Raw genomic sequence first — 57,671 nt, 5'->3', positions numbered from 1 at the left:
AGCGAGTGGGACGGTCCGGAGGGGAGCGGGGATGAGCGCCGCCGAGGGGCGCACGGAACGCGGGGGAGGCGCGCTGCGACGGCGGCGCGCGCTGGTCATCCTCGCCGCGTGCGGGACACTGCTGGCCGGGTGTGCGTCGATGCCGGACGGCGGCAACGTCAAACATGTCAGTTCCTCGCACCACGCCGACGGCGACTCCCAGGTGCGCGTCTACAGCGTCAGCCCCCAGAAGGGTGAGGCGCCGGCGCAGATCGTGCGGGGCTTCCTGGAGGCGACGACCAGCGACGAGGCCACTTTTCCCACCGCGCGCGAATATCTGACCCGCAGTCTGGCCCGCCGCTGGGACCCGTTCGCGTCGACGACCGTCCTCTCGGAGGGGCCGAGTGCGGCGAAGGCGCCCCGGCGCATCAGTCCGCCCACCGATGACGGCTACTCCGTGGAGGTCTCCGGGGCCCGGATGGCCGAGGTGGACAGCAAGCACGCCTACTCGCCATCCAAGGGCGACTACAGCGAGGTGTTTCACCTGACCAAGGTGGACGGGGAGTGGCGGATCGATGAGATGCCGGACGGTCTCGTGCTCGGCGAGTCCGACTTCCAGCGCATCTACCGTCCCATCAACACCTACTACTACGCGCAGCTCGGCCCGGACGCGGATTCGATCACGGATGGTCAGAACGTGCTCGTAGCCGATCCGGTCTATCTGCGTCGTCGTATCGACCCGGTCACCAAGACGGTCTCCGCGCTGTTGCAGGGGCCGTCCGGATGGATCGATCCCGTGGTCAACTCCTCGTTCCCCCGCGGGACCCGCCTGGCGCCCGGACAGCACCTCTCGGTGGACGACTCAGGAGTCCTGCGCGTACGGCTCAACGCCCGGGGGGCCACGGCCGGGGGCAAGCAGTGCGTGCGGATGGCTGCGCAGGTGCTGTACACGGTGCAGGACCAGGCGTCGGCGAAGGTCGGCAAGGTGGAACTGGTGGGGCCGAAAAACCGCGAGCTGTGCGCACAGACGCGGGAACAAGTCGCCGCATACCAGCCTGGGCGCCTCAACGGCAGTGCGAAGAAGGCGTACTTCGTGGACGAGAACCACCGGGTCGCCGCCGTCCAGCGCAAGAACGAGTCGCCGCACCCGGTCGAAGGCCCGCTGGGCAGCGGGAAGGTGGAGATGGGCGCCGTAGCGGTGAACCGGATCGAGAACGAGGGGGCCGCCGTCTCGCGCGGGCGGCGCGGGCTCTACGTCGCCTCACTGGAGGGAAGCAGCGCGGCCCCCACGCTTGGTGACCCCGTGCTCACCAGCAAGGCCAAGCACGAGAACGACCGGTTGACGGCGCCCAGCTGGGACGGGCTCGGTGATCTGTGGGTGGCCGACCGCGACCCGGACAACCCCCGGCTGCTGCGGCTGCGCAGCGGCAAGGAGCGGCCCGACGAGGTACGCGTGCCGGACCTGGACAAGGGGGAGCGCATCGAGTCGCTGCGGATCTCCTCCGACGGTGTACGGATTGCGCTGCGCGTGCGTGAACGCGACGGGCAGGCCTCGCTCCAGCTCGGCCGGGTGGTGCGCGGGGGCACGGTGAAGAAGCCCCGCGTGACAGTGGAGCAACTCCGCCCCGTGGCACCCCAGCTGGTGGATGTCTCGGCGGCGTCGTGGGCGGGCGGCAGCCGGCTCGTGGTGGTGGGGCGCGAGTCCGGGAGCGTGCAGCAATTGCAGTACATGGAGACCGACGGCTCAGTCTCCGACCAGCCCACCCTCCCGGGGATCACCGACGTGACGGGGGTCGCCGCCTCCGAGGACGAGGCAAAGCCGCTGCTCGCCGACTCCGAGGACGGCATCGTGCGACTGCCTCCCGACGCGAACTGGAAGATGCTGACGGAGAACGGCTCGGCTCCCGCCTACCCGGGCTGAGGCGCTGAGCCCTTGAGTTGCTGAGCGGAGCTGCTGAGCCGCGCTGAGCGGAACCGCTGCGTTGTCCGGGCTGGCGCGCGAGCCGCTGACCTGCGGCAATTCCCTCTTGAGGTACGGCCGTTCGGGCTGGGTGCGACGTCTCCCCGGAAGTTATCCACAGGGGTGGTGGCGCCGCTCCCCGGATGCCAGAGTGGGGTCATGCCGAAGTCCTGGCAGGGACTTCGGCGGGAAATCGCAGGTCTGGTGCTGCCCATGGGGTGTGCCGGTTGCGGTCGCCCGCGCGAGCGGGACCGCTTGTGCGAAGAGTGCAGCAGCGTGCTGAATGGCGCGGTGCCGCGGCGGGTTTGGCCCTCGCGCGTGCCGTCCGGACTGCCTCGGGTGTACGGAGCGCTCACGTATACCGGCGAGGCCCGAGCCGCGCTGCTAGCTCACAAGGAGCGCGGTGCCCTTGGGCTCGCCGCGTTGCTGGGACCGGTGCTCGCCCGCGCCGTCCTGATGGCCTCGCACGCGCCGGAGACCTCCGCGCCTGCCTCCGTGCCCACCGCCCCCGCTCGGCGCGGGCCGCCCTCCCGGGACGGCGGCCCGTCCCCACGGCGCCGGATGCCGGTCACGCTCGTGCCGGTGCCTTCCGCGCGCCGGGCAGTCGCGGGGCGGGGGCACGACCCGGTACGGCGCATGGCGCGGGAGGCCGCGCGGACGCTCAGGAGGGAGGGCATGGCCGTACGGGTGCTGCCCGTGCTGCGCCAACGACGGAGGGTCGTCGACCAGTCGGGGCTGACGGCGGCACAGCGGACCGCGAATCTTGCCGGAGCCCTGGAGATGGTGCCAGGCGGCGAACGGCTGCTGGGTGCGGGCCGGGTCGTGCTGGTGGACGATGTAATGACAACAGGTGTGTCGCTCGCCGAGGCGGCGCGTGCGTTGGGAGGAGGGGCCGCGGCTGCGGTGCTGGCGGTGCGCTCGGACGGGTGACCAGGGGAAACGGAACGTTGCCCCGGGTGACCGCGATGGAACTATCGGATCGAGGACATCGTTGCAGGTGATACCAGGGGTGAGTCCCCTGATCGGAGGTACGTGCCGGTAGGGGGTGCCGAGGATCCCCCGCTGGAGGTACGTTCGGATTGGGTGGCGATCTCCCCTCTGGGGGAGAAGGAGGTGAAACTCGCAAGCCGACCTCGAGCCGGAGAGCCAACGGCGGGAGGGCCGAGCCTCCGGCGTCAGTGCACCAAGGACGGTTCTGCACCGAGATGTGGGACTGTCCGGGAACGGAGTTCTGCGTGGACATCGTCGTCAAGGGCCGAAAGACAGAGGTGCCCGACCGGTTCCGCAAGCACGTGGCCGAGAAGCTGGAGAAGGTTCATAAGCTCGACGGAAAGGTGATCAACCTAGAGGTCGAGGTGGCCAAGGAGCACAACCCCCGGCAGGCCGACCGTTCCGACAGGGTGGAGATCACCCTGCGTACGCGTGGACCGGTCATTCGTGCGGAGGCAGCGGCCTCTGACCCGTACGCGGCGCTCGATCTGGCCACCAGCAAGCTGGAGGCCCGGCTGCGCAAGCAGGCCGACAAGCGTCGCGTCCACCGTGGCGGGAGCCGCACACCGATGAGTGTCGCGGCGGCAACCGCCCACCTCGCGTCGGAACTCAACGGAGAACTCGACGCGGCTGCCGGATCGGTGGCCGCTCCCCCGGAGGCCGACAGCCACGTTGTGGTCACCAGGATGGGACCGCTGGAGGTGCAGGGCGAGGGGCCGCTCGTCGTCCGGGAGAAGACGCATGCGGCGGCACCCATGACGCTGGACCAGGCGCTCTACGAGATGGAGTTGGTAGGCCACGACTTCTATCTGTTCGTCGACTCCGAGACCAAGCAGCCCAGTGTCGTCTACCGGCGGCACGGCTACGACTACGGCGTGATTCATCTGGAGCCGGACCCGTTCGTCCAGGAGCCGCCGCCCGGAGCGGGCGGGGCGCTGGGTGGCTGACGCCGAACGGCGGCAGACCGGCACAGCCCACTACGGGCAGCCCAGCACGGGCCTGGCACAGCCCTGTGCGCCACCGGCTTGATGTTCGCGCCCCTGGCCGGATCCGCGGGACCCGGCCAGGGGCGTCGGCATGAGTAACATCAAGACCCACGCCAACCGCCTTTGGCCGTAGCGGGGTTGGTGGGAGACCAGGGTGCAGGGGGAGGAACGATGGTGGACAGCTTCGGGCCCGTGATGCCCATGCCCGACGCACACCCGGGCCCGGGGGCGGAGGAAGAGCCGCTGGAGCGGGAGCGGCGCAAGGAGCCGATCCGGGTGCTGGTCGTCGACGACCACGCGCTGTTCCGGCGTGGGCTGGAGATCGTCCTGGCGCAGGAGGAGGACATCCAGGTCGTCGGGGAGGCGGCAGACGGGGCCGAGGCGGTGGACAAGGCGGCGGACCTGCTGCCGGACATCGTGCTGATGGATGTGCGGATGCCGAAGCGGGGCGGGATCGAGGCGTGCACCTCCATCAAGGAGGTGGCCCCCAGCGCGAAGATCATCATGCTGACGATCAGCGATGAGGAGGCCGATCTCTACGACGCCATCAAGGCGGGTGCCACCGGCTATCTGCTCAAGGAGATCTCCACGGACGAGGTCTCCACGGCGATCCGGGCGGTGGCCGACGGCCAGTCGCAGATCAGCCCGTCCATGGCGGCGAAGCTGCTCACCGAGTTCAAGTCCATGATCCAGCGCACCGACGAGAGCAAGCTGGTGCCCGCGCCCAAGCTCACCGACCGGGAGCTGGAGGTGCTCAAGCTGGTGGCCACGGGGATGAACAACCGGGACATCGCCAAAGAGCTGTTCATCAGCGAGAACACCGTGAAGAATCACGTACGCAACATCCTGGAGAAGCTGCAGCTCCACTCCCGGATGGAAGCGGTGGTCTATGCGATGCGGGAGAAGATCCTCGAGATCCGCTGAGGCGTTGCTGGAGGGGTCTGGGGCGGTCCTGGGCGATCTGCCGGCGTCGGTGTGTTTTCAGACGCCCAGTGCGTCCAGAGCGGTCCGGAGACGGGGACGCAGCTCTTCGGGGGTGCAGCGTTCCACCCGTACCGCGTCGCAGCCCACCCAGGTGGCGGCCTCGCGCAGTGCCTGCGCCATCGGCTCCACGGCCTTGGGGCTCTGCAGCGAGAGCTGGCGGGCGACGAGGGTGGTGCCCTCGCGGGCCGGGTCCACGCGGCCGACGAGCTTGCCGCCGGCGAGCAGGGGCATCGCGAAGTAGCCGTGCACCCGCTTCGGCTTGGGGACGTACGCCTCCAGGCGGTGTGTGAAGCCGAAGATGCGCTCGGTGCGGGGGCGGTCCCAGATGAGGGAGTCGAAGGGGGAGAGCAGCGTGGTGCGGTGCCGCCCGCGTGGGGTGCTCTCCAGGGCCGCCGGGTCGGCCCAGCCGGGACGGGACCAGCCCTGTACCTGGACGGGGACCAGGCCGGTGTCCGCCAGTACGGAGTCCACCTGTTCGCCTTTGAGCCGGTGGTAGTCGGCCAGGTCGGCACGGGTGGCGACGCCCAGCGCGGCGCCTGCCTGGGCCACCAGGCGGCGCAGGCACTCGCGGTCGTCAAGGTCGTCGTGGAGCAGCGCTTCGGGGACGGCGCGCTCCGCCAGGTCGTAGACGCGCTTCCAGCCGCGCCGCTCGGTGACGACGACCTCGCCGACATCCAGCAGCCACTCCACCGCGATCTTGCTCTCGGACCAGTCCCACCACTCGCCACCGTTACGGCCGCCGCCCAGACCCGCCGTGGTCAGCGGCCCCTCGGCCTTGAGCCGGTCGCGGACGGCGGCGCAGGAGCCCTCGCGGTCCTTCATCTGGTGCCAGCGGTGACCCCGGGCGCGGAAGGCGCGGCGGCGGAAGGCGAAGTGCGGCCACTCCTCGATGGGCAGCACGCATGCGGCGTGCGACCAGTACTCGAAGCTGTGCGACCCCGACCAGTAGGCCGACTCCACCGCCTGCCGTCCCACCGGACCCAGCCGCGCGTAGGGCACCAGCTCGTGCGACCGGGCCAGCACCGAGATCGTGTCCAGCTGCACCGCGCCCAGCCGCCGCAGCATTCCGCGCACTCCCGCCCGCCGGTCCGGGGCGCCCAGCAGCCCCTGGGCCCGCAGCACGATCCGCCGGGCCTCGTCGGCGGAGAGGGAGATCTGCGGCGCTGGTGCAGGGGCGGAGCCGGGCGGAACAGCGGTGGTGGACACGCCAGTCGTCATGCCGCCCACCATAAGTGCGCCCACTGACAGCCCACTTGCCGGTTCCTCCAGAACACCTGCGGGGCTTCCCCGAAAGCCCGGTGTTCTGCTCTGCCGGAGCCCGCTGCTTCTGCCGGAGCCTGCTGCTTCTGTCCGGGCCCGCATTTTCCGCCGGAGCCGCTATGCCTGCGGCGACGGCAGATAAGGCGTGTCCAGTCCGTATCCCCAGTCCGAGGGGAGCAGCGCGGCGATGCGGGCGTCGCGGCGTGTTCCCCTGTGCACGATGCGTGCCCGCTGTACTCCCTCCTCCACGAAGCCGAGCCGCTGGGCGACGGCGCGTGACCCCTCGTTCTCGACCTGGGCGATCCACTCCAGACGTTCCACGCCCAGCGAGGTGAAGGCCCACTCGACGACTGCCCGCCCGGCCTCTGCCGTGTAGCCCTTGCGCCGGTGGCCGCGGGCTGTCCAGAAGCCCAGTTCGGCCTGGCGTTCCGCGCTGCGCAGCTGTGCGAGCCGGACCAGGCCCATGGAGCCCGCCAGCTCGCCGTGGTGAGTGAAGATGCCGAAGTTGTACATCGTGTCGTCCCGCCAGCCGGCAGGGCTCGCACCACGGACGAAGTCTTCGGCATCCTTGAGTGTGTAGGGCTCAGGTACTGGCACGAAGCGCTGAATGTCCGGATCGTCGCACGCGGCGGCGACAGCTGCCTCGTCGCGCTCCTCGAAGGGGCGCAGGACCAGCCGCTCGGTGTGCAGTGTGATGGGCTCCATAACCTGATTGTGCCGTCGGGCTGTCCGGCACCTTCCGGGGCTCCGGCACGTTGGGGGTACAGGGGCAGTCGTCCCTCGCATACGATGGCCGGTGCGGTATTGGCCCTCGGCAAGGAGAGGACCTCGGTGATCTTCGCCGAAATCGGTGATCTTCGCCGGTATCCGCACCGACCATCCGCACTGACCGTGCAGACCGTGCCAGGCCCGACCGGCAAGGAGCCACCCTAAGTGTCCGTCTTCGGCAAGCTCATGCGTGCAGGTGAAGGGAAGATCCTGCGCAAGCTGGACCGCATCGCGCGGCAGGTGAATTCCATCGAAGAGGACTTCGTCGACCTGTCGGACGCCGAGCTGCGGGCACTCACGGACGAGTACAAGGAGCGGTACGCCGAGGGCGAAAGCCTCGACGACCTGATGCCGGAAGCGTTCGCGACCGTCCGTGAGGCTGCCAAGCGGGTGCTGGGCGAGCGGCACTACGACGTACAGCTGATGGGCGGCGGTGCGCTGCACCTCGGTTACGTCGCCGAGATGAAGACCGGTGAGGGCAAGACGCTGGTCGGCACGCTGCCCGCGTATCTGAACGCGCTCTCGGGCGAGGGCGTACACATCGTCACGGTCAACGACTACCTGGCGCAGCGTGACTCCGAGTGGATGGGCCGGGTGCACCGCTTCCTCGGGCTGTCCGTCGGCTGCATCATCGCCAACATGTCCCCCGCCGAGCGCCGCGAGCAGTACGCGTGCGACATCACCTACGGCACGAACAACGAGTTCGGATTCGACTACCTGCGCGACAACATGGCGTGGTCGAAGGACGAACTGGTGCAGCGGGGCCACAACTTCGCCATCGTCGACGAGGTCGACTCCATCCTCATCGACGAGGCCCGTACGCCGCTGATCATCTCCGGACCCGCCGACCAGGCCACGAAGTGGTACAGCGACTTCGCGAAGCTCGTCAAGCGCCTGGAGAAGGGCGAGCCCGGCGATCCGCGCACCCAGAAGCCGGAGACGGGCGACTATGAGATCGACGAGAAGAAGCGCACGGTCGCCATCCACGAGTCCGGCGTCGCCAAGGTCGAGGACTGGCTGGGCATCGACAACCTCTACGAGTCGGTCAACACCCCGCTGGTCGGTTACCTCAACAACGCGATCAAGGCCAAGGAGCTCTACAAGAACGACAAGGACTACGTCGTCCTCGACGGCGAAGTCATGATCGTCGACGAGCACACCGGCCGCATCCTCGCCGGCCGCCGCTACAACGAGGGCATGCACCAGGCGATCGAGGCGAAGGAAGGGGTGGAGATCAAGGACGAGAACCAGACGCTCGCCACGATCACCCTCCAGAACTTCTTCCGCCTCTACAAGACTCTTTCGGGTATGACCGGTACGGCGATGACCGAGGCCGCCGAGTTCCACCAGATCTACAAGCTCGGCGTCGTCCCCATCCCGACCAACCGGCCGCTGGCCCGTAAGGACCAGGCCGACCTGATCTACCGCACCGAGGTCGCCAAGTTCGACGCGGTCGTCGACGACATCGTGGAGAAGCACGAGATCGGCCAGCCGATCCTGGTCGGCACCACCTCGGTCGAGAAGTCCGAGTACCTCTCCAAGCAGCTCACCAAGCGCGGTGTTCCGCACCAGGTGCTCAACGCGAAGAACCACGAGCGTGAGGCGCTGATCGTCGCCGAGGCGGGCCGTAAGGGCGCTGTCACGGTCGCCACGAACATGGCCGGTCGTGGTACCGACATCAAGCTCGGCGGCAACGCCGAGGGCATGGCGGAGAACGAGCTGCGCGAGCGCGGCCTCGACCCGAACGAGCACCCGGAGGAGTGGGCGGCCGCGCTGCCCGCCGCGCTGGAGAAGGCCGAGAAGTCGGTCAAGTCCGCCGTCGACGAGGTCAAGGAACTGGGCGGCCTCTATGTGCTGGGCACCGAGCGCCACGAGTCGCGCCGGATCGACAACCAGCTGCGCGGCCGCTCCGGCCGTCAGGGCGACCCGGGCGAGTCCCGCTTCTATCTGTCGCTGGGCGACGACCTGATGCGGCTGTTCAAGGCGCAGATGGTGGAGCGCGTGATGGCGATGGCCAACGTGCCGGACGACGTCCCGATCGAGAACAAGATGGTGACCCGCGCCATCGCCTCCGCGCAGTCCCAGGTCGAGCAGCAGAACTTCGAGATCCGGAAGAACGTCCTCAAGTACGACGAGGTGCTCAACCGGCAGCGCGAGGTCATCTACGGCGAGCGCCGCCGCGTCCTGGAGGGCGAGGACCTGCACGAGCAGGTGCGGCACTTCATGGACGACACGATCGAGGCGTACGTCCAGGCCGAGACCGTCGAGGGCTTCGCCGAGGAATGGGACCTGGAGCGGCTGTGGAGCGCCTTCAAGCAGCTCTACCCGGTGCAGGTGCCCATCGAGGAGCTGGAGGAGGCCGCGGGCGACCGCGAGGGCCTGACTGCCGACTTCATCATCGAGGCCATCAAGGACGACATCCACGAGCAGTACGACGCGCGGGAGAAGGAGCTGGGCTCCGAGATCATGCGCGAGTTGGAGCGGCGCGTGGTGCTGTCGGTGCTCGACCGCAAGTGGCGCGAGCACCTGTACGAGATGGACTACCTCCAGGAGGGCATCGGCCTGCGAGCGATGGCCCAGAAGGACCCGCTGGTCGAGTACCAGCGGGAGGGCTACGACATGTTCCAGGCCATGATGGACGGCATCAAGGAGGAGTCCGTCGGCTACCTGTTCAACCTGGAGGTCCAGGTCGAGCAGCAGGTCGAGGAGGTGCCGGTCGAGGAAGCGGCGCCGGCGCCGTCCCTGGAGAAGGAGGGCCCGCGCGACGCGGTGCCCGCTGGCGCGGCTCCGGCCATCCACGCGAAGGGGCTGGACCAGCCGCAGCGTCCTGACCGGCTGCACTTCTCGGCGCCCACCGCGGAGGGCGGCGTGGTCGAGCGAGACCTCGACACCTCGGACACCGGCGCCCCGGCGGACGACAGCGGCCCGGTCCGCTCGCCCGCCGACGGCCTCACCCGTGCGGAGCGCCGCAAGGCCCAGAAGGGCCGCAAGAAGCGAAAGTAGCGCCGCGAGGTGCGTTGGGGCCGGGCACTTGGTGCCCGGCCCCCTTGTGTTTCGGGGGATCTTTGCTCCGACCCTCGCCTGTGCTGGCAAGGGGGTGCCCCTTCCTGATGTCCGCAGGCTGCGGGTGGGTTGTGGTTGCTCGCGCAGTTCCCTGCGCCCCTTACGGGGCGCAGGTCATGGCTTGATGTCCAGTTCGATGGCTGTGCAGCGCCATCGGTTGTCGGAGCACCATTCCAGGCGGAAGGCCATGGCGCGCTGGTGGGCGCCGGTGGCGATGCGGGCGAAGGCTTCGATGACGCCGTCGCGGGGCTGGGTGCCGCGGGCTTCCAGTACGGCGGGTGCCGTGCGGTCGGTGCCGCGGGGGCGGAGCGGGGCCAAGGGGGCGAGGGCGGTCAGCCGGTCGTACGCCGGGCCCCTGGCGTACGCGAGCAGCGTCTGGACCGGGCACTGGCCGCTCAGTACAAGCAGCAGGCGGTGGGCGAACCAGAACGGGGGCCGACGCTCGCGGGCGCGGTGGGCGGCGGCGCGCAGGGCTGCGTCGGCGGGGCGGCGGCTGTCCCGCCGGGCCGGCGGCCGGGACGGTGCCGTGCGCGGGGTGCGCCTGCGCGGTTGGCGTCCGGATGCCGACTCGGAGACGGGTGTCGTCATGGGCTCCCCCGTGGTGGTGTGCCGGGCCCGGCGGGCTGATACCGGGCGGTAACTGGCTGGACGGCAATGGTTGTAGCGGCGGAGCGCGGCGTACCGCAATGAGCCGGGGTGGGTGCGGGAGGGGGCCGGGGAAGTTCCCCTATCTGGTGGGGGAGGCCGCTGTGCGTTGACCTCGCACCAGCTCTACCTGCGGGTTTACGGGGCCGTTGGGGAGGGCGACGCGGGCGCCCTGCCCGTATGCTGACGGGGCATACGGTCCCCGGCGATACACGAAAGCGGCAGCCCATGCGTGTCTATGTCCCTCTGACCCTGCCCGCACTGAGCGAGGCTCACGGTGCGGGTGAGCTGGGACCCGCACCCGTCGAGGCGTACGCGGTCACCCCCGGGCTGCGCGCGTGGTGGGGCTCTCAGGACGAGGAAGAGCTGGAGTACGCGGCGCTCCGGCAGGCGGCGGGCGCCTCGCTGCGGCTGCTGGCCGACCAGTTCGAGGCCGCGCGGCGCCGGGTGGTCGTGGTGGCGGAGGCCGCTGAGGCAACCGTCACCGTGGCCGAGGAGACGGGCGGCGACCGGGATGACGAAGGGGATGACGAGGGCGCCGTCGGCCGGGTGCGGCTGACCGCCGCTGTCCCGTTGACCAAGGCAGCGGCCGTCCATCTCGACGCGGAGGACGCGGTCGACGACGTGACGGCGGCGCTCGGCGCGCTGTCCGCCGCACTGAGCGGTGACGAGAAGGCGCAGCAGGTCGTGGACCGCGCCGATGACCACGAATTGCTGTGGTTCGCGACTCAGGAGATCCCGGCATTGGTCGGCTGATAAGCGGCTGACCTGCGGCGTTACCCTTAGCTGCGGCTGTCGGGCGGCGGGAAATGGGTGTCGCGTTGTCAGTGCTCTCTCCTACCGTCAGACGCATGGTCTTGGGGCGAAAGCAGAAGTCCGCACACATCGTGTGGGATTGGAACGGCACACTGCTGCACGACATCCACACTGTCCTCGAAGCGACGAACGCCGCGTTCGACGAGCTCGGTCTGCCGGTCATCACGCTGGAGAGATACCGGGAGCTGTACTGCGTTCCGGTGCCGCGCTTCTACGAGCGGTTGATCGGCCGGCTGCCCACCGACAGCGAGTGGCAGCTCATGGACGAGACCTTCCACCGGCACTACTGGGCGCGGATCTCCGATGCGGGCCTCGCCGAGGGAGCCGCCGAGCTGCTGGCGTCCCGGCAGGAGGCGGGCCGCACCCAGTCGCTGTGTTCGCTGGCGCCGCACGACCGGCTGCTGCCACTGCTGCGTACGTACGGCATCGACTCGCACTTCGTACGGGTCGACGGCTCGGTCGGTCCGTCCGGCGGCGGCAAGGCGGCCCAGATGGTGCGGCACCTCGCGGCGCTGGCCGGCGTGGAGCCGGGCCGGACGGTGGTGATCGGGGACGCGGTGGACGACGCTCTGGCAGCCGCGCACGCGGGCGCCAGAGCGGTGCTGTTCACCGGGGGCTCGCACAGCCGGGCCAGCCTGGAGGAGGCCGGGGTCCCGGTGGTCGACACGTTGCACCAAGCCGTCGAGACGGCGGAGGAGCTGGTGGCCGAGGCGGTGGAGCCGCCGCGGGAGGACTCCGCCGGAGTGCAGGCGTAGCGGCCGGTCCGCGAGCTCAGTTCTGTGTCGCGGACTCCTCCCTGGTCCGCAGTACGGTCAGGAATTCGCGCATCCAGGCGGAGTGGTCGGGCCAGGCGCGGGAGGAGACCAGGGGGCCGTCCACCACGACTTCCGCGTCCTGGAAGTCGGCGCCCGCTGTCTGCATATCCATCTCCAGCGCCGGATAGGCGGTGACCCGGCGCCCGCTCAGCACGCCCACGGCGGCGGTCAGCAGCGGCCCGTGGCAGATCTGGGCGACGGGTTTGTCCGCGTCGAAGAACGCCTTGAGCACCTTGCGCAGCTCCGGGTCGTTGCGCAGGTACTCCGGCGCCCGGCCGCCGGGGATGACCACACCCGCGTACTGGCCTGGCTCGACCTCGGAGAAGGCGAGGTCGGCGGGCCAGGTGTAGCCGGGCTTCTCGGTGTAGGTGTCGTAGCCGTCCTCGAAGTCGTGGACGACGAAGCGCAGCTTCTTGCGGGTGGGAGCCGCGATATGCACGGTGTAGCCCTCTTCCCGCAGCCGCTGGTAGGGGTAGAGCACCTCCAGGGACTCGGCGGCGTCGCCGGTCACGAGCAGGATGTTCGCCGTCATGCTGTCTCCCTCTCCCGGGCCGGCGCCCGGACGGGAACCGCCCGGGGCGCCGGTACCGTCTGTGTCAACGTGCCCCGCGATCGTCGCTTTGCCAAGAGTTCCCCCGGCCCTTCCCCTGCTGGTCGGATCGGTGAAGTTGATCTCGGTGTGCTAGCTGTCCGTACAAATTGCACTCGCTATCTGTACAAATCAGGCCCATGACACTCCGCAGCCCGAGAGCGATAGCCTTACCTACGTGATCAGCGCGATATCCACCGGAGGATCCGCCCTCGGGCGCCCCTCCGTGCAGCGCCCCCCGCGCGACCGCGGGTGGGGCGTCGCTGGTCGTCTCTCGCGGCACAGCGGCGGACCCGAGCGGAGACCCCGCGTCATTCCGGTGCCGTGCCTTCATTTTCCCGACGTCACGCAACGGCGCGCGACAGGAGCCAGAGGACATGCAGAGCAAGCTGGATGAAGCAAAAGCCGAGCGGCTGGCGGAAGCCGCCCGGGTGGCTGAACAGAGCCCGGCCCAGGGGCGCCACCCGGTCCAGGGGCCCCATGGCCCCAAGGAGGGGGCCCTTGGCGCGTATCTCCAGCGGTACTACCTGCACACGGCGCCGGAGGACCTCGCCGACCGCGATCCGGTCGACATCCTCGGCGGCGCACTCGCCCACTACCGGCTCGCCGAGGAGCGGCCGCAGGGCACGGCCAACGTCCGGGTGTACTCGCCGTCGATCGACGAGAACGGCTGGTCGTGCACGCATTCGGTGGTCGAGGTCGTCACCGACGACATGCCGTTCCTGGTCGACTCGGTCACCAACGAGCTCTCCCGGCAGGGCCGCGGCATCCATGCAGTGATCCACCCGCAGATGGTGGTCCGCCGGGATCTGACCGGAAAGCTGCTGGAGGTGCTCTCGGTCGGCCGGGACGACCTCGCGCAGATGCCGGACACCCAGTTCCCGGACACCCGGGCCACCGAAGGTGAGAAGGCGAAGCCGAAGAAGAGGGGCAGGGGCAAGGAGGCACCGGACGCCGGGCTGCCGCACGACGCGCTGGTCGAGTCCTGGATCCACGTCGAGATCGACCGCGAGACGGACCGCGAGGACCTCAAGCAGATCGCCGCTGACCTGCGCCGGATCCTTTCCGATGTGCGGGAGGCCGTCGAGGACTGGCAGAAGATGCGCGGCGCGGCGCTCCGGATCGCCGAGGAGCTGCCGAACGAGCCCACCGACGAGCTCCCGCAGGAGGAGATCGGGGAGGCCCGGGAGCTGCTGCGCTGGCTGGCCGACGACCATTTCACCTTCCTCGGCTACCGCGAGTACGAGCTGGATGCCGCAGGTGGCGACCAGCAGAAGGCGGGCGACGGCGGCGAGGAAGGCGAGGAGCTGAGCCTCGCCCCGCTGGCCGGCACCGGGCTGGGCATCCTGCGCGCCGATCCGCAGCGCAGCACGGAGGAGAGCCACCCGGTCTCGCCGTCCTTCAACCGGCTGCCCGCCGACGCCCGGGCCAAGGCGCGGGAGCACCGGATGCTGGTGCTCACCAAGGCGAACAGCCGTGCGACCGTGCACCGTTCGTCGTATCTGGACTACGTGGGCGTCAAGAAGTTCGACGAGGCGGGGAACGTCATCGGGGAGCGCCGCTTCCTCGGTCTTTTCTCGTCCGCCGCCTACACCGAGTCGGTGCGCCGGGTCCCCGTCGTACGGCGCAAGGTCGCCGACGTGCTGGAGAGCGCGGGCTTCACGCCCGACAGCCACGCCGGGCGTGACCTGCTGCAGATCCTGGAGACGTACCCGCGCGACGAGCTGTTCCAGACCTCGGTCGAGGAGCTGCGGTCCATCGTCACCTCCGTCCTCTACCTCCAGGAACGCCGCAAGCTGCGGCTCTACCTGCGCAAGGACGAGTACGGGCGGTACTACTCGGCGCTGGTCTACCTCCCCCGCGACCGCTACACGACCGCGGTGCGGCTGCGGCTGACCGAGATCCTCACCGAGGAACTGGGCGGTACCAGCGTCGACTTCACCGCGTGGAACACCGAGTCGGTGCTCTCCCGGCTGCACTTCGTCATCCGGGTGCGGACCGGTGCCCAGCTCGCCGAGCTGACCGACGCGGAGATCGAACGTATCGAAGCCCGGCTGGCCGAGGCGGCGCGCTCGTGGGCGGACGGCTTCAACGAGGCGCTGATCGCCGACTGCGGTGAGGAGCAGGCCGCCGAGCTGGCACAGAAGTACGCGCGCGCCTTCCCCGAGGGCTACAAGGCGGACTTCTCGCCGCGCGCCGCCGTCGCCGACCTCCAGCACATCGAACAGCTGGTGCACCGCGGCAAGGAGAACGACTTCTCGCTCAGCCTGTACGAGCCGGTCGGCGCGGGTCCCGGCGAGCGCCGGTTCAAGATGTACCGGACCGGCAGCCCCGTCTCCCTCTCGGCCGTACTGCCGGGCCTGCAGGCGATGGGCGTCGAGGTGGTGGACGAGCGGCCGTACGAGCTGCGCTGCGCCGACCGCTCGCACGCCTGGATCTACGACTTCGGGCTGCGGATGCCGGACGGCCAGCGCGGTCTCGAGGAGGAGACCCGCGAGCGCTTCCAGGAGGCGTTCTCGGCGGTGTGGACCGGCCGCGCGGAGAACGACGGGCTGAACTCGCTGGTGCTCTCCGCGGGGCTGACCTGGCGGCAGGCGATGGTGCTGCGCGCGTACGCGAAGTACCTGCGGCAGGCCGGCTCGACCTTCAGCCAGTCCTACATCGAGGACACGCTGCGCGGGAACGTGCACACCACCCGGCTGCTGGTCAACCTGTTCGAGGCCCGGCTGGACCCGGCACGCAGGTGGGCGGGGCACGAGCTGACGGACGGCATCCTGGAGGAGCTGAACGGCGCGCTCGACCAGGTGGCGAGCCTGGACGAGGACCGCATCCTGCGCTCCTTCCTCACCGTCATCAACGCCACCCTGCGCACCAACTACTTCCAGCTCGCCAGCGACGGCAAGCCGCACACCTATGTGTCGATGAAGCTGGACCCGCAGGCCATCCCGGACCTGCCCGCGCCGCGGCCCCAGTTCGAGATCTGGGTGTACTCGCCGCGCGTCGAGGGCGTCCACCTGCGGTTCGGCAAGGTCGCACGCGGCGGTCTGCGCTGGTCGGACCGGCGCGAGGACTTCCGTACGGAGATCCTGGGCCTGGTCAAGGCGCAGGAGGTCAAGAACACCGTCATCGTGCCGGTGGGTGCCAAGGGCGGCTTCGTCGGCAAGCAGCTGCCGGACCCGGCCACCGACCGCGACGCCTGGCAGGCCGAGGGCATCGCCTGCTACAGGACGTTCATCTCCGGACTGCTGGATGTCACCGACAACCTCGTCTCCGGGGAGGTCGAGCACCCGAAGGACGTGGTGCGGCACGACGAGGACGACACCTACCTCGTCGTCGCGGCCGACAAGGGCACGGCCACCTTCTCCGACATCGCCAACGAGGTCGCTCAGGCGTACGGCTACTGGCTCGGCGACGCTTTCGCCTCCGGCGGCTCGGCGGGCTACGACCACAAGGGCATGGGCATCACCGCGCGCGGCGCCTGGGAGTCCGTCAAGCGGCACTTCCGCGAGCTGGGCCACGACACCCAGACCGAGGACTTCACCGTGGTCGGCGTCGGCGACATGTCCGGCGACGTGTTCGGCAACGGCATGCTGCTCTCCGAGCACATCCGGCTGGTGGCCGCCTTCGACCACCGGCACATCTTCCTCGACCCCGACCCCGATACGGCCGGCTCCTACGCGGAGCGCCGCCGGCTGTTCGAGCTGCCGCGCTCCTCGTGGGCGGACTACGACGCCAAGCTGATCTCGGCGGGCGGCGGCATCCACCCGCGCGGCGCCAAGTCGGTGCCGATCACCCCGCAGGTGCGCGAGGCGCTGGGCATCGAGTCGGGCATCACCAAGATGACCCCCGCCGAGCTGATGCGTGCCATCCTGAGCGCCCCCGTCGATCTGCTGTGGAACGGCGGTATCGGCACCTACGTCAAGGCGTCGACGGAGAGCGACGCGGACGTCGGCGACAAGGCCAACGACGCGATCCGGGTGGACGGCCAGGACCTGCGGGTGAAGGTCGTCGGGGAGGGCGGCAACCTGGGCTGCACCCAGCTCGGCCGGATCGAGTTCGCCGCGAACGGCGGCCGGATCAACACCGACGCGATCGACAACAGCGCCGGCGTGGACACCTCCGACCACGAGGTGAACATCAAGATCCTGCTGAACTCCGTGGTGGCCGACGGCGACATGACCGTCAAGCAGCGCAACAAGCTGCTGGCCGAGATGACCGACGAGGTCGGCGAGCTGGTGCTGCGCAACAACTACGCGCAGAACGTGGCGCTGGCCAACTCCCTGGCCCAGGCCCCCAGCCTGCTGCTGGCCAGCCAGCGGCAGATGCGGGCGCTGTCCAAGGAGGGCAAGCTCGACCGGGCGCTGGAGTTCCTGCCCTCGGACCGGCAGATCCGGGAGCGGCGCAGCAACGGGCAGGGGCTGACCCAGCCGGAGATCGCGGTGATGCTCGCGTACACCAAGATCAACATCACGGGTGAGCTGATCGTCACCTCGCTGCCGGACGACGCCTACCTGGAACGGCTGCTGTACGCCTACTTCCCCAAGCCGCTGCGGGAGCGGTTCGCCCAGCAGATCGCCAACCACGCGCTGCGCCGCGAGATCATCACCACGTTGCTGGTCAACGACACGGTCAACACCTCGGGTTCGACCTTCGTACACCGGATGAAGGAGGAGTCCGGTGCCTCCACGGAGGAGATCGTGCGCGCCCACACGGCCGCGCGCGCCATCTTCCGGCTCGGCGACATCTGGGACGAGGTGGAGGCGCTGGACAACAAGGTCGCGGCAGGCGTCCTCACCGACATCCGGCTGCGTTCCCGGCAGCTCGTCGAGCGGGGCACCCGCTGGCTGCTCAACAACCGTCCGCAGCCGCTGGCGCTGGCCGAGACCATCGAGCTGTTCTCCGACCGGGTCGAGACGGTCTGGGCGGAGCTTCCCAAGCTGCTCAAGGGCGACGACCTCAGGTGGCACCAGCGGGTCTACGACAAGCTGGCGGGCGCCGGCGTCCCCGCGGATCTGGCGCTGCGCATCGCGGGCTCGGCCGCGGCGTTCTCCGCGCTGGACGTGGTGGCCGTCGAGGGCCGCACCGACACGGAGCTGATGGACGTCGCCGAGGTCTACTTCGACCTGTCCCACCGGCTCGGCATCACCCAGCTCCAGGGCCGCGTCAGCGAACTGCCGCGGGCCGACCGCTGGCAGTCCATGGCCCGCTCCTCCATCCGCGAGGACCTCTACGCGGCGCACCAGCTGCTGACAGCCGATGTGCTGGCGGCGGGCGACGGTGCGGCGACGTCGGAGCAGCGGTACGAGGCGTGGGAGGAGAAGAACCACGCGATCCTCGTCCGCGCCCGGGCCACCCTGGACGAGATCCAGGCGTCGGAGACCTTCGACCTGGCGAACCTCTCGGTGGCGATGCGGACGATGCGTACGCTGCTGCGCAGCAACCGCTGAGCGCCCCGTAAGGGGCGCGGGGAACTGCGCGAGCAACCACGACGTGCCCGCAGACCGCCGCCGGTACCAGCCCCGGCGGCGGTCACGCGTTCAGCCCTCCGTGGCGCGACGGGCCGCTCCGGTGCTGCCTACCGTGAAGTGTGGGTGCGCTGGTAGACGGAGTGGACGACGCGAACGACGACGGCGGCGCTAACGATGAACGCGGCGCTGCCGGGAACGGCGATGCGGCGGAGGACGCCGCAAACGTCGCCGACACGCTTGTGCTCGACCCCGTGACGGACGACAGCCGCGCCCGCAAGGCCACCGGCGCGTACGGGACTGCCAGGCCCGAAGGCGAACCCGCGGCGGAAGGCGAGCCCGGGGACGAGGACGAGAGGGAGACCCCGGAAGCCACACTCCAGCGGCAGCGCCGCGCCGCCCTCGCGCGGCGCCGGTCGAAGTCTGTCTCCGCGTTGCTGTTGCTGGCCTGCGGCTACCTCCTCCAGGTGGCGGGGATCGTCGACTCGCACGCCCCCTTCGTCGTCTTCGGCGCCGTGCTCGGCCTGCTGACCGAGGTGCTGATGCCCTCCCGGGCACGGAAGATGACGCGGCAGCTGCGCCGGGCGCAGTTCACCCCGCCCGCACGGCAGATGCTGCGGGACGCGCTGCTGCTCGGCGGCCTGGGCAGGCTGGACGTACTGCGTCCCGGCGGGACCGGTGCGCTGCTGCTGGGCGCCGTGCTGCTGTGCTGGGCGCTGCACTTCTTCTGCCAGGCGATCGCGGGTGCGGTGCGTACCCGGCGGCGGCTGCCGATCGTCACCCGCAACATCGACGCTTCGGCCCTGCGGCTGTCCTCCTCGCCGCCCGCGCTGTTCGTCAAGCGGGCGACGCTGCGGCTGACGGCCGTCTCGGCGCTGACGACAACCGGAATGTGCACCGCAGCCGTGACGGGCGACCTGGCGTGGGCGCAGGCCGTCGCCTGGTGCTGCTGTGCCGGGGTGCTGGCCGGGACCGGGTGGCTGGCCACCTGGCTGCTGCCCGGCAAGCAGGTCGTCAGCGAGGACGAGGCGCTGGCGTGGCTGGATCAGTGGCTGGCGGAGTACAGGCCGACCGTCGGCATGTACTTCTCCGGGGGCGCGGCCTCCGCGTACCAGGCGAACATGTGGCTGAGCACCCTCGCCCAGCTGGACGAACGGCCGCTGATCGTGCTGCGTGAGCGGTTCATGGTGCGCAAGATCGACGCCACCGACATCCCGATCGTCTGCATCCCCAAGGTCACCCACCTGATGCGGCTGGAGCACTCCACGCTGAAGGTGCTGCTGCACCCGGCGAACTCCGGCAAAACCGCCCAGGTGTTGCGCATCCCCACCCTCAAGCACGCCTTCATCAACCACGGCGAGTCCGACAAGCTCTCCTCCTGCAACCCCTACGCCAAGGCGTACGACCAGGTGTGGGTCGCCGGGGAAGCCGCGCGGGAGCGGTACGCACAGGCGTACATCGGGGTGGAGGACAAGGATGTGGTCGAGGTCGGCCGCCCGCAGCTCGCCGCCATCCAGCCGGCCGGGACCCGTACCGCGGCCGACCGCGCCGGGTATCTCACCGTTCTCTACGCCCCCACCTGGGAGGGCTACACCGACGACCCGGGCCACACCTCCGTGCTCATGGCGGGCGAGAACATCGTCAATGCGCTGCTGGCGGACCCGAAGGTGCGGCTGCTGTACAAGCCGCACCCGATGACCGGCACCATCGACCCGCGGGCCGGGGCCGCCGACCGGCGGATCCGCGCGCTGGTCCGCGAGGCCAACGCCGAGCGGGACGGCGAGGAGCCGAGCCCGGAGGCGGTCGCGGCGCTGGAGGAGGCGGCCGGCGAACTGAAGGCGCTGACCCGGGCCGACGTCGGGCGGCACGCCGACGAGGTGGAGCGGATGCTGCGCCAGGCGGCGCCCGAGCCGGGCCGCGCCGAGGCCGCGGCGGAGGCCCTCCGGGTGTGGGAGGAGGCGTACTGGGCGGCGAGGCCCTCCTGGCAGCACCGCGTCATCACCGGCTCGCGGCCCGGCCTCTTCAGCTGCTTCAACGAGGCCGACGTACTGGTCTCGGACGTCTCCTCCGTCGTCGCGGACTACCTCAGCAGCGAGAAGCCGTACGCGGTGGCCAACACCAGCGGTATGGACGACGACAGCTTCCGCGCCGCCTGCCCCACCGTCCGCGCGGCGGCCATCCTGGGCCCCGACGGCTCCGGCATCCCCCAGCTCCTGCACTCCGTACGCCACCCGGAGGAGGACACGCTCGCCCCGGCGCGTGCCGCGCTGAAGGTCCGGCTGCTCGGGCCTGCCGAGCCGCCCTCCCTCGTCCGCTTCAACCGCGCGGTGCAGGCCCTGGCGCGGGCGGCCGAGGACCGTGAGCAGCGGCTGCGGGAGGGGGAGCGGGGTCAGGCGTTGGCCGAGGCGCTCGGGGAGGACGAGGGGCGCTGAGGGCTCTGCGCGTCCGCGGCAGCAGCCCCCTGTGCGGCCTGTTCGGTCTGTTCCGCCTGCTCCGTCTTGCGTGGGCCGACGGACTTCAGCGTCAGGACGAGATTGTTGTTCACCGAGAAGTACAGCTGGACGGCCAGGTCGGTCCCGTCCAGCCGGGCGGGCGGGGTGACGTCGGTCTTCTTGCGGTCCGCGAGATCCCCCAGCACCCGTCCCAGCCGCACCCGTTCGGGACCGAGGCCGGGGCGCAGCCACAGATCCCACACGCCCTCGGGCGAGCCGTCGGCGAACGCGGCGGGCAGCTCGTAGGGCAACTCCAGGCGCACGGTGGCGTTCTCGTCGTCGCCGTCCCGGCGGCCGGGGAACTCGAACGTCTGCCGCGGGTTGCCGCGCGGCACCGCCACCAGCACGGGCCCGCCCGACAGCTCCAGGGTCCGCCGCGACAGCGCGGGACGCGAACCCTTCCCGTACAGCCGTGCCGTGAGCGTGTAACCGTGCTCGCCCAGCTCGATCGAGGTGACCTCCGCGTGCCGGGCGCGGGACCAGATGCGTAGCGCGAGGTGGCCGTCGCCCGTGGCGTAAGGGATCCACGACTGGAGCGTGCCGTCGGGGGCGAGCGGCGCGGGCATGGTGAGCAGCCGTGCCGTCTCCACCATGAGTGCCTTGACCTGCTTGCTCCCGCCGTCCGAGGTGCGCTCCACATGGACGTCCCACCGCCCCTCGAACAGCTTCACCTCCGGGCGGGTCAGCCGGAGTTCGACCCAGCCGTCCGCGTCCGCCTGCTCGCGGGGCGGCAGCGGGACGCGGACCGGCTCCGCACCGTCCCGGTCCCGGGAGCGCAGCGACAGCACCGCCGCGCTCTCGGGGAGGGAGTCGGCGCGCAGCCGGATCAGCAGCGCCCCGTCAGCCTGGACGCGTACATGGGCGACCGGCCGCGGCAGCCCCTTGAGCGCGCTCTCCTCCCGCCGCACGGTCCGGTCCTTCCGCAGGGCACGTGTGAGGGTGCGCAGTACGGGGACGAGCGGGCGCGGCACCAGGCTGCGTACCGTCCGGACGGTACACGCGCTCCCGCCCTTGCGCGGGGCAGCGGGCCGGGCCCGCTGCCGGACGGGCTCGGAAGGCGCGCTCGCCGAGGGTGCGGCGCTCGCCGAGGGTGCGGCGCTCGCCGGCGGCGCCGCCCGTGCACCCTTCGCTCCGGACCTGCCCGTGCTCGGCACGGCTGCCCCCGCGCCGGGGCGGCCCTCCAGGAGACGGGTCATCAGGTCCTCGTACTCGCCCGCGATGCGCTGGGGGCTGTAGCGCGCTGCCTTCTGCAGGGCTGCTCGACTCATCCGGGAGCGCAGGGCCGGGTCCTCGATGAGGTGCAGCAGGGCGTCGGCGAAGCCGCGTACGGTCACGTCCTCGTCCTCGCCCATCGGGGCGAGCAGTCCGTCCTTGCCGTTGGCGATGATCTCGCCCGGCCCGTAGGGGCAGTCGGTGCTGACGACCGGAACGCCGCAGTGCATGGCCTCCACCAGGGTCATCCCGAAGGACTCGGCGTCGGAGGAGACGGCCGCGATGGAGCCCTTGGCCCACTCCGTCTCGATGGGGGAGTGCGCACCCATCAGGAATGCGCGGTCGTGGAGGCCGAGCCTGTTGAGGGTGGCCCGCAGGACACGCTGCTGCTGCCCACGTCCGTACAGCCGAAGCGACCAGTCCGGGTGCTTGTTGGCCACAAGCGCGAAGGCGTGCAGCAGCCGGTCGTACCGCTTGATCTTGATGAACCGGCCTGCGGCGACGATGAGTTTGGCCTGCCCGTTGGACGGCTCGACCTGCGGCTGCGGCACGGCGTTGGGTACGCAGACGATCTCGGTCCGCAGGTCGGGGAGAGCGGCGCGGTAGTCGGCGGCGTCCGCGTAGGAGACGGTGACGAACGCGTCCAGGTGGGGGAGGGCGGCGTCCTGGTGGGCGCGGACGTGGTCGCTGTGCGTCACGTGACTGAGGTGCTCCTGCCCGATACGCACGTAGCGGTCGGTGCCGTACGCGGCGAGATAGTCGTTGATCTTCGGCCGGGTGCCGATGACCACGTCCGCTTCCAGGCTCTCCAGCAGCGCCTTCACCCGCAGGTCGCCCAGCCGGGTGGCGATGCCGCGCTCGAAGTGGTCGTTGCCCTCGATGAAGCGTTCGCTGCACCGGTGGAAGTCCGGGTCGTCCCCGTCGTAGCTGTGGGAGGAACGGCGCAGGTCGATCAGAGAGGTCAGAGTGACGCGGGGGTCGAAGACGAGCTCCGGCTCCTGGCTTGTCCTGCGGAGACTGACGACCTCCACCTGGTGCCTTTCAGCAAGCGCTCCTGAGAGGTTCACCGTCGACCTGATCGTCCCGCCGATTCCATAGGCGTTGTCCAGCAGGAACACGATCTTCATTCGCGGCTTCCCCTTCTGTGCACTGTGAGCTCGAAATCAGCCGGTTTCCTCCGACTATTTGAGGTGCGAAAAGGGAGGGGATGCATTCTTAACACTCGTATGTCCCTCGTTCGGCCCTCGCAGCGGCATGCCGCGACCGAATGGGGAAAAGCCGCGCCTACTGTCAGATCAATGGCCTCGAAGATCATCGACCCAGCCGGGCCGGGCGGCAGCGGCGCGCCCGCCGAGGACGGAGTGCCGACATCGGCGCCGTCCGGCGAGCCGCGCGCTGCGGGGCCCGATGCGGCGGGGCGGGACGCGGACCGTGCCGCAGGCCAGTACACGGGCCGTGCCGTGGTGCGGGAGGCGGACGGTGGCGGGCGCACGGCGCGGGATCCGTTCCTCGACAACGCCAAGTTCCTGCTCATCGTGCTCGTCGTCATCGGCCACACCTGGCCGATGGGGCTCGTGGAGGGCTCCCGCACCGTCAAGGCGGGCTATCTGTGGATCTCCTCCTTCCACATGCCTGCCTTCATCCTGCTGAGCGGCTACTTCTCGCGTGGCTTCGCGGGGCGGCCCGAGCAGCTGCGCAAGCTGGTGGCCGGGGTGCTGGTGCCCTATCTCGTCTTCGAGGTGCTCTACACCGCGGTCGAAGCCGTCGCCTGGGGGAAGCCGTTCCGGCTCACCCTGACCGAGCCGACGTTCGTGTGCTGGTTCCTGGCCGCGCTCTTCGTCTGGCGGCTGACCGTGCCTCTGTGGCGGGTGATCCCGTGGCCGGTGCCGGTCGCCGCGCTGGTCTCGCTGGCGGCGGGCACCTCCAGCCTGGGGCAGGATCTGGCGCTGCCCCGGGTGCTGATGTTCCTGCCGTGGTTCGTGCTCGGACTGGCCCTGCGGCCCGCCCACTTCGCGCGGTTGCGCGAGAGCCGCGTACTGCGATGGTGTGCCCCGCCGGTGCTGCTGGCGGGCGGCGCCGTGGCGTACGCGGTGGCGCCGGGCACCGATGTCCACTGGCTGTGGATGAGCCACGGGCAGGCCGAGCTGGGCGCGGGCACCCTGCCGTATCTGCTGGTACGGCTCGGCCTGTTCGCGGGGACGGCGCTGATGACCGGCGCGTTCCTGGCCCTGGTGCCCCGGCGCACCCGGTGGCTGACTGGGCTCGGGGCCCTGACTCTGTACCCGTATCTGCTGCACGGACTGCTGACCACTGCCGCGCACGCCTACGGCTGGGACGCACCGCTGCGCCCGCTGGGCCCTCTCGGTGCCGCCCTGCTGACGGCCTGCGGAGCCGCCGTCGCCGTACTGCTGTCGACCGCGCCCGTACGGCGGCTCGCGCGGCCCCTCATCGAGCCACCGGTGCCGGGTCTGAACCGGTCGCGGCGCCGGGAGAGCTCGCCCGGAACGAGTGAGCCAAGGACGGCGTGATGGCCTGGGATCCTTTCACCGACACCTTCGCGACGGACACCTTCGCGACGCCCGGTCGCACGGCGCACGGCGCCGCTGCCCGGCTCTCCTCCCCCGCGGCGGCTCCGCCGCGCGGGGCACCACCGGACCACTTCGCGTCGGCGCACGCCGCCCCGGCGTCGCCGGCCGCGGGGCCCTTCACGCAGCCCGCGCACCCCGCGCCTCACTTCCCGTCCCCGGCGGACGGCGGCTCCGACGGTGTGCCCCCGGGACCGCACCCGCCCGGCCCCGGGTTCCCCGCGCCCGCCTCGGCCCCGTCGTCCTCGGGCACCCGGCGTCCGCGAGGCGGCCGGGCAACCGGCGGCCGGGCGGGCGGCGGCCGTACGGGAGCCGAGGCGCCGGCGGGGGCGCGTACGGCCGGGTGGGCGCGGGTGCGGCGGACCAACGGGGCCTCGGCACCGGGCCGCGCTGCCGGGCGCGACCCGTTCCTCGACAACGCGCGGTTCCTGCTCGTCGTCCTCGTCGTCCTGGGCCACAACTGGGCACCCGTCGCCGACGCGATGCGCGGCGTCAAGGCCGCCTCGCTGCTGGTGTACTCCTTCCACATCCCCGCGCTGGTGCTGCTGTGCGGTCACCTCTCCCGCAGCTTCACCGGGCGGCCGGACCAGATCCGCAGACTGCTGACACATGTGCTGGTGCCGTATCTCGTCTTCGAGGCGGCCTACGCGGGGATGTCCACCCTCCTCTGGGACCGGCCGTTCACCGTCACCCCGACCCGGCCGGCCTTTGTGTGCTGGTTCCTGGCGGCGCTGTTCGTCTGGCGGCTGACCGCACCCCTGTGGCGCGCCGTCCGCTGGCCGGTGGCCTTCGCCGCGGTGCTGTCCGTCGCCGCCGGGTTCACCGATCCGGGGGACGAACTCGCGCTGCCTCAGCTGCTGATGTACTGGCCGTGGTTCGTCCTGGGCCTGCGGCTGCGCGCCGACCAGCTGCGCCCGCTGCGCAACCGTGCGGCGCGCAGATGGGCGCTGCCCGTGATGGCCGCCGCCGCGGCCGGGGCCTGGTGGGCGGCGCCCCGGGTGAGCCGGGAGTGGCTGCTGATGGAGTCGGGCGCCCATGAGCTGGGCCTCCAACCGCTGCAGTACGTGGGCGTACGGCTTGCGCTGTTCGCCGTCGGCGCGGTGCTCGTTGCCGCGTTCCTCGCGCTGGTCCCGGCACACCGCACCGGATACACCGTGCTGGGTGCCTGCGCGCTCTACCCGTTTTTGTTGCACGGCCTCGTCGTCAAGGCGGTCGAGAAGGCCGGCGGGTACCAGGCGGTGTTCACCGGTGGCCTGCTTGCCGTGGTGGGCACCACGGTGCTGGCCTGCGGGCTCGCCGTGCTGCTGGGGCTGCCGCATGTACGGCAGGTGCTGTGGCCGCTCGTGGAACCGCCCTTCCCCGGGTGGCTGCGCGGACGCCCGGTACGGCCCGACGGAACGGCGCCGGAGGCGGTGGCGCCGAACGCCACGCCGCCGACGGGCGCTGTGCCGGACATGGCGGGCGCCGGTACGGGAAGAGGGGTCGGAGCAGCAGCGATGGCGCCGGGCACGGCGGGCGGGGCCCCGAACGGCGACTGAACGTCGGATGGCCCGCGGGCGGCGGCGTGCCGAAGCTCTGCCGATCGGCGGCGCCCGGGCGTGCGCCGGGTCGCCGCGGCCCCCTATACAGGGCCGAGGACCCCCCCACGTACGCACCCGTCCCAAGGAGATTCCCTCCCCATGACGACCACAGCCACGTCCGGCCAGGCTCCCCCCGCCGCGCCCCAGGGTCTGCCGCAGCCCCGCACCTTCGACGAGGTGCCCGGCTGGTTCTACCGCACCGATCTCATCCTCTTCGACTGGTTCCTGACCCGGCAGCGGGAGCTCGATCACCGCGGCGACCTGCTGGAAATGGGCGCCTACATGGGCAAGAGCGCCGTCCTGATGGGCGCCTACCTGGACGCCCACGAGGAACGGTTCACCGTCTGTGACCTCTTCGACTCCGACGCAGCGCCCGACGAGGCCAACGGGCGCGAGATGCAGCACTCCTACTCGACGCTCACCCGGCGCGCCTTCGAGGCCAACTATCTGTCGTTCCACGACGAGCTGCCGCGGATCCTGCAGGACCCCACGACAGTGGTGCCCGGTGAGGTCGCGGACGGCAGTTGCCGCTTCGTCCACGTGGACGCCTCGCACCTGTACGAGCACGTGCACGGGGACATCGCCGCAGCGCGGGACGTCCTGGCCCCCGAGGGGCTCGTCGTCCTGGACGACTACCGCTCCGACCACACACCCGGCGTCGCCTGCGCCACCTGGCAGGCCGTGCTGGAGGGCGGGCTGCGGCCGGTGTGCGTCTCCAGCAACAAGTTCTACGGCACCTGGGGGGATGCGCGGCCCTGGCAGGACGCGCTCCATGCGGAGCTGTCGGCCCGCGGCAAGTGCTGGCTGCAGTGGCAGGAGGTCGCCGGGCAGCGGCTGCTGCTGGTGGGAGCGCGCAAGGCCGCCGCGCCGCGGCTGCCCGTTTCGCGGCACGCTCCTGCGGCTGCGGGAGGGGGCCCCGGGAAACCCGCCCCCCGCGCGGCTGCGGCTCGCCGCCTCGCCGCCGATCTGCTCCCCCCGCTGATGACCCGAGCCTTGCGCCGCGCCCGCCGCTGAGAGGGCGCTCAGCACAGCCGGCGCTCGGCCTCGACCGGGTTCGCGGGGATGCGGAGGTGGGTGCGGGCCCAGGCGCCGTGAAGGTTGGCCAGGAAGCGGCTGGGGGTGAGGGGTGCGCGGGTGGAGGCGAGGAGGTCGGGGAGGGGGCCGCAGGTGAGGGCGTGACGGGCGGCCCGCACATGGCGCGGGTCGACACCGTCCGGCACCGGCGTGCCGGGTTCCGTGAGCTCGGCGACGATCCACGCGCGGTCGAGCGGCTTCTCGTGCCCCGCCTTGGTGTGGTCGACCGGTTCGGTGTGGGCTCCCAGCGGGTTGCCCAGGCCGAGGAGGTCGACGGCGAGGCCGTCCAGGGGGAGCACGGCGCCGGCCAGCCCCAGCCGGGCCTCAGCGCCGCCGACCGGCGCCTTCACTCGCGGCGCCAGCGGCACCAGCGGGAAGGTGGAGTCGGACAGCCGCAGCACCAGCATGTGCTTGCCGTCGCGGACGGCGCGCCGGGCCACCTCGGCGAAGTCGCGCGGCGCCGTGGTGTGGGCGTGCTGGCTCACCGGGTGCGTCGCGCCGAGAGCCTCCTGGTAGACGGTGTGCGAGTCGAAGATGATCCGCCGGTCGTCGGGGCTCTCGTACGGCGGGCGGAGCGCGAGAAGGCAGACGAGGCTCCAGACGCCCACTGCTGAGACCACCGCTGCCGCCGCGCGCCCGAACGGCAGCAGGAAGGACGGCAGCAGCACCAGGAAGAGCGCGGGCAGCACCATCCTGCCGTGCATGAAGTCGCCGCCGATCCTGACGATGAAGAACGCCGACAGCAGCCCGGCCACCACGGGCGCCCCCACCAGCGCGGCGTTTGCCGTACGCACTCGTCCCGACGGACGGCTACGGGCGTACCGTGCCCGTGCCAGCGCAGCGCACCCCCCGAACGCGGCGAGGAGACCGAGCGGTACCCACAGGACGTACGGGTCGAAGGTGTTGAGCAGGTAGCCCCAGCCGTACTCCCACTGGGTACGGGAGGCTTCCTTGGCGATGGCGGGGAGCGGGACGAGTACGCCGTAGTACCCGGCGCGGAAGATCTCGTAGGCGAGGGGCAGCGCCAGCGCGGCGCCCGCCCAGCCGAGGGTGGCACGAAGCCCGGGCCGCACAATCAGCCACAGCGCGGCCAGGAACACCGCGCTGACCAGGGCGAGGTCCGGCCTCACGAGCGGGCCGAGGCCGAGCGCGAACGCGGTGGCGGGCAGCGCCCGACCGGAGGCGGGGGCCCGTCCCGGGGCCGCTCCCGGCCCGGTTGCCGCCCGGGCCCGGACCAGCAGCCACCAGCAGCCGCCCAGATAGCCGAAGGAGAGCCCGGTCTCCAGTCCGGAGGTCGCGTAGTCCCAGGTCGCGGTCAGCGGGAGCAGCACCAGCACCCCCGCGGGCAGCAGGGCGCCCGCGGGGCGGCGGAGGCGGATCATCCGGCGGGTGCCGTCGAGGGCGAGCAGAAAGCCGGCCACGGTCAGCAGCAGCCCGAGGGCCACCGCGAGCCGCAGCGGGTCGTCCACTCCGGGCAGGGTGCTGCCGGCCGCGAGCAGCCACTGCCACAGTGTCCCGGTGGAGGTCTCGACGCGCTCGCCGACGTTGTAGACGGGGCCGTTGCCCGCGAGGATCTGGCGGACGGCGCGGGTGTAGATCAGTGCGTCGTCGTTGGTCCAGCGGTGCCGGTACCCCAGGACGAGGACCGTCGCACCGCAGGCGGCGACAGCGAGCGCGTTCCAGCGCTGGGCCAGCGTGCCGGGCAGGGCGAATGCCCGTGGCCCCTCGGCCGGTTGGGGGGCGGGGAGCTCATCGGATCGGGACATACCGTCACCTTCCCTCCGGCTCCGCCGGACCACCACGCGTGCAGCGCGCCTCCCGGTGCCACTCACCCGGCTGGCGGAGCGGTGACCCGGGGCAGGGGGCGGAGTCCGCGTGCCGTGCGGCGCGCCGCTCGCCGGACACGCCGGGTGGCACGGCCATCCTCGGCCACGGACCTGTGTCTCCCGATCCGTACGAACCGCCTCCCCTCGGTACGAACCGCCTCCCCTCGGTACGAACCGCCTCCCGATCCGTACGAACCGTCTCCCGATCCGTACGAACCAGAAAGCGAGCCCCCATGACCGCCGCCGACGCCACCCCCACCCCGCCGCCTTCCCCGACCCCCGCTCCGGCCTCCTCCTTCAGCGCCCCGCACCGCTCGCGGCCCGGTGGCATCCGCGTCATGCCCGGTGCCCAGGTCTCCGAGCGGTCCGTCGTCGGCGACGGCAGCACCGTGTGGGAGCTGGCCCAGGTGCGTGAGGGCGCCGAGCTCGGCGCGGAGTGCGTGGTCGGCCGCGGCGCCTACATCGGTGCGGGCGTCCGGATCGGGGCGCGCTGCAAGCTGCAGAACCACGCCCTGGTCTACGAGCCCGCCGTGCTGGGCGAGGGCGTCTTCGTCGGGCCCGCCGTCGTGCTCACCAACGACCGTGCCCCGCGTGCGGTCGACCCGGACGGGGCGCTCAAGCGGGCGGGCGACTGGGAGCCGGTGGGGGTCACGGTCGCCGACGGTGCCTCGCTGGGCGCACGGTCGGTGTGTGTGGCACCGGTACGGATCGGTCGCTGGGCGATGGTGGCGGCGGGCGCCGTGGTGACGGCCGACGTGCCCGACTTCGGCCTTGTCGCGGGGGTGCCTGCCCGCCGTATCGGCTGGGTGGGCCGGGCGGGTCTGCGGCTGCGTCCGGTGCCGGAGCGGCCCGGGGAGTGGGAGTGCCCCAGGACGGGTGAGCGCTACGCAGAGCACGCGGAGCAGGGCGCACAGGAGGCCGCCGCACCGGGAAGCGCCGTCACGCTCCGCGAGGTAGCGCCCATGAGGTGACGCAGCGTAGGAGTCGCAGCCCTCGCCCTGGGCACTTCCGTGGGCAATACGGGTGATTTGTACGCAAATCATGCAAAGGGGCGGCCGAATCCGGGTCCACATAGGGACGAATCTGCCGGGGGAACCGGAGGGCGCATCCGCCATGCAAGGGCTGCGAAAAGACATGATTCCGGCTGCCAAACCCGTGATCGGGAACGACGAGGTCGCCGCCGCCGTGCGGGTGCTGCGCGACGGCCGCGTGGTGCAGGGCCCCGAAGTGGCGGCGTTCGAGGAGGAGTTCGCCGCGCTGGTCGAGGGCCGGCCGTGCGTCGCCGTGAACTCGGGCACCTCCGCGCTGCATCTGGCGCTGCTCGCGCTCGGCATCGGGCCGGGCGACGAGGTGGTCGTCCCCTCGTTCTCGTTCGCCGCGACGGCCAACGCGGTGCGGCTGGCCGGTGCCGAACCGGTCTTCGCGGAGATCGATCCGGAGACCTTCTGCCTCGACCCGGACGCCGCCGCCGAGGCCGTCGGGCCGCGTACGGCCGCGCTGATGCCGGTGCACCTGTACGGCCATCCGGCGCCGATGGGCCGGCTGACCCAGCTCGCGCAGCGGCACGGGCTGGCCGTCGTCGAGGACGCCTGCCAGGCGCACGCCGCGGCGCTGCACGGCCGCCCGGTCGGGGCCTTCGGGGACGCGGCGTGCTTCAGCTTCTATCCGACCAAGAACATGCACACCCTGGAGGGCGGCCTCGTCGTCGTGCCCGACGGGGAGCGGGCCCGCACCCTGCGACTGCTGCGCAACCAGGGCATGGAGCAGCGGTACGAGAACGAGATCGTCGGCGCCAACATGCGGATGACCGACGTGGCAGCCGCCATCGGCCGGGTCCAGCTGGAGCGGCTGCCGGAGTGGACGGAGCAGCGCCGTACCCACGCCAAGGCGCTCGACGCGGGCCTGACCGGCGGGCTGATCACCCCGCGGGTGGCCGACGGCGCCCGGCACGTCTACCACCAGTACACGGTGCGGGTGCCCGGCGGCGCTGCCGTACGGGACGCGGTGCAGCGCGAGTTGCAGGCCGCGGGCGTGGGGTGCGCCGTCTACTACCCGACGCCCATCCACCGGCTGAAGCCCTATGCGCAGCTGGGCGCCGACCTCCCGGTCACCGACCAGGCCGCCGCCGAGGTGCTCTCCCTCCCCGTACACCCCTCGCTCACCCCGGGAGACCTGGACCAGATCGTGGCGGCCGCCAACAGCGCGGCGAGCAAGGCGGGAGTGACCCGATGACGGCGAGGCGACCGACGACGGCAGCAGCGGCGACGGCGGCAGCGACCGCGGCCACCACCCCCGTCGCCCCCACGGCCAGCGCCCCCAAGACCGCGGACGCGCCCCGGGCGGCGTACGGTCCCGGGACGGAATTCCCTCCCGTACCGGCCGAGCAGCTGGTCGAGCGCCGCTCCGGGGGGCGGCGGCTGCGGGCCGGGCTGATCGGTCTCGGCGTGATGGGGCGCAACCACGCGCGGGTCCTTTCCTCGCTCGACGGCGTCGAGTTCGTCGCCGCGGTCGATCCGGCGGGCGACCCGCACGGCTGTGTGCCCGCCATGCTGGGCGTACCGGTGCTGCGCGAGGTGGCGGACCTGCTGGCGCTGGGCGTCGACTACGCGGTGGTGGCCTGCCCGACGGGGCTGCACGAGGAGGTCGGCCTCCAACTGGCCGCGCACGACGTGTGTGCCCTCATCGAGAAGCCGCTGGCGCACACGCCGCAGGCGGCGCGGCGGCTGGTGCACGCCTTCGAGGAGCGTGGGCTGGTGGCGGGGGTCGGCCATGTGGAGCGGTTCAACCCGGCGCTCCAGCAGCTGCGGACGCGGCTGGAGGCGGGGGAGCTGGGTGAGGTCTTCCAGGTCGTCACCCGCCGCCAGGGGCCCTTCCCGCACCGCATCGCCGACGTCGGCGTGGTCAAGGACCTGGCCACCCACGACATCGACCTGACGAGCTGGATCACCGGGCGGGCCTACGCCTCGCTGTCGGCACGCACCGTCTCCAAGAGCGGCCGGGAGCACGAGGACATGGTCGCGGTCGTCGGCTCGCTGACCGACGGCACGATGGTCAGCCACCTGGTCAACTGGCTCAGCCCGCTCAAGGAGCGCTTCACCGCCGTCACCGGGGAGCGGGGCTGCTTCGTCGCCGACACCCTCACCGCCGACCTGACCTTCCACGCCAACGGCGCCGTCGCCACCGAGTGGGAGGCCCTGCGCGCCTTCCGCGGCGTGGCCGAGGGCGACACCGTGCGCTACGCCTTCCCCAAGCGCGAACCGCTGGTCGTCGAGCACGAGCGGTTCCGCGACGCGGTACGGGACGGTACGGGCGAGGGCAGCGGCATCGTCACTGCCCGCGAGGGGCTGCGGACGGTCCAGGTGTCGGCCGCGGTGCTGGCCTCGGCACACGAGGCGGCCCCGGCGGTCCCGGCAGTCCCTGCAGTCCCGGCAGTCCCGGCGGAGCCGGCGGTCCCGGCGGAGCCCGTCGGGTCCGTGGAGCCCACCCAGACGCCCTCCGCCGTCCGCACCCCGGCCCCGGTCCCGGCCACAGCGCCCGAACGTGACCCGTCGGCCCCCAGCATCGCGGAGCACACAGCATGAAGCAGACGCACCGCATCCTCCGGCGCCGGACGGCGCACGGCAGCAACGCCCCGGAAGCGCCCGACGCGGCCGTGGGCCGGATGGGCGAGGGCGTCGCGCGTACGGGCGAGGAGCACCCCCGGGGCCGGCCGCGGCTGGCCGTCGTCGTCGGCAACACCATCACGGGCGACTCGCGGGTGCAGAAGACCGCGATCGCCGCGGCCCGGGCGGGCTGGGACGTCACGCTGGTGGGCCGCAGCCCCTCCAAGCGGCGCGAGGAGTCGGTGCTCGGCCCGGTCCGCGTCATCAGGGTGCCGGTCTCGGCGCATATGCGGGCCGTCGTGGCGGCCCAGCGCCGCCGCCCCCAGCTGCGCAGCCGCCTCACCCAGTTCGGGCTGCCCGACGACTCCGCCTGGGTACGGGCCCGCGCCGCGCACGCCGCGTGGGTGCGCGAGCAGACGGCGCGGGTGGGCTGGCTCAGCTCCCCGGTGGGCGGGAGCCCCGCGCCGGAGGGGCCGCGGACGCCCGGGGCGCTGCCCACCGCGCTCTCCCGGCAGCTGGCCCGCGAAGCGCTCCGGGGGTGGGTGCGGGCGCGCCGGTATGCGCACAAGGGCCGCCGCCGCGCCTATCAGTGGGAGCGCCGCCGGGTCGCGGGCGCACCGCAGCCCACCGGCGACTGGCGCACCGACTGGCCCGAACTCCTCGACATCGACCTGGCGTTCGGCCCGGTCATCGAGGAGATCGAGCCGGACGTCATCCACGCCAACGACCATTTGATGATCGCCGTCGGGGCGCGCAGCGCCGCCCGGCTGCGCGCCCGGGGCCTGCCCACCCGCTGGCTGTACGACGCGCACGAGTACGTCCGCGGGGTCGAGTGGCCGGACGCCGTGCGGGCCGGCGCCTTCCCCGGCGTGGAGGCGGAGTTCATCGGCCGCGCTGACGCCGTGGTCACCGTCTCCGAGGAGCTGGCCGGCATCCTGCGTGAGGCGTACGCGCTGGCCGCGCAGCCGCTGGTCGTCGCCAACGCGCCGGTACGCGAGACCGTCAGCGCCTGCTCCGACACGAGCGTCTCCGTACGGGACGCCTGCGGGCTGAGCCCCGAGGTGCCGCTGCTCGTCTACGCCGGGTGGATCGGCCCCGAGCGCGGCCTGGACACCGCCGTGGAGGGGCTGGCCGAATTGCCGCACGCCCACCTCGCACTGGTCGCCGGCAAGGAGAACGCCACCCTCCAGGGGCTGCTCGCGCGCGCCGAGGAACTGGGCGTACGGCAGCGGGTGCACGTGGTGCCCTATGTGCCGCAGGAACGGGTGCCCGACTATCTCTCCTCGGCCGACCTCGGGCTGATCTGCTTCCGGCACGTGCCCAACTGCGAGATCTCGCTGCCCACCAAGGCCGCCGAGTATCTGCACGCCGGACTGCCGATGGTCACCAGCGGGGTGCGGACGCTGCGCAACTTCGTCGAGCGCACCGGCGTCGGCGAGGTGTTCGTCACCGAGGACGTCCCCTCCTTCGTCGCCGCCGTACAGCGCGGCCTCGCAGAACGCGGCACCCTCGCCGCACGGATCACCGAGCCGCTGCTGCAGGAGCTGTCCTGGGAGCAGCAGTCGGCCGGGCTGCTGGACCTCTACGAGCGCCTCGCCGGCCCCGCGGCGGCGGCCCGGCTCGCACCCCGCAGCGTGCCCTGGTCGGCCTCCGAACAGCCCGGCCTGGGCGCTCCCGGCCGGGCGCGGCCCCACGAGCCGGCCACCCCGCGCGTCATGCCGTCCGGATGGCGGTCGCTGGGCAGCACTCCGGTACGGCTCGGCCTGGGCTGCGCCAACTCGGCGGGCCAGCTGGCCGGATTCGCGCGGGCGCTGTGCGAGCGGCGCCAGGATCTGTCGGCCGAGGTCGTGATGCACACCCACGACCAAAGCGTCATCTACCCGGCCGACATCTACGCCATCGGCGAGCGCACCGGCGATCTGGGCTTCCAGCTCGACCGCGCCCGCCGCGTCCTGGGCTCCTACACCCACTACCTCGCCGACTCCTTCACCCCGGCACTGGGCCGGCTCAACGGCGGCCACATCCAGGACGACCTGCCCTCCCTGTCCGCTGCCGGGATCAAGGTGGCGCTGCTCGCGCACGGCAGCGACGTACGCGACCCGCACCGGCACATGAGCCGCTACGAGCACTCTCTCTTCCATGCCGCCGACGAGTCGATACTCAGGAAGCTGGCCAACAAGAGCGCCCGCAACCGGCGGATGGCGGCGCAGAGCGGGCTGCCCCAGTTCGTGACGACGCCCGATCTGCTGGAGGAGTTGCCCGGCGCTCGGTGGGCGCCGCTGGTGGTCGACGCCGACAGCTGGGCGAGCGACCGGCCCGCCATGGAGCGGGCCCGCCCGGTGGTGGTGCACGCCCCCTCCAAGCGCTGGACGAAGGGCACCGAGCAGGCGGTGCCGGTGCTGGAGGAACTGGACCGGCGCGGGCTGATCGAGTTCCGCCTGGTGACGGGGGTGCCCTGGGCCGAGGTGCAGGAGCTGGTCAAGGAGGCGGACCTCGTCGTCGACCAGTTCGCGGTCGGCACCTACGGCACGTTCGCCTGCGAGGGGATGGCCGCGGGCAGGCCCGTGATCGCCTTCCTGGACGAGCGGCTGCACCAGTCCGTCGGCATCCGCCCGCCCATCGTCAACGCCACCTCCGCCACACTGCGCAGCGCCCTGGAATCCCTGCTGGACGACCGGGACTTCGCGATGCGGACCGCGCAGGAATCCGTGGAGTACGTCCGCACCTACCACGACGGCACCTACACCGCCGATGTACTGGACGGCTTCCTGCGCTGAGCGCCGGGACGGCCGGCAGCCGACAACAGAGAGGGAAGCCTGTGGAGTTGGACAGCGGCCCCGGGACGAGCGGCACTCCGGCACCGGAGGCGCCCCCCGGGCGGCGGGGCCGGATCGTGATGCTGGTGTGCAACGGGGTGGTAGGTGACTCCCGGGTACAGAAGACGGCCCGTTCGGCCGCCGAAGCCGGGTGGGAGGTGACACTGCTGGGCCGCTCCCCGGACGGGCGGTCCGCCTCCTGGCGCATCGGCCGCGCAGAGGTACGGCTGCTGCCCGTACCCACCCCTCTCGCGCACCCGCCCCGCACGACCCGCCGCCCGCTGCTGACCCGCCCGCTGGCCTACCGGCCCGGTGTGGTGCCCTATCGCGTGCAGCGTGTCAAGGCATGGCGGGACGAACTCCGCACCCGTCGCGCCGCGCTCGCGCCGGGCAGCCCTGCGCACCGCGCCGCTCGCCGCACCGCTGCCGCGCGGCTCGCGCTGCCCCGCGCCGCGGCCCGGCTCGCCCAGCGCTGGGTGGGCTTCCGTAAGCGACAGCTCGACCAGGGCGCCAAGCGGCGCGGCTCCGGTCTGCTGGACCGCGCCGCCGTCGCCTTCTGGCGGCGCGCCTTGAGGGAGCGCTGCTGGCGCATGCTGTGGCCGAGCCTCTACGACTTCGAGCTGGCCTACGGCCGCGTCGTGGACGAGCTGCGGCCCGACATCATCCACGCCAACGACTTCCGGATGGTGGGCGTCGGCGCGCGTGCCAAGATCCGCGCTGCGGCCGAGGGGCGAGTGGTGAAGCTGGTGTGGGACGCGCACGAGTTCCTGCCGGGGGTGCGGCCGTGGACGAACGACGTGCGCTGGCTGCCGGCACACGTCGCACACGAGCGCGAGTACGTGCCCTACGCCGACGCCGCCGTCACCGTCTCCCGTACGGCCGCCGAGCTGCTGCGCCGCGCCCACGGGCTGGCCGGGGACCCGGCCGTCGTCCTCAACGCGCCCGAGGCGCACACCACCCGTCGGAGCGCGCCCGACGAGATCCCCAGCCTGCGCGCCCGGTGCGGCATCGGCACCGACACCCCGCTGGTCGTCTACAGCGGCGCCGCGGCCCCCCAGCGCGGCCTGGCCACGATGGTGGAGGCACTGCCCGGACTGCCGGGTGTGCACACGGCGCTGGTCGTGGGCAAGCCCGCTTCCGGCTACGTACGCGAGCTGCGGGCGCGCGCCGCGGAGCTGGGGGTGGCGGAGCGGCTGCATGTGCTGCCGTACGTGCCCTACTGGCAGGTGGTTCCCTTCCTCGCTGAGGCGGACGCGGGCGCGATTCCGCTGCACCACTGGACGAACCACGAGATCGCGCTGATCACCAAGTTCTTCGAGTACGCGCACGCCCGGCTGCCGCTGGTGGTCAGTGACGTGGAAACGATGGCCGCCACCACCTTGGAGACCGGCCAGGGCGAGGTCTTCCGTGCCGAGGACACCGCCGACTACGTACGTGCCGTCCGCGCCGTACTCGAAGCCCCGGAGCGCTACCGCGCGGTCTACGAGCGCCCCGGGCTGCTGGAGCGGTGGACCTGGGAAACCCAGGCCCGCACGCTCGACGGGATCTACACACAGCTGCTCCAGACGGCAGCACAGGAGCGACCGGAGCATCACAACCAGCCGGAAGGAGACGGGAATGCGGATCTGTGTGGTGGCGCTCGGGAAGATCGGGCTGCCACTGGCCGTCCAGTTCGCGGCCAAGGGACACCGCGTGACGGGCGCGGACACCGACGCGCGCGTGGTCGCGAGCGTCAACGACAAAGTGGCGCCGTTCCCCGGTGAGGCTGGGCTGGACGAGCGGCTGGCCGAAGCGGTGGCGTCGGGGCGGCTGTCGGCGACGACGGACACCACTCAGGCCGTCGCGGACGCGGAGGCCGTCGTCGTGGTCGTACCGCTCTTCGTCGACGAGCGGGGCACGCCCGACTTCCGGGCGATGGACGCCGCGACCCGCGCCGTCGCCGCCGGGCTGCGCCCCGGCGCCCTCGTCAGCTACGAGACGACCCTCCCGGTCGGCACCACCCGCGACCGCTTCGCGCCGATGCTGGCCGAGGGCTCGGGGCTGCTGCCCGAACGGGACTTCTCGCTGGTCTTCTCGCCGGAACGGGTCTTCACCGGGCGGGTCTTCACCGATCTGCGCCGCTATCCCAAGCTGGTCGGTGGCATCGGCCCGCACTCGGCCAAGGACGGGGTGCGCTTCTACGAGTCCGTACTGGACTTCGACCTCCGCGAGGAGCTGCCCCGGCCCAACGGGGTGTGGGACCTCGGCTCGGCGGAGGCCGCCGAGCTGGCGAAGCTGGCCGAGACCACCTACCGGGACGTCAACATCGCGCTGGCCAACCAGTTCGCCCGGTTCGCCGACCGGTCGGGGGTCGATATCGAGGCCGTCATCGACGCCTGCAACACCCAGCCCTACAGCCACATCCACCGCCCCGGCATCGCGGTGGGCGGCCACTGCATCCCCGTCTATCCGCGGATGTATCTGTGGAACGACCCGGGGGCGGACGTCGTACGCGCGGCGCGCGAGACCAACGAGGCCATGCCCGAGCACGCCGTCGAACTCCTCGCCGACACCTACGGCGAGCTGAACGGGGCCGAGGTGCTGGTGCTCGGCGCCGCCTACCGGGGCGGGGTGAAGGAGACCGCGTTCTCCGGCGTCTTCCCCACGGTCGCGGCGCTGCGCGAGCGGGGAGCGCGGCCGTACGTCTCCGACCCGCTGTTCGAGCCGCACGAGCTGGCCGACCTGGGACTGCGTCCGCATACCGGCCAGTCGGTCACCGCTGCTGTGGTGCAGACCGACCACGCCGCCTACCGCGAGCTGTCCGCCGACCAACTGCCGGGCGTACGGGTGCTGGTCGACGGCCGCCGCATCACCGACCCGGCGCTGTGGGCCGGGGTACGGCGCGTGGTCATCGGGGACGGCGCCGGACGCGGGGTGGTGCGCACATGACCCCCGACCCCGGCCCCGGCCCTGCCCCCGGTCCTCATCCCGAGACGGCCCCCGGGACGTGCCCCGACGTCAGCGTCGTCGTCCCCGTCTACAACACGATGCCCTACCTCACCCGCTGCCTCTCCTCCCTCCTCGAGCAGACGATCGGGCAGCGGCGGATGGAGGTGGTCGTCGTCGACGACGGCTCCACCGATGGCAGCGCCGAGGAGATCGAACGCTTCGCCGCGCTGCACCCCGGCCTGTTCACCACCCTGCGGCAGCCCAACTCGGGCGGCCCGGCCGCGCCCTGCAACCGGGGGCTGGAACTGGCCGGCGGGCGCTATGTCTTCTTCCTGGGCGCCGACGACCATCTCTCGCCCGAGGCGTTGGAGCGCATGGTGACCATGGCCGACACCTGCCGCTCGGACGTACTGCTGTGCAAGATGGTCCCGATCGGCGAACGCACGGTCCCCACCGGGGTGTTCAGCCGCTCGGCGCCCGCCATCCGGCTGGTCGGCGACGGGCTGCCGTGGGCGCTGTCCAACACCAAGCTCTTCCGCCGCTCCCTGATCGAGGAGCATGGCATCCGCTACGACGAGACCATGCCCGCCTTCAGCGATCAGCCGTTCGTACTGGAGGCGTGCGTACGCGCGGCACGGATCTCCGTGCTCGCCGACAAGCCGCACTACTTCGCCGTCCGCCGAGCCGACTCCAGCAACATCACCTACCAGGCCCCACCCCCCGTCCGGCTGCGCTGCGCGGAGCGGCTCTTCGAGGCCACCTGCCGCTTCCTCGCGCCCGGCCCGCTGCGGGACGCCTTCCACAAGCGGCACTTCCACGTCGAGCTGTTCCAGCTCTTCGGCGCGGATTTCCCCACCCTCCCGGAGGAAGCCCAACTGGCCGTCTGCACCGGCGCAGCCCGGCTGATCAGCACCCACGGCGACGGCATCCTCGAACGCCTCGACCCCCGCCGCCGCCGCACCCTGGAGCTCGCCTGGCGCGGCGATGTGGCAGCACTCTGCGCAGAGATCGCCGCCGACGCCGAGCGCACCCCACCCCCGCTGACTGGTGTGGGCCGCTCCGCACTGGGCCGCTCCGCGCTGATGCGCTGGCTGATGAGCCCGGTACCCGCCGGCCGCCCTCCCCGCGGAGGCGGCCCCCAGCCGATCAGTTGATCCGGCGCCACACCCCTCGCCCGGCGCGGGCCGCCCGCCTCCCCGCAGCCCGCCGCCTGATGACGGCAACGCCGGGCTGAGGCCAGGGGGTCGACGGCGCCTGCGGCAAGGGCGAACCTTGCCTCTGTAGGGCGCCCTCCCGGGTCAGTTGAGGGGTTCCGGGGTGGGGCCCAGGTCCGCGGGGGCGGGGTGGGCGGTCACCGCGGCCTCCGCCTCTTCCGGGGTGGGCACCCGGCGCCGTTCGGCCGGCGGGATGACGGGCGGGAGCGCATCGGAGGGCTCCCCCAGCAGCGCGCGGCGGACGACGCGTTCGGCGGCGTGGCCGTCGTCCCAGGGGCAGAAGCGGGCGCGGAAGGCGGCCCGCAGGGCGCGGGCCTCGGGGCCGCGCCAGGTGCCGCTGCGGAAGACCGCGGTCAGCTCGTCCTCGGTGCGGGTGACCGGGCCGGGGGTCTCGCCGGGGCGGCCGGAGAGCAGGTCGAAGTAGGCGCCGCGGGTGTCCCGGTAGCTCTCCCAGTCGGGCGCGTGGATCACCAGCGGCCGGTCGAGGTTGGCGTAGTCGAACATCAGGGACGAGTAGTCCGTGATCAGCGCGTCCGCGGCCAGGCACAGGTCCTCCACCGAGGGGTGCCGGGAGACGTCCCGCACCAGCCCCCGTGCGTGCAGGTCGCGCAGCACGCTGTCCCGCCCGTAGTAGTAGTGCGTACGCACCAGCAGCACGTACTCCTCGCCCAGCCCCGCGCTCAGCCGTTCCAGATCGAGCCGCGGGACGAAGCCCCTGCGGTAGTCGCGGGCGGTGGGCGCGTACAGCAGGGCGATCCGGCCGCGCGGGACACCCAGCCGGGCGCGGACGGCGGTGATCTCCTCGGCGGTGGCGGTCGCGTAGCGGTCGTTGCGCGGGTAGCCCGCCGGCAGGTCCTCGTAGCCGCAGGGGAAGACGCGGTCCCACACCTCGGCCGAGTGCGGGTTGGCGGTGACGCTCAGATCCCACCGGCCCACCCGGCGCAGCAGCTTGCCGAAGTCCATCTGCGCTGCGGCCGGATACGGCTGCTGGTCCAGGCCCATCGTCTTGAGCGGGGTTCCGTGGTGGGTCATCACATGTATCTGGCCCGGCCGTTTCACCAGGTGATCGTGGAAGTTGACGTTGTTGACGAAGTACCGGGCGCGGGCCAGCACCCGCCAGTAGCTCCACGAGCCGGGCACCACGTGGGCCGTGCCGGGCGGCAGGGAGGGCACGGCCTCCCGGCGTACCACCCACACACTGCGCAGGTGCGGCGCCAACTCGCGTGCTCTGGCCTCGATCGCCTGCGGATTGCAGGCCACCCCGCGGTTCCAGTACGCGGAGTAGACGGCCACGTCGTCCTGGAGCGGCAACTGTCGCTGGAGGGCGTAGTAGAGGCGGTGAGCGGCGCGGACGACACCGGGGCGGGCCGCGCGGACCGAGCGCCGGGCGAGCCCGGCGCTGCGGCGTACCGACTCCCGTGCGGCGAACAGCGCGTAGGTGTTGCGGGCGAGCAGCCGGCAGTCGCGGGCCCGGGAGCGCGGCGGGGTGAAACCGGGTGGTATGTGCTCGCGGTAGAGCCGGGCCGCCTGCCGGAAGTAGGCGCGCCGGTCGGCCCGCCGCACCCGCTCCCGGCGCCGTATGCAGAAGATCAGGTGCGCCACCACCCGCTCGAACAGCAGCGGGCGATACGCGGCCAGCTCGGGCCGCCGCTCCAGGAAGGCGAAGAGGGAGGCGTACTGCGGGAAGACGTCGAAGTGCCGGCGCCCGGGGGAGCGGGTGATGGCGCCCTGGTGCCGCTGCCGGTAGTCGATGCAGATGCGCGGCAGACAGCCGATGGATGCGGCACACACCAGCGCCTCGTTCGACAGCGGCGCGTCCTCGTACAGTCCGGGCTCGAAGCGGAATCCCTCGCGCAGATAGAACGCGCGGCGGTACGCCTTGTTCCAGGCGACGTGGAACAGCGTGAGCAGCTCGGGGTTCTCGGCCACGGTGAAGGTCTGGGTACCGACGGCGGCCAGCTGCGCGCCGTACGAGCTGGCCTCGGTGTGCCCGTCCCAGTAGGAGCGCTGGTGGTCGAAGATCAGCACGTCCGGGGTGCCGCAGGCGGTCAGCTGCCGGTCGACGGCCGCCAGGGCGCCGGGCAGATAGCTGTCGTCGCTGTCGAGGAAGAGCAGGTAGTCGCCGCGAGCATGCTCCACACCGGTGTTGCGGGCCCGGCCCAGCCCTACGTTCTCGGTCAGGTGCAGCACCCGCACACGTGGGTCGCGTGCCGCGTACTCGTCGAGTATCGCGCCGCTGTGGTCGGGGGAGTTGTCGTCGACGGCTATGACCTCGATGTCGGTGAAGGACTGGCCGAGCACCGAGTCGAGACACTCGCGCAGGTAGCCCTGGACCTTGAACACCGGTACGACGACGCTGAAGCGGGGCATGACCACCAGTCCTTCGCTGCGAGGGGATGAAGGGGAGCGGGCGAGCCGGGGCCCGTGGCGCGGGAGCTGCCCGGCGCGGGCGCGGGCCGCCGCTCGGCGAGCGGCACGACCGAGGGCACATCCAGAGGGGCCGAGGCGTTGACGACAGAACCACCGGCGGGAGCAGACGGCTCACCGAGGAAGACATGCCGCACCACGCGCTCGGCCGCGTGCCCGTCGTCCCAGGGGCAGAACCGCTGCCGGAAGGCGGCCCGCCGGGCACGGGCGTGCTCGGTGGCGTGGGCGCCGGTGGCGAGGAGGTCGATCAGCTCGTCCTCGCTGCGCGCCACGGGGCCCGGCGCCATGGCCGTCACATCGAAGTAGGTGCCACGCGCGTCCCGGTAGGTCTCCCAGTCGGGCGCGTGGATCACCAGCGGCCGGTCGAGGTTGGCATAGTCGAACATCAGCGACGAGTAGTCGGTGACCAGCACGTCCGAGGCCAGGCACAGCTCCTCCACCGAAGGGTGCGCCGAGACGTCGATCAGCCCCCCGGGCGGCTCGCACGGCAGCCCCTCGTCGGCGTGGAAGTAGTGCGAACGCGCCAGTACGACGAAGGACGGGCCCAGCGTTGCCACCAGCCGTGCCAGGTCGAGCCAGGGCTGCCGGCCGCGCTGGTAGTCGCGGTGGGTGGGCGCGTACAGCACCGCCGTCACCCGCTCGGGGACGCCCAGCTCGGCGCGGATACGGGCCACGTCGGCGGCGGTCGCGGTCTGGAAGACGTCGTTGCGCGGGTAACCGAACTCCAGCGTGGTGTACGGCGAGGGATAGGCGCGCTCCCACACCAGCGTCGAGTGCGGGTTGGCGGAGAGGCTGTAGTCCCAGCGGTCGGTGTGCTCCAGCAGCCGTTCGAAATCCATGCCGTCCGCGGCGGCCGGGTAGGCCATCAGATCCAGCCCCATGTGCTTGAGCGGGGTGCCGTGGTGGGTCTGGAGGAGCAGCTGGCCGGGCCGTTTGCGGTAGCTGTGCGGCAGGTTGACGTTGCTGACCAGGAACCGGGCGCGGGCCAGTGCCGTCCAGTACGCCGCCGAGTCCGGCCGGATGTGCCGTACGCCGGGCGGGAGCGTGTGCGCGTACGCGGGGTCGCATATCCACGCCGTACGGATGTCCGGGACCAGTTCGCGGGCCTTGGCCTCGATCGCGGCCGGGTTGCAGGAGTAGCCGCGGCCCCAGTACGCGGAGAAGACGGCCAGGCCCGGATCGAGGGGGCGGCGGCGCTGGAGGAGGTAGTGGCCGCGCAGCACCGCCTTGTGGGCCAGGGAGCGTGCGGCGCCCAGCCGGGCACCCAGCAGGCGGCGTGCCCGGCCGGCGTGCGAGAGCAGCCGGAAGACGCGGTGTGCGCCGCACCGCACCAGCAGCCGGCGCAGCCGCCGGGCCCTCGTGTCGGGCGGGCCGTCCGCGCCGGGTGCGGGCCGGTGGCGGCGGCAGTGCGCCCGGGCGCGGCGCAGGAACTCGGTGCGGGCCGAACGGGGCAGCCTGCCGGGGCTGCTGTGGATGGTGGCGAAGTGGTCGGTCATCCGCTGGTGCAGATGGGGCCGCCAGCGCTCCAGCTCGGGCCGCGCTTCGAGGAAGGCGAACAGCCGGTCGTACTGCTCGAAGACGTCGAAGTGGCTGCGCCCCGTGGTCGTCAGGATGCTGCCGCCGCGCCGCTGCCGGTAGTGCACGCAGACTCTCCCCAGCGTCGCGATGGTGCGCGCGGTGAGCAGCACGGGGAAGTTCCAGGGGGTGTCCTCGTACGTGCCGGGCGGGAAGGCGAGGTTCTCGCGCCGCAGGAAGTCGCGCCGGTACGCCCTGGCCCAGGGGAAGGCGGGCAGCCGCAGCAGCTCGGGCCGCTCGGCGAGGCTGCACACCTCGGGCCCCGCCTCGGGCGCCAGGACGTCGGCGTGGGCCGGGGGAGCGAGGGAGCCGTCCCAGTAGGCGGGGGCGTAGTCGAACACCAGCACGTCGGGGTCGCTGGTCGCCGACAGCCGTTCGGCCAGCGCCCGCAGTGCGCCCGGTGCCATGGTGTCGTCGCTGTCGAGGTAGAGGACGTAGTCGCCGCGGGCGCGTGCGGTGCCGGTGTTGCGGGCCGGTCCCAGTCCGCCGTTCTGCGCCAGATGGATGACGGTCACCCGGGGATCGGCGGCGGCGTAGGCGTCCAGGATCTCGCCGCTGGAGTCGGGAGAGTTGTCGTCCACGGCGATCAGCTCGAAGTCGCCGAAGCACTGTCCGAGTACGGAGTCGAGGCACTCGTGCAGATACGCCTGCACCTGGTGGACGGGGACGATCACACTGAAACGAGGCATGGCGGATCCGCGGGGTCGACGGGACGGCTGGCTCCGCTGTACGGGGCGAACAATCTGATTTATCCCATATGCGGTGCGGGACCACATCCCGGCGCTGGGGAGGGGGGCCGCGCCCCGAAGGGGCGCGGGGAACTGCGCGCCCAGCCATGGGGGTACCCCCTGCTCGAAGAGCTTGGGGGAGCATCCGCAGCCTGCAACGGTCCGCAGGGGGCACCCCCTCCCCAGCAGCCGGGCACGGGGCAAGTCCTCAGCCCGGCAACCGTCGAAAGACGGAACGCGGCAGATGCCGCAGCACGCTCATCACCGGACCCAGCGCGGCAGGCACCCACACCGTCCGCGCCCGGCGCCGTACCCCGTGCTCGATCGCCTCCGCCACGGCGCTCGCCGTGGTGGCCAGCGGCGCCGGGGCCCGGCCCGCCGTCATCCGGGTGTGCACGAATCCCGGCCGTACGACCAGCACATGCACCCCGCTGCCGTGCAGCGCGTCCCCGAGGCCCTGCGCGAAGGCGTCCAGCCCCGCCTTGCTGGAGCCGTAGACGAAGTTGGCGCGGCGGGCCCGCTCGCCGGCGACCGAGGAGAGCACCACCAGCGAGCCATGCCCCTGCGCGCGCAGCGCCTTGGCGCACACCAGCCCGGAAGAGACCGCGCCGGTGTAGTTCGTCCGGGTGACGCGTACGGCGGCCATCGGGTCCTGTTCATCGGTGCGCTGGTCGCCCAGCACCCCGAAGGCGAGCAGCACCAGATCGATATCGCCCTCCGCGAAGATCTTCTCCAGCACCTTCTCGTGGGTCTCGGGAGCGAGCGCGTCGAACGGGACCGTACGGACGGTGACCTCCGCGCCGTGCGCCGCTGCCTCGTCCCGCAGCCCGGCCGCCGCCGAGTCCAGCCCGGTACCCGGCCGCCCGGCGAGCCAGACCGTCCGGGTGCGGCGGGCCATGAAGCGGCGCACGGTCGCCAGCGCGATCTCGGATGTGCCGCCCAGCACGAGCAGCGACTGCGGGTAACCGAAGGCGTCCTTCATGGGTGCTCCTGAAAAAGTTGGGTCGCAACAGGAAGTGGTCTCACAGCGCCAGCCGCCGTGCCAGGTCCGAGGTGAAGAGGCCGCGCGGGTCCAGCCGCGCGCGGAGTGCCCGGAAGTCGTCCAGGCGTGGATACATCGCGGGCAGCAGCTCGGGCCGCATCCGCGCGTCCTTGGCCAGATACAGCCGCCCGCCGGCCAGGGCGACCTCCTCGTCCAGCAGGTCGAGGAAGTCCGCAAGGCCCGGCAGCCCGGCCGGGATGTCCAGCGCCAGCGTCCAGCCCTCGGTGGGGAAGGAGAGCCACCCCGGGTCCCCGGCGCCGAACCGTTTGAGTACGGCGAGAAAGGAGGGGCAGGAGCGGCGCGAGATGAGCCGCACGATGCGGCGCAGCGCGTCGTCGTGCTCGTGCCCCACCACGCACTGCCACTGCACGAAGCCCGCGCTGCCGTAGACCCGGTTCCAGTGCGGCAGCCCGTCCAGTGGGTGGAAGAACGCAGCCAGCCGCTGGAGTTCGCCCCGGCGGCGGCGCGGCGCCTTGTGGTACCAGAGCTTGTTGAACGCCCCCACCGTGCTGCCGCGCAGCAGACCGTTGGGGACGGTGCGCGGCGCGGGCGGCAGCCGCCCCGGACGGAAGGCCAGCGGGTCCCGGCGCGCCGCGCGCGCCGGCCGACCGCCCTGTGACAGGGCCTCCAACGGTGCATGGTCGCCGCGCGTCAGCACGGCGCGCCCGGCTGCCGTACCGCGCGCCAGCAGGTCGATCCAGGCCACCGAGTAGCGGTAGCGGTGGTCGGTGGCGGTCAGCGTCGCCAGCAGCGAGTCCAGATCGGGCAGCCGCTCGGTGTCCACCGTCATCAGGGACGTCTCCACCGGCAGCAGCCGCACCGTCGCGCTCAGCACCAGCCCGGTGAGCCCCATACCGCCCGCTGTCGCGTCGAACAGCTCGCTGCCGGGCGTGACCTCACGCACCTGCCCGTCGGCCGTCAGCAGCTCCAGGGAGCGCACATGGCGGGTGAACGAGCCGGAGAGGTGGTGGTTCTTGCCGTGGATGTCCGCACCGATCGCGCCGCCGACCGTCACAAAACGGGTCCCCGGCGTGACGGGCACGAACCAGCCCAGCGGCAGCAGCACCGTCATCAGCCGGTGCAGGCTGATCCCCGCCTCGCAGGTCACCGTCCCGTCGACAGCGTCGATCGCCAGCACCCGGTCCAGGCCCGTGGCGTCCAGCACGGTGCCGCCCGCGTTCTGCGCCGCGTCACCGTAAGCCCGCCCCAGACCGCGCGGAATGCTGCCGCGTGCCCCACCCGCCAGTACGGCCTCCACCGCCTGCTGCCGGGTGCGCGGCCGCAGCACCCGGGCGCCGGTGGGCGCCGTCCTGCCCCAGCCGGTCAGCAGCCGGGCGGTGCGGTCGGGCGGTGCCGGTTCCGGTGCGGTCGCGTCGCGCTGGATGTGCTGAGCGGGCATGAACGTGACGGTAAGTGCCCCGAAATGCGAGGGAGGGGAAGCCGTGCCGCTGGTGTCGCTGAAAGGGTGAAAGGCCGAGTGTCGGGTCGGATCTCGGCCGAAGGCGGCGCGGGGCGCGGCAGAGTCGGACCGTGGCAGCGAGAGCGGTACGACAGTGGGAGCGGCGGCTGTTGTGCGCCCTGGGCGACTGCGCGGACGATGCCCGGGTGGCCGGCGCGGCCCGCGCCCTGTCCTGGAGCGGGGAGCACGCCGCCGTCTGGCTCCTGGTCGGACTCGCCGGCGCCGCCACCGACCGTACGCAGCGGGAGCGCTGGCTCAAGGGCACCGGGCTCGTGGGCGCCGCGCACCTGGCCAGCATGGGGATCAAGCGGGTCGTGCGCCGCCCGCGCCCCGGCCTGGCCGGCCGCGCCCCGCTGGTACGGACGGCCGGACGGCACTCCTTCCCCAGCTCCCACGCCGCCTCCGCGAGCGCTGCGGCATTGGCTCTGGGCGGGCTGCGGCACGGGACGCCGCTCGCCACGCTGGCCGCGCTGATGTGCGTCTCCCGGCTGGTCGTCGGCGTCCACTACCCCTCGGACGTGCTGGCGGGCGCCGCGCTGGGCGCGCTGACCGTACGGCTGGGCACGCGGGGCTGCGCGGGGCGCGGCATCCGGAGGGGGCGGCTCGATGGCTGAACGCTCCACACTGACCGGCTCGCCCGCCCCGCAGCCGCCCGGACGGCCCGCCGACCCGCACCGCCTCGCCCCCACCGCCGGGCCCACCACCGGGCGCCCGCACGGATTCGCCGGGACCCTCCCCGGCGGGCTGCTGCTGACCGTACGGCCCCGGCAGTGGGTCAAGAACCTGCTCGTCGTCGCCGCACCCGCCGCCGCAGGCAAGCTCGCCGCTGTGCACACGGTGCTCGAACTCGTCCTCGTCTTCGCCCTGTTCACCGCGGCGGCCTCCGCGGTCTACCTGCTCAACGACGCACGCGACGCCGAGGCCGACCGCGCGCACCCCGACAAGTGCCGCCGCCCCGTCGCCGCCGGAACCGTCCCGGTCCCGCTCGCCTACATCCTCGGGTCGCTGCTCGCCCTGGCCTCGGGGGTGGCCGCCGCGCTGCTGTGCAACGCCGCGACCGCGGCCCTGCTGGCGGCCTACGTGGCCATGCAGATCGCCTACTGTCTGCGGCTCAAGCGCGTCCTGGTGGTCGATCTGGCCGTGGTGACGGCCGGGTTCGTGATGCGGGCGATGTCCGGCGGGCTGGCGCTGGGGATTCCGCTCTCCCGCTGGTTCCTGATCACCGCGGGGTTCGGCGCGCTGTTCATGGTGGCGGGCAAGCGCTACTCGGAGGCGCTGCTGATGGGCGAGGGCGAGGGCGAGACCCGAGCACTGCTGCGCGAGTACACCGTCGGCTACCTGCGCTTCGTATGGCAGCTCGCCGCGGGAGCGGCAGTACTCGCGTACTGCCTTTGGGCCCTGGGGACCGATGCGGGCGCGGGCGTCTCGTTGTGCCGGCAGCTTTCGATGGTCCCGCTGATCCTGGCGGTGCTGCGGTACGCGGTCTTCATCGACCGCGGCAGTGCCGGCTCCCCCGAGGACGTTCTGTTGCGGGATCGGCCCTTGGCCGTCACGGCGGTGTGTTGGGGGCTGTTGTACGGCCTTTCGGTGGCGGGGCTGTAGCGCATGTCGGAGGGGGTGCCCCTGTCCGTCGCCTGCGGACTGCGGGTGTGTCGTGGCTGGTCGCGCAGTTCCCCGCGCCCCTTCGGGGCGCCCTGCGCTGTGCAGTGCCGTGCTGTGCTTGGGAGGTCTGCGCCAGAGGCGCAGGGCTGGCAAGCGCAGCCCCCCATGCGGGGCAAGCGATGAGTAAGCCGCACGCACTGTGCACAGAGTTCGCCGGGTTCGCCACCGTCGGCGTCTTCGCCTTCGCGGCGGATCTCGGCGGCTTCCTGTGGCTGCGCGGACCCGCCGGGATGGACCCGATGTACGCCAAAGCCCTCTCGTTCATCGCCGGTGTCGCCGTCGCGTACACCGGCAACGCGCTGGGGCCGTACCGGCTGCGCGACCGCAGGGTGGCCGGCGGCTGGCGCAGGTTCTGCGTCTTCGTACTGGTCAATGCCGCAGGTGGGGCGGTGCAACTGGGCTGTCTCGGCGTGTCCCGTTACGCACTGGGACTGACCTCCACCCTCGCCGACGTCGTCTCCGGCGCCGGCATCGGCCTCGTACTGGGCACCGCCGTGCGCTTCTGGGGGACGCGCACGCTGGTGTTCTCACGTGCGCCCGCCCCCGACCCGGATGGGGTGCGGGGGCGGGCGCCGGTGGATGGTGGGGCTACTTGACCGAGCCCGCCATCACGCCCGAGACGAACTGCTTCTGGAAGGCGAAGAAGACCGCCAGCGGCACCAGCATCGAGATGAAGGCGCCCGGCGCCAGCACGTCGATGTTGTTGCCGAACTGCCGCATCTGCTGCTGGAGCGCCACCGTGACCGGCGGGTTCGTCGAGTCGGCGAAGATCAGCGCGACCAGCATGTCGTTCCACACCCACAGGAACTGGAAGATGCCCAGCGAGGCGATGGCGGGCCCGCCCAGCGGCAGCACCACCCGCGCGAACAGCCGGATCTCACCGGCACCGTCCAGCCGCGCGGCCTCCAGCAGTTCGCGGGGGATCTCCGCGAAGAAGTTCCGCAGCAGGAAGATGGCGAACGGCAGACCGAAGGCCGTGTGGAAGAGGACCACACCGCTGGTCGTCTCGAAGATGCCGAGGGTGTTGAACAGCTTGGCGACCGGCACCAGTGCCACCTGCACCGGCACCACCAGCAGCCCTACGACGACCAGGAACCACCAGTCACGCCCCGGGAACTCCATCCAGGCGAAGGCGTATCCGGCGAGCGCACCGATCACCACGACCAGCACGGTGGCCGGGACGGTGATCAGCACCGTGGTCCACAGCGAGCTCATCACCTGGTCGTTGGCGAACAGCGCGTCGTAGTTCGAGACGGTCAGCTGCTGCCTGTCGATGATCCAGGGGAAGCTGCCGTTCAGGTCGAAGATGTTCCACCAGCCGGAGATCGAGACCTCCGCCGGGTCGCGCAGCGACGAACTGAGCAGACCGGCCGTCGGCATCAGCCAGAACAGCCCGATGACGACCAGTGCGAAGCGCACTGCCCAGTGGCCGGTGAAGGCGGCCACCCGGGAGGCGGCCGAGGTCTTGGGGGTGGCGGCTTCCGGTGCCGGAGCCGCCGGATCTGAGGACGCGCCCGTGGCGGTCAGCGTGGTCATCGGCGGGACTCCCTGCGCAGACGGCGGATGTTGAGGATCATGACCGGCACGACGAGCAGCAGCAGGATCACCGCGATCGCGCTGCCCGCGCCCTGGTCCGGGCTGCCACCGAAGGACTTCAGGTACAGCTGGAGTGCGAGGACGTTGGCTTCCCGCTGGGAAGCGCCGGGCGAGATGACGTAGACGAGGTCGAAGATCTTGAGGACGTTGATCATCAGGGTGACGGTGACGACGCCGAGCACCGGTGCCAGCAGTGGCACCGTGATCTTGCGGAAGACCTTCCACTCGTTGCAGCCGTCGACCCGCGCCTGCTCCAGCAGTTCACGGGGCACACCGGCCAGGCCCGCCGCGATCAGCACCATCGCGAAGCCCGCCCACATCCACACGTACGAGCCGATGATGGCCGGGGTCACCAGGGTGGGGCCGAGCCAGTCGACCCCGTTGTAGGGCGCCGCGAAGTTGGAGGCGGGCAGCCGTAGTTTGGCGCCGTCGGCGGAGGCCGGGAGCGTGAAGGTGCCGTCGTCGGCCGTGGTGGCCTCGGCGACCTTGCGGCCGTCCTTGACCGCCTCCACCTTGATGCCGGCCAGCGCCTTCTCCTGCTGGTCGATGACGCCGTGCTCGCTGCGCCCGCCCTTGACGAAGTCCAGCCACACGGCGCCGGTGACCTTGTCGCCCTCGGCCTTGGCGGGCTTCTTGGCGGGTGCCGCGTCGCTCGCCTCCTTCGGCGGGATGCCCACCAGCGGGAGGTAGGCAGGGCTGGCGGCGTCGACGGTCTCCCTGGTGGTGTAGGCGCCGCCGGAGATGGACAGCGGCGCGTCGGTGCGCGGTCGCGCGTCCGGCCAGGGCGAGGTCTCGGCGAACGTGTCATGGACGGTGGTCCACATCGCGTTGGCCACGCCGCGGTCCGGGTCCTGCTCGTAGACGAGCCGGAAGATGATGCCCGAGGCCAGCATCGAGATGGCCATCGGCATGAAGATCAGCAGCTTGAACGCCGTTCCCCAGCGCACCTTCTCGGTCAGTACGGCGAAGATCAGGCCGAGCGCCGTACAGACGGCCGGCGCGACGATGACCCAGATGAGGTTGTTACGGAAGGCGATCAGTGTGCCGTCGTCGGTGAAGACTTCCTTGAAGTTGTCCAGCCCGACGAAGCTGGAGCCGTCGGCGTTCATCAGGCTGCGGAAGGTCGAGTACCCGATCGGGTAGACGACCAGCGCGCCGAGGACCACCAGTGCGGGCAGCAGGAACGCCGCGGCGATCCAGGGGCGGCGGCGCAGTGCCGAGGCCCCCTTCCCGGTCGTGCGGGCGCCGGTGCGCTCTGCGGAGGTCTGCTCGGCGGGAGTGGTGGCCGGTGCCGCCTCGGCGGCGGCCGTGGCCGTACTGCTTCCTGCCGTCGGCGCGCTCTTGGTCGCGCCTTCTGTCGTGCTGGAGCTGGTGCTGGTAGCGGCACCGGTGACCGGCGCGTCGGGCGTGCCGGAGTCGTCCGGTATGCCTCCGGTCGCGCCGCTTCCTGGCTGGCTCGGGGTCGGCATGACGGTGGTCTCCCCTGTCTGATCCGTCAGTGAGGCGTGGAGATCGCGAGAGCCGTACGGGAGATACGCGTCGTAGGTGTCGTACGCGTCGTACGGGTCGCGGCGGATGTGGTTACGGCGCGGTTCACTTCTCGTACGCCTTGGCGGCGGCCTTCTCCAGCGCCTGCTGAGTGCCCTTGATGTCCTTGGGGTTCGTCAGGAAGTCCTGGAGGGCCTTCCACTCGCCCTCACCCTTGGTGCCGCCGAACGCGGCGGGCGCCTGGTCGGACATGTCGAAGCGGAAGTCGTTCCCGGCGTCGACCAGCGCCTTGGCGATCTCGCGCTGCGGCTGGTTCGGGTAGGCGGACAGGTCCAGCTCCTTGTTGGGGGAGACGTAACCGCCCTCGGCCGCCCAGATCCCCGCCGCGTCCTTGGAGGCGAGGAAGGTGGCCAGTGCCTGTGCGCCCTTGCCGTTCTTCAGCACGGCTGCCGCGTCACCCCCGGTGACCACCGGGGACTGGTCGCCGACCTTCGGGAACGGGTAGACCTGTGCGTCCTTGCCGATCCGGGCCTTGGTGTCGCCCGCGATGTTGACGCCGACGAAGTCGGCCTCGAAGACGAGCGCGGCCTCCGGCGAGGCGAGGTTGCCGAAGGTCTGGGTCACGGACTTCGGGAAGTCCGTCTGGAGCGCGCCCTGGTTGCCGCCCGCCAGCAGATGCTTCTGGCCCCACAGCTGCGCCAGGGTCTTCAGCGCCTTGGTGACCGACTCGTCGGTCCACTTGATCTTGTGCTCCGAGAGCTGGTCGTACTTCTCCGGACCGGCCTGGGAGAGGTAGATGTTCTCGAACCAGTCGGTGAGCGTCCAGCCGTCGGCGCCGCCGACCGACACCGGGTCGACGCCCGAGTCGGAAAGCGTCTCCGCGTCCTTGACGAAGGACTTCCAGTCCTTGGCCTCCTTGACGCCCGCGTCCTCGAACGCCTGGGAGTTGTACCAGATCAGCGACTTGTTGGCGGCCTTGTAGTAGACGCCGTACTGCTTGCCCTCGTAGCTGCCCAGGTCCCGCCAGCCCTTGGAGAAGTTCTTCTTGGACTCGGCCAGTGCCTGCTTGCCCAGCGGCTTGAGGTAGCCCTTCTTGGCGAACTCACGCAGCACACCGACCTGCGGCATCATCGCCACATCCGGCGGCGAACCACCCTCGATCTTGGAGCTGATGTAGGTGGCCACGTTGTCGCCGGTCGGCACGAACTCGACCTTCGCGCCGGTTCGTTTCTCGAACTCGTCGAGGACCTTACGGAAGTTCTTCTGCTCGTCGCCCGTCCACACCGCTGCGACCTGGAGTTTCTGGCCGTTGAGCTTGGGGAGATCCACGGTCGGCTTGTGCGAAGCCGCCCACTCGCTCCCCTCGTCCTCGGCGGCACAGCCCGCAGCGGTGAGTGTCAGGGCGGCTGCGGAGGCGAGCGCGAGAGCCGTGCGTGGAGCACGCGAGATACGCATGGTTGAGTGCCGTCCCTTTCCCCGTGTACTCCCGTTTCCATCGGATGAACGGGAGATGAGCAGACGCGGCCTGCCGGGGGGCGGCACCGCGTCGTACCTATCTGTGCGGAAGTTTGTACGCCTGGACGATGCCCTCTGGCAACAGTGTTCGGCTCGCTGCCGGTATCTTGATCAGTCCGTGACCTGCCAGACCGCCCTCATGCGCCCTCATCTGCGAACTCGTGGGTAACGAGGGGGAGTTGAGGCGACCCTGCGGGGGCTCTCAAAAGGTGGCGGACGGGCCGTGCGGAACGGCGCTGACCGCCCCCGCGAGCCCCCCTCGACCAGCGTGCGAACTGCCCGCGAGAAGGCACAGAATTTTCACGCAACTGTTACATGTGCCGTCCACGGATCGGACGTTTTGCCGCCCTGCGAACCGGCCTCAACCAGCGGCGTTCTTACAACTTCTGAACGCGCGTCTACATATCTGAATGAGAACGCGCGAGAGAACCCGTGGAGACGAGGGCAGCGGAGAGGCACCGCCGAGGGGCCTGTGCGGTGGCTGTGCCGACCCCTCTTTCCGCCGCAGCGGTGATCAGCCTCCCGCCGCAGCGGTGATCAGCCTCACATTTCGGCCCGGCAGCCGGCGGCGGTCTGCGCGGGGGCTACGACGAAGGCGGGGTCGCGGTCGGTGTCACCTGTTGCGCCGCGCGCTCCATCGCGCTGGCCAGCAGAGCCAGGTCGGTGGGGCCGTTGCCCAGCTCCCGCACCTGACGCCGGGCGGGCGGATCCCCCGCGCGGGCCCAGTCCAGGGGCACCACGGTGGGCCGCAGCGTCGCCGTACGCGGAATACGGCCGGTGACCCGGCCCGCCTGGAAGGCGACCGGCACCCCGCCCACGACCGCGCCCTCCGGCCCGCGGCGCTGTCGCAGGGTGAGGGTGCCGCGACCGCGCGGCGTACCGTCCGCACCGCGCTCGCCGCCGGTCAGCTCCACGTGCAGCGCCGCCGTGCGGGCCAGCACCGTGTGCACCGTACGGTCCGCGCGGCCCGTCGCCGCGATCACAAGCACGCCCAGCCGCGCCCCGGACCGGGCCACCGCCTCCAGCGCCCGCACGACCGATCCGGCGGCCGGGCGGCCGGGATTCCCCAGCGCCGGGTCGACCAGCGTGTCGAAGTCGTCCACCAGCACGACCAGCCGGGGCGGGACCCCACCGGGACCCGCCGGGGAGGGCGGGGTCAGCCCGGACTCCGCGGGGTCGGCTTCCTGCGCACCGGTCCGGGGCGACTCGTCGGTACGGCGCAGCCGCAGGGTGCGCCGGGTGCGGTCCGGCTCGGCAGCGGGTGCTTCACCGCTGCCGGCGCTGCCGCCGAGTCGGCCGCCTGCTCCGGGCGTGGCCTGCGACGGCAGTGTGTTCAGTCCGCCGGTGGCGCCGCTCGCGGACCCGCTCCCGCTCTCGGCCCCGCCCTCGCCCGCCGGACGGTCCTCGGCGGAGCCGCCGCCGCGACGGCCGGAGGGACGGGCGGCCACGGTTGCCCGCTCGTCGGGCGCCGGGGCGGGAGCCGGGAGCTGTACCCCCTCCTCGGCGGCTGCGGCCTGTTCCCGCACCGGTGCCCGCTCGGGGGCCTGGCGGGGCGCCACCACCCGTCCGCCGGGGCGGGCGGCCGTACGTACGTACTCCTCGTAGCTGCCCTCGTCGCCGATCAGCTCGGCCCGCCGCTTCAGTTCGGCGCTCAGCGCCTGGGCGAACTGCCGCATCCGTACCGGGTCGCCCGCGGTCAGCCGGCCGGTGACATGCGGCAGCTCCTCGCACACCCGCAGCCCCTCACCGGCCTCGGCTCCCGCGCCGTCCACCAGCACCAGCGCCAGCCGGTCCGGGCGCTCCCCGGCGGCGAGGGAGGCCGCCAGCGAGCGGAGCAGCTCGGTCTTGCCGGAACCGGGACCGCCGCTGACGAAGGTGTGCCCCGGCAGGGCGCGGCCCGCCCCGTCGGCCTCACCCTCCGGTGCCGTCGGCGCCAGCTGTGCCGCCAGCCCTGCCAGCCCCGCAGGATCGGAGAGGTCGGCTTCCAGCGGCCCGTGCGGGCCGGCGCCGAAGACCACGGGCACCTTCCCGAAGGCGGTAGCCGCGCGCTCCGACCAGCGGGCGAGCAGCGCGGCGGGCGTGGCCCGCGCCAGCCCCAGCTCGTCCAGCAACCGGCACTGGTCCGGCAGCGTCACCGTCGGGGCCGCCGAGGCGTCGGTCCCCGCGCCTTCCGGCTCCCGCAACGGTGCCAGCGCCCGCGCGAACCGCTCCGCCCAGGCGGCGGACACCGCGTCCACGGTCGCCACAGGTCCGCTCGGCGCCCCCAGGGCACCGCCGCCGGTGGCCCCCGCCGGACCGGTCCCGCCGTACGGACCCGGTGCGGCCTCCGTGCTCCGGGCACCGTGCTGCGGCCCCTGCGCCTCGTGGGCGCCGCGCCCTGTGCGGGGGGCGGGCTGGAGGACCCGCACCGCAGTCGCCACGTCGCCGCTCAGCAGGGCGACGGTCCCGCACTCGGGAAAGGCGGCGCAGGCGGCGTACGCCGTCTCCAGCGTCGCGGCGACCGGCGAGGAAGGGCTGGCCGGCGGGGTCTCGGCGAGGCAGAGCAGATGAATTCCGGCCGCCGAACCCTCCCGCGCCAGCCGGGCCACGCTCGCCCGCAGCTCCGCGGGACCGGGGTCGCCGTCCACCACCACGACCACGGCGGGTCCGCGCGTCCCCCCGCGGCGGGGCGCCGTACTCGGCGCCTCCAGCCGCCGCAGGAGCTCGGCGGTACGCGCGGCGGCCTGCTCGTGGTCGTACGCCGTCAGCAGCGCGCAGTCCTGGCCGTGCGCCGGGCGCAGATGGGGGAGCCAGCCGAGCCACGACCACTCCTGCTGCCGCGCCTGGACGCTGCGCGTCCTGTCCGCCGCCAGCAGGACGACCTCCAGCGCGCTCGGCCCGTGCAGCGCCGTCAGCTGTGCGAGCACGGCCCGCGCCAGCCCGGCCAGCCGAGCGCGCGGCCCGGCCAGCCCGAGCGAACCGGACTGCCGCAGATCGACGCTGACCGGATCGCTCTGCCCACCGCTGCGGTGCGTGACGCCGAGCCGTACGGTCAGCGCGTCCGGATGGCCCGGGCCGCGCTCCCACAGCCGGGGCCCCGGGCCGAGGGCGCTCAGCAGCACGGCGGCCGGATCCGGCCGGCGCTGCTCCCCGCCGCCCGCAGCGGAGATGCCTCCAGAGCTTGCCGGAGGAGCCGGAGGGAGAGCGCCGGAGCTCTCGGCAGGGTGCGCCGTGTAGCCCTCCGCCGTGCCGGAGCCGGACCGCGTCGGCCCGTACGGGCCGCGGCCGGGGTGCGGCGGCGCGCTGCCGGGAGCCGCGCCCGGCCCGGCGGCGGCGCTGTCTGCCGCTTCCGCCCGGCCGCCCGCGAAACGGCGCGCCCAGGCGCCCAGCCCTCGCCCTTTGCGGTGCGCCGCGTCGTCGGCGTCCGGCGGTGGTACGGAACCCGCGTCGCTGGGGGGCACGATGCCGGCGCTGTGGGTCATGTCGGCGGCCGGGAAGGGTCCGCCGGGTGCCGGTGCGTAGGCGTGGCCTTGGCTGTCCGGCCCCTCTCCGGTGCCCCAGTGCTCGGCCCTCGCGGTCGCTCCGGCGCCCTCGGGGGAGGGGGAGCCGAACTCCTCGCCGGAGCGGGCGGCCGGGATCCGGGCACGGGCGCCGTCCCCCGCGGGCCCCTCGCGTACGAGGCGGAGCCGCCCCTCGCCGTCCGGCGTGGTGGGCAGGGCCAGCGGGGCGGCGGGTTCTCCCGCACCGACTGCCGTCTCCGCCTCCGTGCCCGGCCCCGCGTCAGGGGCCGTACGGGTCCCGGTGGCCTCCAGCCGGACGGTCGTCTCGCCGATCCGCAGCGTCGCGCCGGGGCGGAAGAGGACCGGCTGCGGGCCGACAGGGGTGCCGTCCAGGGTGGTGCCGTTGGTGGAGCCGAGGTCGGTCACGGTGACCGTGCCGCCGTCGGTCACGGTGACGGCACAGTGCAGCCGGGATACGTCCGGGTCGTCGAGCGGGACGTCGGCCTCCGCGGAGCGTCCGAGGTGGACCTTGCCGCCCTGGAGGAGGTGGATGCCGCCCGCGTCGGGGCCGCCGGTGACATGCAGCCTGGCCTTGGCCGAGCCGTACGCCGTCAGCGCCGTGACGGCGGCGCCGTGTGCGGGCAGCGCGGCCGGGGCGACCGGTGCGTACAGCGAGACGAGCGCGCCGTCCAGCAGCGGGGGTTCGCCGATGATCTGGCGGTGCGGATCGAGCCGCCGCGTTCCGGCGTAGACGATCACGGGTTCCTGGGAGGCTTCCTCCGTCGCCTCGCTCCCGGAGGAGGAGGTCGTCGCCAGAGCGGACGCGGCCGAGGTCGCCAGGGCGTTCGTCACTGCGGAGAGCACCGTGCCGGCGGGTGCTGTGACCAGCACGTTCGCCTGTCCGATGGGCTGGCCCGGGTAGCCGGCGCGTGACTGGGCCTGCTGCTGCCGGGCGGTCGGGCGCGCCGCCGGTCCGGTGCCGCCGGGCTCGCCGGCGTCGGCCGCGCCGCGTGCGCCGCGCGGCGCCAGGGCGACAGTCAGCCGGATCTGC

At 72.2% G+C, this 57,671-nt stretch carries 37 protein-coding genes (2 of these 37 cut by a window edge); 23 read left to right on the top strand and 14 right to left on the bottom strand.

What is annotated here, in order from left to right:
* The 5 genes from mtrB to ACTWQF_RS16610 all read left to right on the top strand — a co-directional run.
* A protein-coding gene (mtrB, locus tag ACTWQF_RS16630) for an MtrAB system histidine kinase MtrB (RefSeq protein ID WP_443280158.1) crosses the window boundary here: on the top strand, positions 1-35 show its end. The gene continues 1,888 nt to the left of window position 1, outside the view; the window shows 35 of its 1,923 coding nt (coding positions 1,889-1,923); its start codon lies off the left edge, out of view; it ends in the stop codon at positions 33-35.
* Positions 32-1,900: an LpqB family beta-propeller domain-containing protein gene (locus ACTWQF_RS16625; RefSeq protein ID WP_443280157.1), complete on the top strand. Its 1,869-nt coding sequence runs from the start codon at positions 32-34 to the stop codon at positions 1,898-1,900. Before mtrB ends, ACTWQF_RS16625 begins: the two co-directional genes overlap by 4 nt.
* A 378-nt stretch (positions 1,901-2,278) precedes the next feature.
* Positions 2,279-2,869, top strand: a complete 591-nt coding sequence (locus tag ACTWQF_RS16620; protein ID WP_443280156.1) for a ComF family protein — start codon at positions 2,279-2,281, stop codon at positions 2,867-2,869.
* Positions 2,870-3,174: 305 nt separating this feature from the next.
* On the top strand, positions 3,175-3,876 hold the full coding sequence (hpf, locus tag ACTWQF_RS16615; RefSeq protein ID WP_443280155.1) for a ribosome hibernation-promoting factor, HPF/YfiA family: 702 nt from the start codon (positions 3,175-3,177) through the stop codon (positions 3,874-3,876).
* Positions 3,877-4,086: 210 nt separating this feature from the next.
* A complete protein-coding gene (locus ACTWQF_RS16610; protein WP_433107274.1) occupies positions 4,087-4,839 on the top strand; it encodes a response regulator in 753 nt (250 codons plus the stop codon).
* A 57-nt stretch (positions 4,840-4,896) separates the two neighbouring features.
* On the opposite strand, the gene ACTWQF_RS16605 is transcribed toward ACTWQF_RS16610, so the two are convergent.
* Positions 4,897-6,117, bottom strand: coding sequence for a winged helix-turn-helix domain-containing protein (locus ACTWQF_RS16605; RefSeq protein WP_443280154.1), 1,221 nt, complete (start codon positions 6,115-6,117; stop codon positions 4,897-4,899).
* Between the two features lie 159 nt (positions 6,118-6,276).
* A complete protein-coding gene (locus ACTWQF_RS16600) occupies positions 6,277-6,864 on the bottom strand; it encodes a GNAT family N-acetyltransferase (protein ID WP_443280153.1) in 588 nt (195 codons plus the stop codon).
* A 228-nt stretch (positions 6,865-7,092) separates the two neighbouring features.
* On the opposite strand from ACTWQF_RS16600, the gene secA reads away from it, so the two are divergent.
* Complete coding sequence (gene secA, locus ACTWQF_RS16595; protein ID WP_443280152.1) at positions 7,093-9,930, top strand: preprotein translocase subunit SecA; 2,838 nt, start codon at positions 7,093-7,095, stop codon at positions 9,928-9,930.
* A 174-nt stretch (positions 9,931-10,104) separates the two neighbouring features.
* Here the strand turns inward: secA and ACTWQF_RS16590 are convergent, their stop codons facing one another.
* Positions 10,105-10,578, bottom strand: coding sequence for an Rv3235 family protein (locus tag ACTWQF_RS16590; protein WP_443280151.1), 474 nt, complete (start codon positions 10,576-10,578; stop codon positions 10,105-10,107).
* A gap of 285 nt (positions 10,579-10,863) precedes the next feature.
* On the opposite strand from ACTWQF_RS16590, the gene ACTWQF_RS16585 reads away from it, so the two are divergent.
* Positions 10,864-11,391 carry a DUF6912 family protein gene (locus ACTWQF_RS16585; protein ID WP_443280150.1) on the top strand — a complete coding sequence of 176 codons (528 nt, stop codon included), beginning with the start codon at positions 10,864-10,866 and terminating at the stop codon, positions 11,389-11,391.
* Between the two features lie 95 nt (positions 11,392-11,486).
* Entirely contained in the window at positions 11,487-12,206 is a 720-nt protein-coding gene (locus ACTWQF_RS16580) for an HAD family hydrolase (protein WP_443280149.1), read from the top strand.
* Between the two features lie 16 nt (positions 12,207-12,222).
* Here the strand turns inward: ACTWQF_RS16580 and ACTWQF_RS16575 are convergent, their stop codons facing one another.
* Positions 12,223-12,798, bottom strand: coding sequence for a DJ-1/PfpI family protein (locus ACTWQF_RS16575; protein ID WP_443280148.1), 576 nt, complete (start codon positions 12,796-12,798; stop codon positions 12,223-12,225).
* Positions 12,799-13,232: 434 nt separating this feature from the next.
* Here ACTWQF_RS16575 and ACTWQF_RS16570 point away from each other — a divergent pair, with 434 nt between their 5' ends.
* Positions 13,233-18,302 (top strand): NAD-glutamate dehydrogenase, encoded by a 5,070-nt coding sequence (locus ACTWQF_RS16570; RefSeq protein ID WP_443280147.1) that lies wholly within the window; start codon positions 13,233-13,235, stop codon positions 18,300-18,302.
* 140 nt (positions 18,303-18,442) lie between these two features.
* Complete coding sequence (locus ACTWQF_RS16565; protein WP_443280146.1) at positions 18,443-20,752, top strand: hypothetical protein; 2,310 nt, start codon at positions 18,443-18,445, stop codon at positions 20,750-20,752.
* On the opposite strand, the gene ACTWQF_RS16560 is transcribed toward ACTWQF_RS16565, so the two are convergent.
* Positions 20,710-23,151, bottom strand: coding sequence for a glycosyltransferase (locus ACTWQF_RS16560; RefSeq protein WP_443280145.1), 2,442 nt, complete (start codon positions 23,149-23,151; stop codon positions 20,710-20,712). The genes ACTWQF_RS16565 and ACTWQF_RS16560 overlap by 43 nt on opposite strands.
* A 171-nt stretch (positions 23,152-23,322) precedes the next feature.
* Between ACTWQF_RS16560 and ACTWQF_RS16555 the strand changes: the two genes are divergently transcribed.
* The 3 genes from ACTWQF_RS16555 to ACTWQF_RS16545 all read left to right on the top strand — a co-directional run bounded on the left by ACTWQF_RS16555 (position 23,323) and on the right by ACTWQF_RS16545 (position 27,203).
* Entirely contained in the window at positions 23,323-24,552 is a 1,230-nt protein-coding gene (locus tag ACTWQF_RS16555; protein WP_443280144.1) for an acyltransferase family protein, read from the top strand.
* Positions 24,552-26,147: an acyltransferase family protein gene (locus tag ACTWQF_RS16550; RefSeq protein WP_443280143.1), complete on the top strand. Its 1,596-nt coding sequence runs from the start codon at positions 24,552-24,554 to the stop codon at positions 26,145-26,147. Before ACTWQF_RS16555 ends, ACTWQF_RS16550 begins: the two co-directional genes overlap by 1 nt.
* Before the next feature lie 141 nt (positions 26,148-26,288).
* Positions 26,289-27,203: a class I SAM-dependent methyltransferase gene (locus ACTWQF_RS16545; protein ID WP_443280142.1), complete on the top strand. Its 915-nt coding sequence runs from the start codon at positions 26,289-26,291 to the stop codon at positions 27,201-27,203.
* A gap of 8 nt (positions 27,204-27,211) precedes the next feature.
* Here ACTWQF_RS16545 and ACTWQF_RS16540 read toward each other — a convergent pair whose 3' ends face one another.
* Entirely contained in the window at positions 27,212-29,029 is a 1,818-nt protein-coding gene (locus tag ACTWQF_RS16540) for a hypothetical protein (protein WP_443280141.1), read from the bottom strand.
* Between the two features lie 398 nt (positions 29,030-29,427).
* Here ACTWQF_RS16540 and ACTWQF_RS16535 point away from each other — a divergent pair, with 398 nt between their 5' ends.
* The 7 genes from ACTWQF_RS16535 (at position 29,428) to ACTWQF_RS16505 (ending at position 39,589) form a co-directional block, all read left to right on the top strand.
* On the top strand, positions 29,428-30,060 hold the full coding sequence (locus ACTWQF_RS16535) for an acyltransferase (protein WP_443280177.1): 633 nt from the start codon (positions 29,428-29,430) through the stop codon (positions 30,058-30,060).
* Positions 30,061-30,202: 142 nt separating this feature from the next.
* Positions 30,203-31,321 (top strand): DegT/DnrJ/EryC1/StrS family aminotransferase, encoded by a 1,119-nt coding sequence (locus ACTWQF_RS16530; RefSeq protein WP_443280140.1) that lies wholly within the window; start codon positions 30,203-30,205, stop codon positions 31,319-31,321.
* A 215-nt stretch (positions 31,322-31,536) separates the two neighbouring features.
* Positions 31,537-32,670, top strand: coding sequence for a Gfo/Idh/MocA family oxidoreductase (locus ACTWQF_RS16525; protein WP_443280176.1), 1,134 nt, complete (start codon positions 31,537-31,539; stop codon positions 32,668-32,670).
* Positions 32,667-35,468, top strand: a complete 2,802-nt coding sequence (locus ACTWQF_RS16520; protein WP_443280139.1) for a glycosyltransferase family 4 protein — start codon at positions 32,667-32,669, stop codon at positions 35,466-35,468. The genes ACTWQF_RS16525 and ACTWQF_RS16520 overlap by 4 nt, the downstream gene beginning before the upstream one ends.
* Before the next feature lie 41 nt (positions 35,469-35,509).
* Positions 35,510-37,270, top strand: coding sequence for a glycosyltransferase family 4 protein (locus tag ACTWQF_RS16515; protein ID WP_443280138.1), 1,761 nt, complete (start codon positions 35,510-35,512; stop codon positions 37,268-37,270).
* On the top strand, positions 37,155-38,435 hold the full coding sequence (locus ACTWQF_RS16510) for a nucleotide sugar dehydrogenase (protein ID WP_443280175.1): 1,281 nt from the start codon (positions 37,155-37,157) through the stop codon (positions 38,433-38,435). The genes ACTWQF_RS16515 and ACTWQF_RS16510 overlap by 116 nt, the downstream gene beginning before the upstream one ends.
* Positions 38,432-39,589 carry a glycosyltransferase family 2 protein gene (locus ACTWQF_RS16505; RefSeq protein WP_443280137.1) on the top strand — a complete coding sequence of 386 codons (1,158 nt, stop codon included), beginning with the start codon at positions 38,432-38,434 and terminating at the stop codon, positions 39,587-39,589. The genes ACTWQF_RS16510 and ACTWQF_RS16505 overlap by 4 nt, the downstream gene beginning before the upstream one ends.
* 144 nt (positions 39,590-39,733) lie before the next feature.
* Here ACTWQF_RS16505 and ACTWQF_RS16500 read toward each other — a convergent pair whose 3' ends face one another.
* The 4 genes from ACTWQF_RS16500 to ACTWQF_RS16485 form a co-directional block, all read right to left on the bottom strand.
* Positions 39,734-42,019, bottom strand: a complete 2,286-nt coding sequence (locus tag ACTWQF_RS16500; protein WP_443280136.1) for a bifunctional glycosyltransferase/CDP-glycerol:glycerophosphate glycerophosphotransferase — start codon at positions 42,017-42,019, stop codon at positions 39,734-39,736.
* Positions 41,914-44,340: a bifunctional glycosyltransferase/CDP-glycerol:glycerophosphate glycerophosphotransferase gene (locus ACTWQF_RS16495; RefSeq protein ID WP_443280135.1), complete on the bottom strand. Its 2,427-nt coding sequence runs from the start codon at positions 44,338-44,340 to the stop codon at positions 41,914-41,916. The genes ACTWQF_RS16500 and ACTWQF_RS16495 overlap by 106 nt, the downstream gene beginning before the upstream one ends.
* A 247-nt stretch (positions 44,341-44,587) precedes the next feature.
* Positions 44,588-45,361 (bottom strand): decaprenylphospho-beta-D-erythro-pentofuranosid-2-ulose 2-reductase, encoded by a 774-nt coding sequence (locus tag ACTWQF_RS16490; protein WP_443280134.1) that lies wholly within the window; start codon positions 45,359-45,361, stop codon positions 44,588-44,590.
* A gap of 40 nt (positions 45,362-45,401) precedes the next feature.
* Positions 45,402-46,820: an FAD-binding protein gene (locus ACTWQF_RS16485; protein WP_443280133.1), complete on the bottom strand. Its 1,419-nt coding sequence runs from the start codon at positions 46,818-46,820 to the stop codon at positions 45,402-45,404.
* A gap of 131 nt (positions 46,821-46,951) precedes the next feature.
* On the opposite strand from ACTWQF_RS16485, the gene ACTWQF_RS16480 reads away from it, so the two are divergent.
* From ACTWQF_RS16480 to ACTWQF_RS16470, 3 genes are all read left to right on the top strand, one after another.
* Positions 46,952-47,494, top strand: a complete 543-nt coding sequence (locus ACTWQF_RS16480; RefSeq protein ID WP_443280132.1) for a phosphatase PAP2 family protein — start codon at positions 46,952-46,954, stop codon at positions 47,492-47,494.
* A complete protein-coding gene (locus ACTWQF_RS16475; RefSeq protein WP_443280131.1) occupies positions 47,487-48,482 on the top strand; it encodes a decaprenyl-phosphate phosphoribosyltransferase in 996 nt (331 codons plus the stop codon). Before ACTWQF_RS16480 ends, ACTWQF_RS16475 begins: the two co-directional genes overlap by 8 nt.
* A 179-nt stretch (positions 48,483-48,661) precedes the next feature.
* Positions 48,662-49,138 carry a GtrA family protein gene (locus ACTWQF_RS16470; protein ID WP_443280130.1) on the top strand — a complete coding sequence of 159 codons (477 nt, stop codon included), beginning with the start codon at positions 48,662-48,664 and terminating at the stop codon, positions 49,136-49,138.
* Here the strand turns inward: ACTWQF_RS16470 and ACTWQF_RS16465 are convergent.
* The 4 genes from ACTWQF_RS16465 to ACTWQF_RS16450 form a co-directional block, all read right to left on the bottom strand.
* Complete coding sequence (locus ACTWQF_RS16465) at positions 49,131-50,078, bottom strand: carbohydrate ABC transporter permease (protein ID WP_443280129.1); 948 nt, start codon at positions 50,076-50,078, stop codon at positions 49,131-49,133. The two genes, ACTWQF_RS16470 and ACTWQF_RS16465, sit on opposite strands and share 8 nt — an antisense overlap.
* Positions 50,075-51,607 carry a carbohydrate ABC transporter permease gene (locus ACTWQF_RS16460; protein WP_443280128.1) on the bottom strand — a complete coding sequence of 511 codons (1,533 nt, stop codon included), beginning with the start codon at positions 51,605-51,607 and terminating at the stop codon, positions 50,075-50,077. The genes ACTWQF_RS16465 and ACTWQF_RS16460 overlap by 4 nt, the downstream gene beginning before the upstream one ends.
* A gap of 124 nt (positions 51,608-51,731) precedes the next feature.
* Positions 51,732-53,081, bottom strand: a complete 1,350-nt coding sequence (locus ACTWQF_RS16455) for an ABC transporter substrate-binding protein (protein WP_443280127.1) — start codon at positions 53,079-53,081, stop codon at positions 51,732-51,734.
* Between the two features lie 644 nt (positions 53,082-53,725).
* Positions 53,726-57,671, bottom strand: partial view of an FHA domain-containing protein gene (locus ACTWQF_RS16450; protein ID WP_443280126.1) — the 3' portion only. It continues 2 nt past the right edge of the window; only the last 3,946 of its 3,948 coding nucleotides appear in the window; the start codon is cut by the window's right edge — 1 of its three bases falls inside, at position 57,671; it ends in the stop codon at positions 53,726-53,728.

The organism is Streptomyces sp. 8N114 (genome assembly GCF_052245835.1).
Classification (GTDB): Bacteria; Actinomycetota; Actinomycetes; order Streptomycetales; family Streptomycetaceae; genus Streptomyces.
The sequence above is the reverse complement of the archived record's forward strand: the minus strand, read 5'-3'. Positions and strand labels throughout refer to the sequence as shown.

Excerpts from the sequence above, each read along its gene's own strand:
- ACTWQF_RS16600 (WP_443280153.1), bottom strand. The coding sequence starts at position 6,864 with ATGGAGCCCATCACACTGCACACCGAGCGGCTGGTCCTGCGCCCCTTC.
- ACTWQF_RS16560 (WP_443280145.1), bottom strand. The coding sequence starts at position 23,151 with ATGAAGATCGTGTTCCTGCTGGACAACGCCTATGGAATCGGCGGGACG.
- ACTWQF_RS16610 (WP_433107274.1), top strand. The coding sequence starts at position 4,087 with ATGGTGGACAGCTTCGGGCCCGTGATGCCCATGCCCGACGCACACCCG.
- ACTWQF_RS16555 (WP_443280144.1), top strand. The coding sequence starts at position 23,323 with ATGGCCTCGAAGATCATCGACCCAGCCGGGCCGGGCGGCAGCGGCGCG.
- ACTWQF_RS16500 (WP_443280136.1), bottom strand. The coding sequence starts at position 42,019 with ATGCCCCGCTTCAGCGTCGTCGTACCGGTGTTCAAGGTCCAGGGCTAC.
- ACTWQF_RS16545 (WP_443280142.1), top strand. The coding sequence starts at position 26,289 with ATGACGACCACAGCCACGTCCGGCCAGGCTCCCCCCGCCGCGCCCCAG.
- ACTWQF_RS16505 (WP_443280137.1), top strand. The coding sequence starts at position 38,432 with ATGACCCCCGACCCCGGCCCCGGCCCTGCCCCCGGTCCTCATCCCGAG.
- ACTWQF_RS16550 (WP_443280143.1), top strand. The coding sequence starts at position 24,552 with ATGGCCTGGGATCCTTTCACCGACACCTTCGCGACGGACACCTTCGCG.
- ACTWQF_RS16495 (WP_443280135.1), bottom strand. The coding sequence starts at position 44,340 with ATGCCTCGTTTCAGTGTGATCGTCCCCGTCCACCAGGTGCAGGCGTAT.
- ACTWQF_RS16470 (WP_443280130.1), top strand. The coding sequence starts at position 48,662 with ATGAGTAAGCCGCACGCACTGTGCACAGAGTTCGCCGGGTTCGCCACC.
- ACTWQF_RS16590 (WP_443280151.1), bottom strand. The coding sequence starts at position 10,578 with ATGACGACACCCGTCTCCGAGTCGGCATCCGGACGCCAACCGCGCAGG.
- ACTWQF_RS16460 (WP_443280128.1), bottom strand. The coding sequence starts at position 51,607 with ATGCCGACCCCGAGCCAGCCAGGAAGCGGCGCGACCGGAGGCATACCG.
- ACTWQF_RS16540 (WP_443280141.1), bottom strand. The coding sequence starts at position 29,029 with ATGTCCCGATCCGATGAGCTCCCCGCCCCCCAACCGGCCGAGGGGCCA.
- ACTWQF_RS16580 (WP_443280149.1), top strand. The coding sequence starts at position 11,487 with ATGGTCTTGGGGCGAAAGCAGAAGTCCGCACACATCGTGTGGGATTGG.
- ACTWQF_RS16605 (WP_443280154.1), bottom strand. The coding sequence starts at position 6,117 with ATGACGACTGGCGTGTCCACCACCGCTGTTCCGCCCGGCTCCGCCCCT.
- ACTWQF_RS16465 (WP_443280129.1), bottom strand. The coding sequence starts at position 50,078 with ATGACCACGCTGACCGCCACGGGCGCGTCCTCAGATCCGGCGGCTCCG.
- ACTWQF_RS16525 (WP_443280176.1), top strand. The coding sequence starts at position 31,537 with ATGGGGCGCAACCACGCGCGGGTCCTTTCCTCGCTCGACGGCGTCGAG.
- ACTWQF_RS16570 (WP_443280147.1), top strand. The coding sequence starts at position 13,233 with ATGCAGAGCAAGCTGGATGAAGCAAAAGCCGAGCGGCTGGCGGAAGCC.
- ACTWQF_RS16530 (WP_443280140.1), top strand. The coding sequence starts at position 30,203 with ATGCAAGGGCTGCGAAAAGACATGATTCCGGCTGCCAAACCCGTGATC.
- ACTWQF_RS16475 (WP_443280131.1), top strand. The coding sequence starts at position 47,487 with ATGGCTGAACGCTCCACACTGACCGGCTCGCCCGCCCCGCAGCCGCCC.
- ACTWQF_RS16520 (WP_443280139.1), top strand. The coding sequence starts at position 32,667 with ATGAAGCAGACGCACCGCATCCTCCGGCGCCGGACGGCGCACGGCAGC.
- ACTWQF_RS16535 (WP_443280177.1), top strand. The coding sequence starts at position 29,428 with ATGCCCGGTGCCCAGGTCTCCGAGCGGTCCGTCGTCGGCGACGGCAGC.
- ACTWQF_RS16625 (WP_443280157.1), top strand. The coding sequence starts at position 32 with ATGAGCGCCGCCGAGGGGCGCACGGAACGCGGGGGAGGCGCGCTGCGA.
- ACTWQF_RS16455 (WP_443280127.1), bottom strand. The coding sequence starts at position 53,081 with ATGCGTATCTCGCGTGCTCCACGCACGGCTCTCGCGCTCGCCTCCGCA.
- ACTWQF_RS16485 (WP_443280133.1), bottom strand. The coding sequence starts at position 46,820 with ATGCCCGCTCAGCACATCCAGCGCGACGCGACCGCACCGGAACCGGCA.
- ACTWQF_RS16490 (WP_443280134.1), bottom strand. The coding sequence starts at position 45,361 with ATGAAGGACGCCTTCGGTTACCCGCAGTCGCTGCTCGTGCTGGGCGGC.
- ACTWQF_RS16575 (WP_443280148.1), bottom strand. The coding sequence starts at position 12,798 with ATGACGGCGAACATCCTGCTCGTGACCGGCGACGCCGCCGAGTCCCTG.
- ACTWQF_RS16585 (WP_443280150.1), top strand. The coding sequence starts at position 10,864 with ATGCGTGTCTATGTCCCTCTGACCCTGCCCGCACTGAGCGAGGCTCAC.